The organism is Chroococcidiopsis sp. [FACHB-1243] (assembly GCF_014696895.1).
In the GTDB taxonomy this organism is placed as follows: Bacteria; Cyanobacteriota; Cyanobacteriia; order Cyanobacteriales; family Chroococcidiopsidaceae; genus Chroococcidiopsis.
This window is the reverse complement of sequence record NZ_JACJQX010000006.1, coordinates 1-57,671: the sequence shown is the minus strand read 5'-3', so window position 1 is coordinate 57,671 and position 57,671 is coordinate 1. Positions and strand designations below refer to the sequence as shown.

Annotated in this window: 50 protein-coding genes, 2 tRNA genes and 2 pseudogenes (1 of these 54 running past the window's edge); 32 read left to right on the top strand and 22 right to left on the bottom strand. The window is 44.8% G+C overall.

Annotated features, from left to right (window positions below; translation table 11 throughout):
• Positions 1-761, bottom strand: the 5' portion of a protein-coding gene (locus H6G17_RS06265; protein WP_192155245.1) for a PhnD/SsuA/transferrin family substrate-binding protein. It extends 268 nt beyond the left edge of the window; 761 of the gene's 1,029 nt are visible here — the first part of the coding sequence; the start codon lies at positions 759-761; its stop codon lies beyond the left edge, outside the window.
• 360 nt (positions 762-1,121) lie between these two features.
• On the opposite strand from H6G17_RS06265, the gene H6G17_RS06260 reads away from it, so the two are divergent.
• The 3 genes from H6G17_RS06260 to H6G17_RS06250 all read left to right on the top strand — a co-directional run bounded on the left by H6G17_RS06260 (position 1,122) and on the right by H6G17_RS06250 (position 3,788).
• The gene (locus tag H6G17_RS06260) at positions 1,122-2,654 is read left to right on the top strand and encodes a carotenoid oxygenase family protein (RefSeq protein WP_192155243.1); all 1,533 of its coding nucleotides are present in this window, start codon (positions 1,122-1,124) and stop codon (positions 2,652-2,654) included.
• 98 nt (positions 2,655-2,752) lie between these two features.
• Positions 2,753-3,322: a protoporphyrinogen oxidase HemJ gene (gene hemJ / locus H6G17_RS06255; RefSeq protein ID WP_192155241.1), complete on the top strand. Its 570-nt coding sequence runs from the start codon at positions 2,753-2,755 to the stop codon at positions 3,320-3,322.
• Between the two features lie 226 nt (positions 3,323-3,548).
• A complete protein-coding gene (locus H6G17_RS06250) occupies positions 3,549-3,788 on the top strand; it encodes a hypothetical protein (RefSeq protein ID WP_192155239.1) in 240 nt (79 codons plus the stop codon).
• A 231-nt stretch (positions 3,789-4,019) separates the two neighbouring features.
• On the opposite strand, the gene H6G17_RS06245 is transcribed toward H6G17_RS06250, so the two are convergent.
• Positions 4,020-7,352, bottom strand: coding sequence for an ATP-binding protein (locus H6G17_RS06245; RefSeq protein ID WP_192155237.1), 3,333 nt, complete (start codon positions 7,350-7,352; stop codon positions 4,020-4,022).
• Between the two features lie 677 nt (positions 7,353-8,029).
• Here H6G17_RS06245 and H6G17_RS06240 point away from each other — a divergent pair.
• The 3 genes from H6G17_RS06240 (at position 8,030) to kaiC (ending at position 10,444) form a co-directional block, all read left to right on the top strand.
• A complete protein-coding gene (locus H6G17_RS06240; RefSeq protein WP_192155235.1) occupies positions 8,030-8,377 on the top strand; it encodes a circadian clock protein KaiA in 348 nt (115 codons plus the stop codon).
• A gap of 79 nt (positions 8,378-8,456) precedes the next feature.
• On the top strand, positions 8,457-8,774 hold the full coding sequence (gene kaiB, locus H6G17_RS06235) for a circadian clock protein KaiB (RefSeq protein ID WP_041463238.1): 318 nt from the start codon (positions 8,457-8,459) through the stop codon (positions 8,772-8,774).
• A 119-nt stretch (positions 8,775-8,893) separates the two neighbouring features.
• A complete protein-coding gene (gene kaiC, locus H6G17_RS06230; RefSeq protein ID WP_192155488.1) occupies positions 8,894-10,444 on the top strand; it encodes a circadian clock protein KaiC in 1,551 nt (516 codons plus the stop codon).
• Positions 10,445-10,457: 13 nt separating this feature from the next.
• On the opposite strand, the gene H6G17_RS06225 is transcribed toward kaiC, so the two are convergent.
• Positions 10,458-10,814, bottom strand: coding sequence for a hypothetical protein (locus H6G17_RS06225; protein WP_192155233.1), 357 nt, complete (start codon positions 10,812-10,814; stop codon positions 10,458-10,460).
• 407 nt (positions 10,815-11,221) lie between these two features.
• A complete protein-coding gene (locus H6G17_RS06220; protein WP_192155231.1) occupies positions 11,222-12,292 on the bottom strand; it encodes an FAD-dependent oxidoreductase in 1,071 nt (356 codons plus the stop codon).
• A gap of 184 nt (positions 12,293-12,476) precedes the next feature.
• On the opposite strand from H6G17_RS06220, the gene H6G17_RS06215 reads away from it, so the two are divergent.
• The 7 genes from H6G17_RS06215 to urtE all read left to right on the top strand — a co-directional run bounded on the left by H6G17_RS06215 (position 12,477) and on the right by urtE (position 20,808).
• Positions 12,477-13,319 (top strand): YaaW family protein, encoded by an 843-nt coding sequence (locus H6G17_RS06215; protein WP_192155229.1) that lies wholly within the window; start codon positions 12,477-12,479, stop codon positions 13,317-13,319.
• 97 nt (positions 13,320-13,416) lie between these two features.
• Complete coding sequence (locus tag H6G17_RS06210) at positions 13,417-14,841, top strand: O-antigen ligase family protein (RefSeq protein ID WP_192155226.1); 1,425 nt, start codon at positions 13,417-13,419, stop codon at positions 14,839-14,841.
• 158 nt (positions 14,842-14,999) lie between these two features.
• Positions 15,000-16,328, top strand: a complete 1,329-nt coding sequence (gene urtA / locus H6G17_RS06205) for an urea ABC transporter substrate-binding protein (RefSeq protein ID WP_192155224.1) — start codon at positions 15,000-15,002, stop codon at positions 16,326-16,328.
• Between the two features lie 354 nt (positions 16,329-16,682).
• Positions 16,683-17,843: an urea ABC transporter permease subunit UrtB gene (gene urtB, locus H6G17_RS06200; RefSeq protein WP_192155222.1), complete on the top strand. Its 1,161-nt coding sequence runs from the start codon at positions 16,683-16,685 to the stop codon at positions 17,841-17,843.
• A 92-nt stretch (positions 17,844-17,935) separates the two neighbouring features.
• On the top strand, positions 17,936-19,135 hold the full coding sequence (urtC, locus tag H6G17_RS06195) for an urea ABC transporter permease subunit UrtC (RefSeq protein WP_192155220.1): 1,200 nt from the start codon (positions 17,936-17,938) through the stop codon (positions 19,133-19,135).
• A 70-nt stretch (positions 19,136-19,205) separates the two neighbouring features.
• On the top strand, positions 19,206-19,979 hold the full coding sequence (gene urtD, locus H6G17_RS06190) for an urea ABC transporter ATP-binding protein UrtD (RefSeq protein WP_192155218.1): 774 nt from the start codon (positions 19,206-19,208) through the stop codon (positions 19,977-19,979).
• 67 nt (positions 19,980-20,046) lie between these two features.
• Positions 20,047-20,808: an urea ABC transporter ATP-binding subunit UrtE gene (urtE, locus tag H6G17_RS06185; RefSeq protein ID WP_192155215.1), complete on the top strand. Its 762-nt coding sequence runs from the start codon at positions 20,047-20,049 to the stop codon at positions 20,806-20,808.
• Between the two features lie 111 nt (positions 20,809-20,919).
• Here the strand turns inward: urtE and H6G17_RS06180 are convergent, their stop codons facing one another.
• The 7 genes from H6G17_RS06180 to H6G17_RS06150 form a co-directional block, all read right to left on the bottom strand.
• Positions 20,920-22,347 carry an oligosaccharide flippase family protein gene (locus tag H6G17_RS06180; protein WP_192155214.1) on the bottom strand — a complete coding sequence of 476 codons (1,428 nt, stop codon included), beginning with the start codon at positions 22,345-22,347 and terminating at the stop codon, positions 20,920-20,922.
• Positions 22,348-22,445: 98 nt separating this feature from the next.
• Positions 22,446-23,435, bottom strand: coding sequence for a glycosyltransferase (locus tag H6G17_RS06175; protein WP_192155211.1), 990 nt, complete (start codon positions 23,433-23,435; stop codon positions 22,446-22,448).
• A gap of 413 nt (positions 23,436-23,848) precedes the next feature.
• Complete coding sequence (locus H6G17_RS34540) at positions 23,849-24,865, bottom strand: methyltransferase domain-containing protein (protein WP_192155209.1); 1,017 nt, start codon at positions 24,863-24,865, stop codon at positions 23,849-23,851.
• A 20-nt stretch (positions 24,866-24,885) separates the two neighbouring features.
• On the bottom strand, positions 24,886-26,409 hold the full coding sequence (locus H6G17_RS06165) for an O-antigen ligase family protein (RefSeq protein ID WP_192155207.1): 1,524 nt from the start codon (positions 26,407-26,409) through the stop codon (positions 24,886-24,888).
• A 24-nt stretch (positions 26,410-26,433) separates the two neighbouring features.
• On the bottom strand, positions 26,434-28,572 hold the full coding sequence (locus tag H6G17_RS06160) for a polysaccharide biosynthesis tyrosine autokinase (RefSeq protein ID WP_192155205.1): 2,139 nt from the start codon (positions 28,570-28,572) through the stop codon (positions 26,434-26,436).
• Positions 28,573-28,610: 38 nt separating this feature from the next.
• Positions 28,611-29,813 carry a glycosyltransferase family 4 protein gene (locus H6G17_RS06155; RefSeq protein ID WP_192155203.1) on the bottom strand — a complete coding sequence of 401 codons (1,203 nt, stop codon included), beginning with the start codon at positions 29,811-29,813 and terminating at the stop codon, positions 28,611-28,613.
• A gap of 342 nt (positions 29,814-30,155) precedes the next feature.
• A complete protein-coding gene (locus H6G17_RS06150; RefSeq protein WP_192155201.1) occupies positions 30,156-31,385 on the bottom strand; it encodes a glycosyltransferase family 4 protein in 1,230 nt (409 codons plus the stop codon).
• Between the two features lie 618 nt (positions 31,386-32,003).
• On the opposite strand from H6G17_RS06150, the gene H6G17_RS06145 reads away from it, so the two are divergent.
• Positions 32,004-33,488, top strand: coding sequence for a phospholipid carrier-dependent glycosyltransferase (locus H6G17_RS06145; RefSeq protein WP_192155196.1), 1,485 nt, complete (start codon positions 32,004-32,006; stop codon positions 33,486-33,488).
• An 85-nt stretch (positions 33,489-33,573) separates the two neighbouring features.
• Here H6G17_RS06145 and trmB read toward each other — a convergent pair whose 3' ends face one another.
• Positions 33,574-34,203 (bottom strand): tRNA (guanosine(46)-N7)-methyltransferase TrmB, encoded by a 630-nt coding sequence (gene trmB / locus H6G17_RS06140; protein WP_192155188.1) that lies wholly within the window; start codon positions 34,201-34,203, stop codon positions 33,574-33,576.
• Here trmB and H6G17_RS33920 point away from each other — a divergent pair.
• Positions 34,180-34,314 carry a hypothetical protein gene (locus H6G17_RS33920; protein ID WP_277875940.1) on the top strand — a complete coding sequence of 45 codons (135 nt, stop codon included), beginning with the start codon at positions 34,180-34,182 and terminating at the stop codon, positions 34,312-34,314. The genes trmB and H6G17_RS33920 overlap by 24 nt on opposite strands.
• Before the next feature lie 21 nt (positions 34,315-34,335).
• On the opposite strand, the gene H6G17_RS06135 is transcribed toward H6G17_RS33920, so the two are convergent.
• The 4 genes from H6G17_RS06135 to H6G17_RS06120 all read right to left on the bottom strand — a co-directional run bounded on the left by H6G17_RS06135 (position 34,336) and on the right by H6G17_RS06120 (position 40,123).
• On the bottom strand, positions 34,336-35,544 hold the full coding sequence (locus H6G17_RS06135) for an FIST N-terminal domain-containing protein (RefSeq protein WP_192155186.1): 1,209 nt from the start codon (positions 35,542-35,544) through the stop codon (positions 34,336-34,338).
• A gap of 232 nt (positions 35,545-35,776) precedes the next feature.
• Positions 35,777-37,408: a glycosyltransferase family 39 protein gene (locus H6G17_RS06130; protein ID WP_192155184.1), complete on the bottom strand. Its 1,632-nt coding sequence runs from the start codon at positions 37,406-37,408 to the stop codon at positions 35,777-35,779.
• Positions 37,409-37,450: 42 nt separating this feature from the next.
• The gene (locus H6G17_RS06125) at positions 37,451-39,256 is read right to left on the bottom strand and encodes a glycosyltransferase family 39 protein (RefSeq protein WP_192155182.1); all 1,806 of its coding nucleotides are present in this window, start codon (positions 39,254-39,256) and stop codon (positions 37,451-37,453) included.
• Positions 39,257-39,508: 252 nt separating this feature from the next.
• Complete coding sequence (locus H6G17_RS06120) at positions 39,509-40,123, bottom strand: hypothetical protein (RefSeq protein ID WP_192155180.1); 615 nt, start codon at positions 40,121-40,123, stop codon at positions 39,509-39,511.
• Between the two features lie 211 nt (positions 40,124-40,334).
• On the opposite strand from H6G17_RS06120, the gene H6G17_RS06115 reads away from it, so the two are divergent.
• Both H6G17_RS06115 and H6G17_RS06110 read left to right on the top strand, forming a co-directional pair.
• A complete protein-coding gene (locus H6G17_RS06115) occupies positions 40,335-40,667 on the top strand; it encodes a DUF565 domain-containing protein (protein WP_192155178.1) in 333 nt (110 codons plus the stop codon).
• A gap of 110 nt (positions 40,668-40,777) precedes the next feature.
• Positions 40,778-41,704 (top strand): glycerate kinase, encoded by a 927-nt coding sequence (locus H6G17_RS06110; RefSeq protein WP_192155175.1) that lies wholly within the window; start codon positions 40,778-40,780, stop codon positions 41,702-41,704.
• A gap of 70 nt (positions 41,705-41,774) precedes the next feature.
• Here H6G17_RS06110 and H6G17_RS06105 read toward each other — a convergent pair whose 3' ends face one another.
• Complete coding sequence (locus H6G17_RS06105) at positions 41,775-43,199, bottom strand: YdiU family protein (RefSeq protein WP_192155173.1); 1,425 nt, start codon at positions 43,197-43,199, stop codon at positions 41,775-41,777.
• 292 nt (positions 43,200-43,491) lie between these two features.
• On the opposite strand from H6G17_RS06105, the gene H6G17_RS06100 reads away from it, so the two are divergent.
• The 4 genes from H6G17_RS06100 to glmM all read left to right on the top strand — a co-directional run bounded on the left by H6G17_RS06100 (position 43,492) and on the right by glmM (position 46,449).
• Complete coding sequence (locus H6G17_RS06100) at positions 43,492-43,713, top strand: Calvin cycle protein CP12 (RefSeq protein WP_192155171.1); 222 nt, start codon at positions 43,492-43,494, stop codon at positions 43,711-43,713.
• 170 nt (positions 43,714-43,883) lie between these two features.
• Entirely contained in the window at positions 43,884-44,480 is a 597-nt protein-coding gene (locus H6G17_RS06095) for a DUF3177 family protein (protein ID WP_192155169.1), read from the top strand.
• A complete protein-coding gene (locus H6G17_RS06090; protein WP_192155167.1) occupies positions 44,477-44,776 on the top strand; it encodes a hypothetical protein in 300 nt (99 codons plus the stop codon). The genes H6G17_RS06095 and H6G17_RS06090 overlap by 4 nt, the downstream gene beginning before the upstream one ends.
• 230 nt (positions 44,777-45,006) lie before the next feature.
• Positions 45,007-46,449, top strand: coding sequence for a phosphoglucosamine mutase (gene glmM / locus H6G17_RS06085; RefSeq protein ID WP_192155165.1), 1,443 nt, complete (start codon positions 45,007-45,009; stop codon positions 46,447-46,449).
• 438 nt (positions 46,450-46,887) lie between these two features.
• On the opposite strand, the gene H6G17_RS06080 is transcribed toward glmM, so the two are convergent.
• A complete protein-coding gene (locus H6G17_RS06080; RefSeq protein WP_192155163.1) occupies positions 46,888-47,853 on the bottom strand; it encodes an aldo/keto reductase in 966 nt (321 codons plus the stop codon).
• Positions 47,854-47,882: 29 nt separating this feature from the next.
• Between H6G17_RS06080 and H6G17_RS33120 the strand changes: the two genes are divergently transcribed.
• The 5 genes and pseudogenes from H6G17_RS33120 (at position 47,883) to H6G17_RS06060 (ending at position 51,465) form a co-directional block, all read left to right on the top strand.
• The gene (locus tag H6G17_RS33120) at positions 47,883-48,053 is read left to right on the top strand and encodes a hypothetical protein (protein ID WP_206757145.1); all 171 of its coding nucleotides are present in this window, start codon (positions 47,883-47,885) and stop codon (positions 48,051-48,053) included.
• Between the two features lie 47 nt (positions 48,054-48,100).
• Entirely contained in the window at positions 48,101-49,231 is a 1,131-nt protein-coding gene (locus H6G17_RS06075; RefSeq protein ID WP_192155161.1) for a D-alanine--D-alanine ligase family protein, read from the top strand.
• 154 nt (positions 49,232-49,385) lie between these two features.
• The gene (locus H6G17_RS06070; protein ID WP_192155159.1) at positions 49,386-50,231 is read left to right on the top strand and encodes a hypothetical protein; all 846 of its coding nucleotides are present in this window, start codon (positions 49,386-49,388) and stop codon (positions 50,229-50,231) included.
• Positions 50,232-50,254: 23 nt separating this feature from the next.
• Positions 50,255-50,662 (top strand): ChuX/HutX family heme-like substrate-binding protein, encoded by a 408-nt coding sequence (locus tag H6G17_RS06065; RefSeq protein WP_192155157.1) that lies wholly within the window; start codon positions 50,255-50,257, stop codon positions 50,660-50,662.
• Positions 50,663-51,465: pseudogene (locus H6G17_RS06060) on the top strand (DUF6816 family protein).
• Here H6G17_RS06060 and rpsU read toward each other — a convergent pair.
• Complete coding sequence (gene rpsU / locus H6G17_RS06055; RefSeq protein WP_015155552.1) at positions 51,462-51,641, bottom strand: 30S ribosomal protein S21; 180 nt, start codon at positions 51,639-51,641, stop codon at positions 51,462-51,464. The pseudogene H6G17_RS06060 and the gene rpsU sit on opposite strands and share 4 nt — an antisense overlap.
• 237 nt (positions 51,642-51,878) lie before the next feature.
• Entirely contained in the window at positions 51,879-52,196 is a 318-nt protein-coding gene (locus tag H6G17_RS06050) for an RNA-binding protein (RefSeq protein WP_015155553.1), read from the bottom strand.
• Between the two features lie 258 nt (positions 52,197-52,454).
• Here H6G17_RS06050 and H6G17_RS06045 point away from each other — a divergent pair, with 258 nt between their 5' ends.
• The 6 genes from H6G17_RS06045 (at position 52,455) to H6G17_RS32500 (ending at position 55,811) form a co-directional block, all read left to right on the top strand.
• Entirely contained in the window at positions 52,455-54,269 is a 1,815-nt protein-coding gene (locus H6G17_RS06045) for an ABC transporter ATP-binding protein (RefSeq protein ID WP_192155155.1), read from the top strand.
• A gap of 52 nt (positions 54,270-54,321) precedes the next feature.
• A tRNA-Tyr gene (locus H6G17_RS06040) sits at positions 54,322-54,403 on the top strand.
• A 22-nt stretch (positions 54,404-54,425) separates the two neighbouring features.
• Positions 54,426-54,497: transfer RNA gene (locus H6G17_RS06035), tRNA-Thr, on the top strand.
• 171 nt (positions 54,498-54,668) lie between these two features.
• Positions 54,669-54,854 carry a hypothetical protein gene (locus tag H6G17_RS32510; RefSeq protein ID WP_199316571.1) on the top strand — a complete coding sequence of 62 codons (186 nt, stop codon included), beginning with the start codon at positions 54,669-54,671 and terminating at the stop codon, positions 54,852-54,854.
• A complete protein-coding gene (locus H6G17_RS32505) occupies positions 54,851-55,459 on the top strand; it encodes a site-specific integrase (protein ID WP_347276414.1) in 609 nt (202 codons plus the stop codon). The genes H6G17_RS32510 and H6G17_RS32505 overlap by 4 nt, the downstream gene beginning before the upstream one ends.
• On the top strand, positions 55,410-55,811 hold the full coding sequence (locus tag H6G17_RS32500) for a tyrosine-type recombinase/integrase (protein WP_199316548.1): 402 nt from the start codon (positions 55,410-55,412) through the stop codon (positions 55,809-55,811). Before H6G17_RS32505 ends, H6G17_RS32500 begins: the two co-directional genes overlap by 50 nt.
• Positions 55,812-55,915: 104 nt before the next feature.
• Here the strand turns inward: H6G17_RS32500 and H6G17_RS06025 are convergent, their stop codons facing one another.
• On the bottom strand, positions 55,916-56,305 hold the full coding sequence (locus H6G17_RS06025) for a S16 family serine protease (RefSeq protein ID WP_192155153.1): 390 nt from the start codon (positions 56,303-56,305) through the stop codon (positions 55,916-55,918).
• Between the two features lie 92 nt (positions 56,306-56,397).
• Positions 56,398-57,462 (bottom strand): annotated as a pseudogene (locus H6G17_RS06015) (transposase).
• Positions 57,463-57,671 lie beyond the last annotated feature (209 nt).

The window sequence follows — 57,671 nt, the reverse complement described above, 5'->3', positions numbered from 1 at the left end:
AGCATGGCTAGTTTGATTAATTCTCGATCGAAATTCAAAAGCCGAGGAGATAAATAAACTCCCACACCAGGAATTGGCTTACTCATATAAATAACTCGCAATGTTGGGTCGTCTTTAATTGCGGTATACTGACCAGCAGCAATATCAATTTTTCCAGTCTTAACTAAATTTATCGCTTCTCTAGGGTGATAGCCTCTACCAATTTTAAGTGTTTTGCCATGTAAAGCATAAATAGGGATGAGAAAAGTTAGGGCTGATGCGGAACTACCTAAAGCAATTGTCGTGCTTGGTTGGATATCGGCAATAGATTTAATCTTACTATCAGCTTTAACAAATAAAGCTGCTCGATCGTAAAGTGGTCGATCGGGGTACATAACAGCCACGCCAACATAGTTATTATCCTCAGCTGCTATGGAAAGTACCGGAGAACCAGTAAAAGCAATATCCCAATCTTTGAGATCGAGGCGATCGCGAATTTCTGGAAAAGGCGTATTGCGATCGACGATTACCCGAACGCCCAATTGCTCCTGTAAATGGGTAGCTAAAGCCTGATAATCTTCAATTGGAGCTGTAGCACTCACTCCAATTTTCAGCGGTTGTGCCTGCAAGTCTCGATAGCAATTCGTCCAAAACCTTTTTTCCCCGACGGCGCAAGGTTGTACCCAGCGCCAGATACTCAGTATGCTAGCAGCAATGACCGTGGTAGATGCAAAACCAATCAGCGACCATAGAATTATCGTTCTGCCAGGAGAGTAAGGCATCTCAGAGCAAATGTAATAAAATACACAAAGCCGATTGTTAAATTGAGTTCCCCCACAAACAGACTCAGCTTAGCCTCTCTCAGTTCCTTAACTCGTGGGGTGAGTGAGTGGCTAGTGGAACCAGTGGTTGGTGGGTGGTGGCTGAACTCTTTTCTAGCCACTAGCCACTAGTCACTAATCGCTGACAACTGATAACTGTCTTTAGGATGAGCGATCGCGCTTAGATTGTTACGACTATAGAAATAGGAATACACGACATTCTCGTTTGAGTTCTGAGACACGCGACTGAGTATATTTTTAGCGTCATTGGAATTTCACAAATGACCAATGACGAATGACCAATGACAATTTGTAACATTAATGCAGACAACTACGAAACCTTCCACAACGAAAGCTTGGGCGAAAGCGATCGCCCAACCCGCAACAGAATTTTCTCCCACTCCCCTACCTGTCATAGCTGGGGAAATCCCCTCTAATTTACGCGGAACTCTCTATCGCAACGGTCCCGCCAGATTAGAACGGGGTGGAATGCGCATGGGGCATTGGTTTGATGGTGATGGGGCAATTCTCGCCGTTTATTTTAATTCTAATTCCCCCCTTTTGAAGGGGGGCGAGGGGGGATCTAATTCCCCCCTTTTGAAGGGGGGTGAGGGGGGATCTAATTCCCCCCTTTCTCAGGGGGGCGAGGGGCGTGCCATTGCCTCATACCGCTACGTGCAAACTGCTGGTTATCAAGAAGAAGCCGCCGCAAATCGCCTGGTGTATGGTAACTATGGGATGACAGCCCCAGGTGCGTTCTGGAATCGATGGTTGAAGCCAATAAAAAATGTGGCAAATACCTCTGTTTTACCTCTACCGGATAAACTCTTAGCGTTGTGGGAAGGTGGTAAACCGCACGCCTTAGACTTGCAGACTTTGGAGACAAAAGGCGAGGACAATTTATCTGGATTAAGTAATGGTTTACCTTACTCTGCCCATTACAAGTGCGATCCGCACACGGGAGAAATTTTCAACTTTGGGATTAGCCCTGGAATTAACGCTAACTTGAATCTCTATAAAAGCGATCGCACGGGTAAAATTCTGCAAAAAGCTACATTTACCTTAGATGGCGTGCCGATCGTTCATGATTTCGTCCTAGCAGGACAGTATTTAGTCTTTTTCGTGCCTCCAGTTAGGGTAAATGCGTTACCCGTGTTGTTAGGCTTGAGTTGTTACAGCGATGCTTTAGAATGGCAGCCTCAACTCGGTACTCAGTTTCTCATATTCGATCGCGAAACCCTTACCCTTGTCAGTCGTGGCGAAACCGAACCTTGGTATCAATGGCATTTCGCTAACGGTTACGTCGATCCTAGCGGTACGATTATCGTGGATTTAGTGCGGTATGAAGACTTTCAGACCAATCAATATTTAAAGGAAGTGGCAACGGGACAAACTCATACACCTGCACCCAGTAGTTTATCGCGAGTTCATTTGAATCCAAACTTGGGTAAAGTGACGGCGATCGAGCAAATTCTAGATCGTGATTGTGAATTTCCGATTGTACTGCCTCATTTGATTGGGCAAGCTGCTTCTCCTACTTTTCTCTCCGTCCATCGTCCGGGGTTAGATATCGGTACAGAAAGGTTTGGCGCGATCGCTAAATTTGACTTGCAAACTCAATCTCTGACGGTTGCAGATTTTGGCGAAAATTGCTACCCAATGGAACCAATTTTTGCCCCCGATCCGCAAAATCCCGCTGCTGGTTGGATCGTTACGGTAGTCTATGACGGAAATCGCGATCGCAGTGAGGTCTGGATTTTCGATAGCGATCGCTTAGATGCACCACCTGTCTGTAAATTGGAATTACCTAGCGTCGTACCGATGGGATTTCATGGGGCGTGGCGACAAGCGTAAATTTTGTTGGATTTAATGTCACGCAGAGACGCAAAGGCGCAAAGATCTGAAATGGTATAACATCCAAAGTCTGAAATTCAACATCCAAAATTGGTATCATGGCTTATTTTTGGTTTAAAGCGTTTCATCTGGTTGGCATTGTTGTTTGGTTCGCTGGGTTATTTTACTTGGTGCGGCTGTTTATCTATCATGTCGAAGCTGACGAACAGCCAGAACCCGCCCGTACTATTCTCAAGAATCAGTATCAATTGATGGAAAAGCGACTGTATAGCATTATTACCACTCCTGGGATGCTGGTGACAGTTGCAATGGCAATTGGATTACTGACGACGGAACCGGAAGTCCTGAAACAGGGATGGTTGCATGTCAAGTTAGCATTTGTCGTACTGCTATTGGGCTATCACCACTACTGCAAACGGCTGATGCGACAGTTAGAAAAAAATGAGTGTAAGTGGAATAGCCAGCAATTACGGGCGTTGAATGAAGCCCCAACTGTGATGTTAGTGGCGATCGTATTGCTAGCCGTATTTAAAAATAACTTACCTACAAATGCTACCGTCTGGGCAATTTTCGGCATGATTGTGGCAATGGCAGCAACAATTCAACTTTACGCCAAAAAGCGGAGGTTGGATAAGGAAAGGTTAATAGCACAAGTACCGCAAGAGTGATTGATGGTGGGCATTGCCCACCGACTTTCTAGCTTTGGGTAGATCTACGGTTACGCAGGTTTTGCCTCTACAGACAGAGTAAAATTGCGTACATAACTGCAAACATTACGGAGTCTCTTATCGAAGTCAGAGTTTATGTGTAGCAATGTTTCAACTTCTGTTGCCTCGAAAAGGCGATGAGCTATTCTAAAGAAAGTCTAAAGAAAACCTTAATTTTTTGTTTGTTATGTACGCAACCGAAACCCGCAACATGAATTCAACCATCCTACGGCAGCTATGGTCTGCGGTAGAACATACTCAAAGCAGCATTCTACTCAGACTGAGTGACTCAGAACTGGTTTCGCACTTGATTGCAGAACTTGGCAACCAGCAACCCTTAGATCGAGAAGCGATCGCGAATGTGAGTACCTACTTGCGCGGGAAAACATCTTTGATTCGCGACCTCGCTCAATCGCGTTCGTTCTAGTCGATAATTCCTATTGTTCGTATCGTTGCATTAGTCACTTTTTAGCACTAGAAGTACTGCCAGTTATAAATTCACCGCACCACTCCGTATAATTGACCCTGGCGAAGTAGTACAATCTTTTAAAAACATTTTTACAAATCAATACAAATTTTTAGATCGCGTTGCATCCAGTTGCATTTATCCGCGATCGCGTTTCTCAATGTTGCGGCTATGTTGCCTTCCTCTGCACTCTCAATCCTTTTCTACAGGGTGAGCTAACAGAGTTAGATGAATATTGTTCAATAACTCTTCCATAGAGATAGAGGAAGGCAGGACTTTAGTTGCGATCGCCCCCAATGCGCGCTCGATCGACTCCAAATCAGATGCTGCGTTCGCGTTACCCAAATTGTGCATTTGCTCTGAAGGTAGCGATCGCCCCTCTGACTCTAAGTAAGCGGGAAATTGCTCTCTAACTTCATTTTGGGTAAATAATCGCTCCATAGCGATGATAGGTGGTAATTTCTGCTGCTCTAAAGTTGCGATCGCCGTGCAGGCTTTCTCGACTTGTTGCATCTCTCCTAAACAAACGAGCATCAGATCGACGTTTTGTTGTTGAATTTGCTGCTGCACTTCCTCCCAAGTATGCGGCATCACGACTCGAAAACCAGCTGTTTGCAAATATTGAATTAAAGCTTGCAACCATTCCGCCCGCAGCGATCCGGCAGAAGCTTGAGTATTGTAGCTGTGTTCGTCAGACAAATCGTCCAAATTAGCAATATCTAAAACTAACACGCTATATTCCCAACTCACGCCTGCTGCCACATGCAGAACGGATAGTAATACTTCAGCTGATGGCTCTAGTGGATTTGTCAAACAAGGAAATATATTGAGTTGCTCTATTTGACTCGCAACTTGGGCGATCGCGGCATCTAGCGTCACGATGGGTAAATTTGCCAAGCTAGGATATTCGGTCAACTGTTGCAAGAAATCGAGGGGTTCGCAGATCGCTCGCTCCAGTAAAATGACATTTGGTCGCCAAATCCGCGCTAGCAATGATGCTTGCTCTAAGTCATCGGCTTCGAGAACGCGACAGTGATTCAGGGATGATTCTAAATGGTTGACATCGCCTCTGGCTAAAAGTTCGGTGTTGGGAGTCACTAATCGTAAAATCGTCAGCTGTTTGTACTTTTGGACGCGCTGCGATAATTCGACCTGAGAGTAGGTCACTGGCGCGCCGCACAAACGAGTCATCACCTGCTGCAAGACTTGTTGCTGTACTGGTAAGCTGATAAATTCGTCAGCCCGGTGGGAAAGAGCTTGATTTTTCTCGGCTCTTGTGGTAGTAACGACGATCGGAATTTGACTCGTAGCTGGATCGGATTTGAGCAAAGTCAGTACATCCCAGCCAGAGAGTAAAGGTAGTAAGGGATTGATAAATATAATTCCTGGCTGCAAACGACGGGCTTTTTCTAACGCCTCAGTTCCAGAACGAGCGATCGCCACCCAATATCCCAAACTCGTCAGTTGTTCTGCCAAGTCCTCAATAAATCGGGGTGCAGCCTCCACAACCAGCACCAAATGGCGATCGGGAGCTGGAGAAACCAAAGACCCCAGAGAGAAGTTGCTTTCTCCACGTCCAGGTGTCCGGTTCTGAGCCGCCAGTGCGTTGCTGCTAGTAGAGATATTAGCGAGCGACTGTCGTTGTAAATTGGCGGACGTTCTTCCCACCTGCTCCCCAGCCTCCCCAGCCTCTCCAACTCCCCCAGCTCTCTTCTTCGGCGGCGTAGGAGCTAGCAATAGGGTAAATTGGCTACCTTTACCTTCTTGAGACAAAAAGCTGACATCACCACCATGCAGCCGTGCTAAGGCTCTGGTTAAAACCAAACCCAGACCCGTACCTTCAAATTGGCGCGTCAACGGCGTTTCCAACTGTTGAAATTTCTGAAAAATTAAGTGTTGTTGGTGTTCGGGAATGCCAATTCCTGTATCCCAAACTGTAAAGGCAATCCACCCCGCCCAATAGCTGACTCGCAAACCGATCTCTCCGCCGGATGCCGTGAATTTGAAGGCATTTGCCAATAAGTGAACCAGCATCTGACGCAGGCGCAATTCGTCCGCCACAACGATCTCTAACTCGGGTTCGATCGCTAAGGTAAAGCGGTGTTCGAGATGACTGTCTGTCCCTGCCTCCACCACAGCAGTTTTGTTGTTTTTCGGGCTAAAGGCAAGCCGAGCTTGCTCGACCGCGCGTTCGCATACTTTACGAATGTGGACTGGTTCGAGGGTTAATTCTAGCTGTCCCGTCTCCATGCGGGTCAAATCTAAAATGTCATTGACCACGCTCATTAAATGCCGTCCATTTTCGTGAATCAGCCGCGCGTAGCGTGCTTGACGCTCGTTGAGCTGTCCTAGTGCCTGATCTTTGAGTAAGGTAGATAACCCCAGCATTGCTGTTAGGGGTGTCCGCAACTCGTGACTGATACAAGCAAGAAATTCATCTTTCAAGCGATTGAGTTGAATCAAATCGGCATTTTTGGCGGCTAGTTCCGATGCCATCTGTCGCTGTTCTGTCACATCTGTAGCCATCAACAACCAAATTCGCTCGGATTGCTGTTGGCGGCTGACGACTGACATTTGTAAAGGAATTTTGAGAAATTGCCACACTCGGTCTTGTCCCTGTTGTCCGGGACAAATACAGATACACGTCCCTTCTTGCTCTCCCTGCTGACAGTAGCGTATGATGTTGGGTTCTGCCGCATCGGGCGTGGATAGTAAAGATACTTGTTCCTGTAGTGCAGTGAGACTGAAGTGATGAGTTGTTGCCTGCCAATCGCTTAACTTGGCGCGATCGACTTCTCGACTAGCTTCAGGAACTTCTGCTGTTACCGATTCCAAGTCAATTACCGATTGTTGAGTTCCCGCCACATTCAAAATTGCTTCGACTTCTTGCCGAATTGCTTCGGGATTGCCCATGTTACCAAATTGCCGATTCCAGGCAGGATTCTGGGCGATCGCTTCGCCCAGGCTTGTTTGTAACATTAATGGCAAGGGTAATCTTTCTAGCAGTTGGACGATCGGGTCGAGTTGCTCTGGCTCGATGCCACGCTCGATGGTTGCTTTGAGTAAAGTTGTTTTTGCTAGACGATCGCGCTTTTCGGTTCTCGCAGCTGCGGCTAAAACTTTCCAGAGCTTTGTTTGCTCCAATAGCCCTAAAAACTCTCCCCTAGCATCGACGATCGCAAAAGTCTGCTTGATGTCGCTGGGTTCGGGACGGGAATCTATATACGATTGGAACTGTTCTAGGCTAAACTCATTTGGTAGCTTTTCTATAGGTTCTAGTATGCGAGCGGTTGCTTTGGATAAGGATTGCTTGGCATTCTTGCTATTGCTTGTTGCTGCCAACCAGTGGGGGAAAAATTGCCGCAGATGCAGCACTCCCAGGGGAGATCGTTGCCGATCCAACACAATCAGGCGATCGCTTTGCTCCTGGCTGAAGATTTCCCATGCCATAGCCAAGGTAGCTGTCTGTAAACAGCTAGGGACAGTCTCGATAAAGTCACCTAAGTTGTACTTGGACTTTGACATGAGCTAACAGAGTAGTGAGTGGGGAGAAAGCAAAAATGCGGTACTCGATCCACGAATTGAACGCTTGGCGCTGCCATCTTTGGCTCTAGTGTTTTGCTGGATAGATAATTGAATCTAAAACTGCCAAGCAATAGAGACTTTCGATTACAGTTATAGCTCCTTTAGCAATAGAGCTACGCATATACCAGTTATAGTCTCTCAAACTGAAGTTGTGGAAGGAAAGGCGCACGAGAAAACGCTATAATGTTTTAATTTAGTTTAATTAACTTCATAAAAGTAACGGAACTGACACCTTTCTTTAACTCTGGAGATATGAATGCTGACTTAGTAGCGAGCAATCGAACTATATCCACTGGATCGATCTAGAATCTTTTGTACTCTATTCTGTCTGCTGTCGCCCATAAACAAACAAATAATTTTATTTTTGTCGTCTCGATTGTTTGATGAACTCATTATGACTAGTAATGCACTGACCGAGCGCGCGGCTTCAACCTCAATTTCTTTTTGATGGCGATCGCTCGATCCCCTCCTAGATCTCAAAGCAGTTAAATTTAACTACCTGCTTTTTTTTAGTCGAATTGCAAATCTAAAAATAGTATTAAGCAACCATATAATGCTATGTAACATGACTGCCTTGCTATTAGCTATTTCCCTCAGAGTAATTGCCAGTTAACTGCATGGATGAACATCACCTCGGAAAACGCCAAAGCTTATCACAGCAGATGACACTGAATCGAGATCGGGAGTTTCTACAGCAACTAAAAGCTGATTATTGTCAAATCTTATTGCGTTATTTTAATAACGATAATACAGTAAAACAACAGATCGATCGATTTATTAATGTAGCTTTTGATGCTAAAGTTCCCGTGCCTCAGATTATTGAAATTCATATGGAATTAATTGACAAATTTTCCAAGCAGTTGAAGCTAGAGGGGCGAAATGACGAAGTGTTGTTAGACTATCGCTTGACTCTAATTGATATTTTGGCTCACCTGTGCGAAATTTATCGCACCTCCATATCCTGAACAAGCAATGTATCAATTAAACTTTGATAGCATAATAAGTGGTCAGATTTCACTCCAAACAACCTCTGCGTCTTTATCTATGAACGCGCCTAAGAAAACTTATGTTCTAAAGCTGTATGTAGCTGGAAATACTCCTAACTCCATTCGGGCATTAAGAACGCTCAGAAACATCCTAGAACAAGAATTTAAAGGAGTCTATGCCCTGAAAGTAATTGATGTGCTGAAAAGCCCTCAACTTGCAGAGGAAGATAAAATTTTAGCTACGCCAACGCTCTCGAAAATCTTGCCACCGCCAGTACGGAAAATTATCGGAGATCTTTCCGACCGAGAAAAAGTATTAATCGGCTTGGATTTACTCTACGAAGAACTCGTTGAAGCAGAAGCACTTGAGGAGTGATTTTACAACTTCAATATGGGATAATCTTTCAGTAAAATTGGATTGTTATAAAAAATAAACTAATTTTAATTTAGTCTTAATTTGGTTTAATAGCCTTTCATTCTAAAGCGATGAGCGAAATCACTTCCAGCGGTAAGCAAAATAAGAATAGCCCAAATGGGACAGGCGTGCAAAAGATTCGCACCATGATTGAGGGGTTTGACGATATCAGTCATGGTGGTTTGCCACTAGGGAGAACCACTCTATTTAGCGGGACTTCGGGGACTGGTAAAACTTTATTTTCCGTACAATTTTTGTACAATGGGATACTTTTTTTTGACGAGCCAGGTGTATTCGTTACTTTTGAAGAATCTCCCAGTGATATTATTAAAAACGCTTACAGTTTTGGCTGGAACTTACCAAAACTGATTGAGGAAGGCAAGCTGTTTATTTTAGACGCTTCACCCGATCCGGAAGGACAAGAGGTGATTGGGAACTTCGACTTATCGGCGTTGATCGAGCGGTTGCAATACGCTATTCATAAATATAAGGCAACAAGGGTAGCGATCGACTCGATCACGGCTGTCTTTCAACAGTATGAAGCTGCTTCCGTCGTCCGGCGAGAAATTTTTCGCTTGGTTGCCAGACTCAAGCAAATTGGCGTAACCACGATAATTACAACCGAACGCACCGAGGAGTATGGCGCGATCGCCTCTTTTGGTGTAGAAGAGTTTGTCGCTGACAACGTGGCGATCGTGCGTAACGTTCTAGAAGGGGAACGCCGTCGTCGCACGATGGAGATTTTAAAGCTGCGTGGCACGACGCACATGAAAGGAGAATATCCGTTCACAATCACCAACGATGGAGTAAATATCTTTCCCTTGGGTGCAATGCGCTTAACGCAGCGTTCTTCTAACGTGCGCGTCTCCTCCGGCGTGAAGACGTTGGATGAAATGTGCGGCGGTGGTTTCTTTAAAGATTCGATTATTTTGGCAACGGGGGCTACTGGTACAGGTAAGACGTTACTCGTCAGTAAGTTTCTCGAAAATGGCTGTCGCGGCGGCGAACGAGCAATTTTATTTGCCTACGAAGAATCTCGCGCTCAATTGTCACGCAATGCTTATTCTTGGGGAATTGACTTTGAAGACTTAGAGAAAAAAGGACTGTTAAAGATTATTTGTGCTTATCCTGAATCGGCAGGATTGGAAGACCATTTACAGATTATTAAATCAGAAATTGCTGAGTTTAAACCAGCTAGAGTGGCGATTGACTCGCTTTCAGCTTTAGCAAGAGGAGTTAGCAACAATGCTTTTCGACAATTCGTCATTGGCGTAACTGGTTTTGCTAAGCAAGAAGAGATTACGGGTTTTTTCACCAATACTACCGATCAGTTTATGGGAGCGCATTCAATTACAGAGTCTCATATTTCGACAATTACAGACACGATTTTATTACTGCAATATGTAGAAATTCGCGGGCAAATGTCGCGGGCAATTAACGTGTTTAAGATGCGCGGTTCCTGGCACGATAATGGGATTCGCGAGTATACAATTAGTGCTGACGGTCCTGAAATTACCGATTCCTTTAGTAATTACGAGGGAATCATTAGCGGCTCTCCCAGTCGCGTTAGTACAGATGAAAAAGCAGAGTTGTCGCGAATTGTCAAGGGATTTCAAGGTAGCGAACCATAGTTGACTACGACCTTTAACCGAACCAATGCGAAGGTTCTACACCACATTGATATGGTTCGGGAATGTGACAGCTGACCCAATCTGCTTTATCCTGTAAGACACAGCAAATCCCTTGATGAATTAAATTTTCAATCTGGATGCGATACTCCGCGCGATCGCCAGGAAGCCTATAGGTTAGAAAAGTTAAATCGCGATCGTCTACTGCACTAAAAGCACAAGGAATCCGACTGAGGACGTAAGCAATTAACTCTTGCCGCAAATCGGGATTAGCAAAAGCTTGACAGTGAGGATAGTAAGGATAATTATCTAAAACCGTCTCAATTTCTACTATTAGTGCTTGATGGGTTAAATTAACTAATGTTTTCGACATATTTCATTCCCCCCAATTCCCCAGCAAAAGTGTATTTTTAATAAAATCTATTTCTTTTGATAGATGTAAAGCGATCGCTCAATTATGTAGGTAGATTTAGAATGACAAGTAAAATTATCTAAGCTCCATTCCTAAGTCTGAAAAACCTCTTGCAGCAAATCGATCTACCTCTCACTTACAATTATTTCAATACCAAGATTTTCTAGCACGAATCTATACAAAACTCAGTAAAATATTTACTCAACTTAATATATAAGTGAGTGAAAAAGAGGAAAATTTTAGAAATAATTGACAGAAATCAAGGTTTGAGATTTGTACATTTTTCTTTAGTTTAAGCACATTTTTAACTCAAGATTCGCGATCCCCTCTCGGAAATGACATTAAATAATATCGATTCGACATAGATATTATTCTAGAGCGATCGCCTGTAAAAAGTTAGATCCAGGGAGCGATCGCCCCTCCATTTGACGATTAATCTCTGTCGCTGCTGCTATACCGGAATGCATTGCCCCCTCGACAAAATTTCCGCCACACCAATCACCGCAACAAACTAAAGGTAAGTTAGTTTCAGTAGATAAATAAGATTGCCCTAAAGGACGACTGGGGAAAGCGTAGCGCCAGCGATGAACTTGTATCCATTCCGGTTTGGCTAACCAGGGAAGCAAACATTCAGAGGCTTTTGCTAATAACTCGTAACCAGCAGCTTGTAAATCGGCAGTTTCTAAATAACGCCGAGCAAAATCCGCACTACTTTGCACGACAAAAACTTCGTAATTACCAGTTTTTTCGACTCGTTTGCTACTATCCCAACCAACCCAGGCGAGAACGGGATTGTCAACAAAACTCACTGCTTGCCAATCCGGTTGTGGTTCCAATTGAGATGAATATCCAGCCATGACACTCAAACACGGATGAAATTCTACAGAACGCAGTCGATCGCACAACGTAGCAACAGTAGAAAGCTCGGTTAATGGCTCCAATATTGCTAAAGCTTGCGGTGCGGGAATCGCAAAAACAACAGCTTTAGCTATGACTTCTGACGGTTGGTTAGCAGTAGCTTCAGAACGAGCAGACTCTAGAGATAGCTGCCAATAAGAATTATGAAAAGCGATCGCCTCTACCCTTTGAGAACGCCAAACTGCCAAACCTTGTCCTAAAAACTTGGCGATCGCATTCATACCCGCAGGAGCAACGTAACGGAATTCGGAATTCGGAATTCGGAATTCGGAATTATCAGTCCAGACTTGGAGAATATGGCGATCGCATAACAATTGCACAAATTGCTGCATTAACTCGCCTTTTGGCTTTAAGTAACAAGTCCCGTGATCGGCGAGAGTATCGTGCAAGCGGCGCGTGGCGATTCTGCCTCCCAAACCCCGCGATTTTTCCAAAATTAGCACGTTATATCCAGCTTGTTGCAACTGTTGAGCGCAAACCAAGCCAGCTATTCCAGCTCCAATTACAGCAATGTCATACATAAGAATAGGGAGTAGGGAGTAGTGAAGAAAGGGTGTGGGGTGTGGTGAGGAGAATTCGGAATTCGGAATTCGGAATTAATTTTGACTTTTGACTTTTGACTTTTGACTTACTCCTTATCCTTCACTTTAGAAGTAAAATAGCGATCGTGAGTGACTGTTGCTGGACTTGCGGGAGGACGGGATTTTGGATGAACTGAGAGCGGCATTGGAACTAGCTACGGAAGAAGAATTACAGCATTTAACCCAACTGTTATTTCGCCGTAAGTTTAATCCCCTAGATTACGTTCACACTCCCGAACCAATTGATGTTCAAAGCTTAGATAGGGAAGCGTGGTTAGATACGCTAGAAGAACGATTCCGCTATTTAGCTGCCGATGGAATGACTGTGTTGCGCGGTGACACAAACAAATTTACCTACAGACAAGCGTTGATTCAAGTTTGTCGTTATCTCAAAATTTCTTACTCCACGGCACTGAGTACCACCGATTTAGAGGTAGAAGTCTTTTTAAATCTCTTAGGACGGACGTGGAAGCGTTTACCTGCCTCAGAAAAGCAACAACTGACAGCACGGGTACAGCGGTCGCTAGCAGCGTCTTCCCCATCACAACCGCTACCGATATCCATACAAAAAGATCCGATGTCTTTGCTGGTCAAAGGTGGTAGTGCGATCGCCGTTAGCTCAATTATCCAACCAATACTGCTCAAACAGATCGCCCAGCAATTTGCTTTGCATTTTGCCAGCTATCAAATGGCTAAAGACGCAATCGTTCAAGGTGGTGCAGTTGCAGCAGCTCAGTTTCAAAATTACGTCACGCTGAAAACAGCCCAGCAAGGTATGGCTGTAAGTGCAGCTAGGTATGGAGCAGTCAGGGGAGCATTTACCTTTCTAGGACCGATTATGTGGTCGTGGTTTCTCGCCGATTTGGGTTGGAGGGCAATCTCAACCAATTACGGTCGCGTTATTCCAGCAATCTTTGCTCTAGCGCAAATTCGCCTTACCCGTGCTGAATGTTGGGAAATGGCATAAATTGGTCATGATGAGTGGCTGGTGGCTAGTGGTTAGTGGTTGGATTCTATCTCTAGTCACCAGCCACTAGTCACTAGTCACTCTCTACTGATAACTGATGACTGTCAAAGACCAACGCCTACACAATGCTTGGAACAGCATCCAATTAGGGCTGCTACTGTTTCCGTTACTACCTTTGGTAGGAGCGATCGCTCTGCTATGGGCGCAATTTGTTATTTGGCGAAAACAGTATCGCACGATTTTCCGTAGGCGACTCAATTGGGTACTGATACTCTTAAGTGGATGGTTAGTGGTAATGAGTTTGTTCGCTTATTATCGCCGGGATGCTTGGTTAGGATTATTTAATTTCGTGCCATTTTTTGGCTTATTTGTAACTTTTAGCGTCTTGTTACAGACACCAGCTCAACTCAGACGATTGGCACAAATTTTAGTATTCACATCCGTACCAATAACGATCGCGGGCTTTGGTCAACTATATTGGGGCTGGGCAACTCCGAAAGCGTGGCACGATATTTTAGTGACACTGGGTTGCGCGATCGTCCCTCAAGGTAATCCGCCTGGTCGAATGACTTCTATTTTTATGTATACCAATGTCCTTGGTGCTTACCTAGCGATCGCCTTTATTCTCTCGGTGGGATTGTGGATTGAAAGTTTTTTGGAAAAGTCAAAAGTTAAAAGTCAAAATTCAAAACTATTTTATCCCTCACCCCTCACTCCTCGCTCCTCACCCCTTACCACTCAAATTTTACTGGGTGCCGTAGTACTAGGTAATCTGGCAGCTTTGATTTTGACGAATTCTCGCAATGCTTGGGCGATCGCGGCGATCGCGGCGATCGCTTTTGCGGTGTATCAGGGTTGGCATTGGTTGCTGGTGGGAGTGAGTGCGATCGCATCGGCTATTTTTGGCGCAGCTTTTGCACCTCCACCCCTGCAACAATGGCTGCGGCTTATCGTTCCCGCTTACTTTTGGCAGAGGCTAACAGACCAACTCTACGTTCGTCCAGAGGCGACGCTGAGAACGACGCAGTGGCGGTTTGCTTGGAATTTGACTCTACAGCGCCCTTGGACGGGCTGGGGATTGCGGAATTTTCAGCCTCTCTATATGGCACAAACGCAAACTTGGATAGGTCATCCACACAATCTGTTTCTGATGCTGACAGCGGAAATTGGTCTTCCAGCAACCATCGTTTTTTGTGCTTGGATCGGCTGGATTTTGTTTCAATCGATTCAATTCTTGGCGAAGAGATCTACCGAATCCTGTACGGGTGGGTTTCATCAAAAAATTATTCCTTCTTTGACAGATATCCCGAATAAACCCGCCCCTACCGACTCCCGATTCTCGCATAACAGCGATCGCCTGATTGTTTTTACTTATCTAGTGGCTGTTTGTGCTTGTTTGCTATTCAATACTGTAGATGTCACTATATTTGATGCTCGTCTCAATACTCTATTCTGGATTTTGTTGGCAGCGATCGCTGGATTAACACAGCGCCGTCAAGAGCGGATTCTACCTAGAGACTGAAAATATTTACCTTACTTTACATCCTAACGTCTCGAAAATATGAAATTAGTATAATAAAATACAATTTACCTGCAAGTAGAGCCATAGTATCTATCAATGTCCATACATTGATATAGCTGCTGTAAAGCATATATCTGCACGAAATAATTTCTCCACTTATGACAACACAATTTAATCGGCGGAAGTTTTTACTGTACGGTTCTGCCACTTTGGGAACCAGTATTTTATTAAAAGCTTGTGCAAATTCGCCTACGACTGAATCAAGTCCCAATGGAACTGCATCGCCATCAGCTGCCAATGTCAGCACGGCTGCTGCTAGTGGAGATGGAATCAAGGTGGGTATTTTACACTCTCTTAGCGGTACGATGGCGATTAGTGAAAAGAGTGTCGTAGACGCAGAAATGCTAGCAATTGAGGAGATCAATGCTGCTGGTGGCGTGTTAGGAAAGAAAATTCTCCCAATTACTGAAGATGGTGCTTCCAACTGGGATACTTTTAGAGAAAAAGCTAACAAGTTAATCGACGAAGATAATGTCGTTGCAGTATTTGGCTGTTGGACTTCTGCTAGCCGCAAGAACGTGCTAGAAGTATTTGAATCTAAAGACCATATGCTCTGGTATCCAGTGCAGTACGAAGGACAAGAGTGTTCTAAAAATATTTTCTATACTGGTGCAGCCCCTAATCAACAAATTGAACCATCAGTAGATTGGTTGCTGCAAAATAAAGGGAAAGAATTCTTTTTAGTTGGTTCCGATTACGTTTTTCCCCGAACTGCTAACACCGTGATTAAAGCACAATTAGCAGCAAAAGGTGGTAAGGTTGTTGGTGAAGACTATCTCCCACTTGGTAACACAGAAGTTACACCAATTATTACCAAAATTCGGCAAGCTTTACCTAATGGTGGCATCATCTATAACACGTTAAATGGAGACAGCAACGTAGCTTTCTTCAAGCAATTACAAGGCGCTGGAATGAATCCAGATAAATATCCTTCTATGTCTGTGAGTATTGCAGAAGAAGAAGTTAAAGCAATAGGTTCAGATTATCTCAAAGGTCACTACGCTGCTTGGAATTATTTCCAAACAGTTGAGTCTGCTGCTAATAAAAAGTTTGTCGAAGCCTTCAAGAAGAAATACGGCGAAGAGAGAGTTACAAATGACCCTATGGAAGCTGCATATATTGCGGTTTACTTGTGGAAACAAGCAGTAGAAAAAGCTGGTACGGCTGACGATTTAGGTAAAGTCAGAGCTGCTGCTTACGGACAAACTCTCGATGCACCAGAAGGTAAAATTACTCTAAATAAAAATCATCATATCTCTAAAGTTGTCCGAATTGGTGAAGTGAGAGACGATGGTTTGTTTGAAATCGTTTACTCTACTGATAAAGCAGTTGCACCACTTCCCTGGAATCAATTCGTTAAAGAAACTAAGGGATATGGCTGCGATTGGTCAGATCCCAATAAAGGCGGAAAATACAAGTCAGCATAAACAGTTAACAGTTATCAGTTGTCAAATGCAATATGAATCAGTGGGAAAAATTTTGTTTTTCATAAACAATTGCGATCGCTATTCCATTGTTTAATAGTAGAAATGTTACATGTAACGTCTCTACACCGATTGCTGATCGCTGATAACTGACTGGTGTACGGGCGGGTTTTGACTTCTGATTTACTGTTTGAATTGTCAATCTATTGGCTAAACCCGCCCCTACGATAACTGATAACTGACTGGTGTACGGGCGGGTTTTGACTTCTGATTTATTGTTTGAATTGTCAATCTATTGGCTAAACCCGCCCCTACGATAACTGATAACTAATAACTGACAACTGAATAGGGGGAAGCGTGTTAATCGGATTATTTGACGGTTTATTTAACGGTATTAGTATCGGTTCCGTGCTATTGATTTCAGCACTAGGGCTAGCGATCGTATTTGGACTTATGGGTGTAATCAACTTGGCACATGGCGAGTTGATGATGCTAGGAGCATACACAACTTTTGTAGTCCAAGCGGGGTTTAAAAAGTTAGGTGAGCCTTGGTTCGATTTTTACATCTTTTTCGCTCTCATACTTGCTTTTTTAGTTGCTGCTGGGGTGGGAGTGATTTTAGAAAGAGGAGTCATTCGCTATCTTTATGGCAGACCTTTAGAAACCCTACTAGCAACTTGGGGTGTAAGTTTAATCTTGCAACAGTTCGTTCGCAGCGTGAACTGGGTGCTGGCAATAGGAATAATTTTATTTTGTCTGTTATTTTTCGGCAGTTTGTGGATCGTCCAGCGTCGTTCGGACTTCGATCGCATTCGTAACTGGTTTGTACTCGTGATGCTGCCTTTATCTTTAGGTATTGCGATCGCAGTTGGCAATATTTTGAGTCAAACATACAAACTCGCAGTGACTCAACCTTGGTTTGGAGCGCAGAACGTAGACGTTTCTGCACCGAGATGGCTGCGTGGTGGTTTACCCGTAGGTGGGTTTCAATTGCCGTATGCCAGATTATTTATCATTGCGCTAACAATTATTTGCGTCATTGGAGTTTATCAATTCTTGCAACGCACTGCTTGGGGATTGCGAATTCGTGCTGTAACGCAAAATCGTAGCATGAGTTCTTGCTTGGGTATTCCGACTCAAAAAGTTGATGCCCTTACATTTGCAATTGGTTCGGGACTAGCTGGAGTTGCTGGATGTGCGATTAGCTATCTCGGTTCTGTGGGACCAAATACAGGACAGAACTACATTGTCGATACATTTATGGTGGTGGTTGTCGGTGGTGTTGGTAAATTGGTCGGCACAATTGTAGCCGCATTAGCAATTGGTACGGTAAATTACCTAGTTGGTTCTGGCACTCTAGCAATCCTCACAGCGCCCATCCCGCCTCTATCTGAGTTCTTTACCTTTTTTGCCACTACGAGTATGGCGAAAGTTATGGTATTTGCTTTAATTATTGCCTTTCTACAAGTGCGTCCAGGGGGGATTTTCCCACAGAAAGGACGCACTGTGGATGCTTAGTAAAGTCAAAAGTTAAAAGTCAAAAGTCAAAAGCTAGTAACTACAAACGATCGATGGCTAATGACCAATGACCAATCAAGAAGGAATTAAAAATGACAGCAGACGCAGCAATAGGGAGACGAGGATTAAAGCGAGGTAAGAAGCGATCGCTCTTAATTGAAGCAGGTATAATAGGCGCGATCGCGATCTTATTAATTTTTATCATTCCAGCTTTAATTTCCCCATTTCGCCTCAATTTGTTAGGAAGATTTTTATCTCTGGCAATTGTCGCTTTGGGCATAGATTTGATCTGGGGTTACACGGGGTTACTCAGTTTAGGTCACGGGATCTTTTTTGGTTTGGGTGGATACGCGATTGGAATGCATTTGAAACTCCAAGTCCCCCAAGGCGAACTTCCCGATTTTATGGGACTTTACGGCGTGACCGAACTACCTTGGTTTTGGCATCCATTTCAAGCTTTTCCCTTTGCTTCGGCTGCTGTCGTACTGATTCCTGGGATCTTGGCTGCTGCTTTGGGCTATTTGGTCTTTCGCAATCGCATCCGTGGCGTTTATTTTTCGATCTTGACTCAAGCAGCAACCATCGTTTTTTTCAACTTTTTTAACGGACAGCAAAAACTATTTAACGGTACGAACGGATTAGTTAACTTTAAAACTCTTTTGGGTACAGCAGTAGGGTCGCGACCGTCGCGATTTACTTTTTACGTTCTGACGGTGCTGCTACTCATTGCCACCTATGCCTTGTGTCGCTGGTTAACTAGCGGACGCTTCGGACGGCTGCTGGTAGCGATTCGGGATGATGAGAGTCGAGTGCGGTTTTCAGGTTACGACCCGACAGAATTTAAAGTGCTAGTTTTTGCAATTTCTGGCGCGATCGCGGGGTTGGCTGGGGCAATGTATACTCTCCAAAGCGGCTCTGTGTCTCCAAGAGCGATGGATGTTGCCTTCTCAATTGAAATGGTCATTTGGGTGGCAATTGGCGGACGTGGCAGCTTAGTAGGCGCAGTTGTAGGGGCATTGCTCGTCAACTATGCCAGAAGTTTTTTCAGCGAACAATTTGCCGAGATCTGGCTATTTTTCCAAGGGGCGCTATTTTTAATCGTTGTGACTGTGCTACCCGATGGTATTGTCGGTTGGTTGCGTAGTTCTGACTTGTTACGGCTAGGTCATCGTCGGCAGCTATCAACATATCCTGAAATTGAAGTCAACTCAGAAGTGCAAAGCGAACGGCAGGAGATAGAGAGCAGGGAGTCGGGAGTCGGGAGTCGGGAGCAGAGGAGCAGAGGAGATTAAATTACTTCTGGCTCCTGACTTCTGACTCCTTTCTTTACTGACAAATGATAACTGAAACAGGGGGTATAAAGTGGGCGAAAAAATTTTAGAAATAGAAGATGTGACGGTCAGCTTTGACGGATTTAAGGCGCTAAAAAATCTTAATTTTAGTCTAGATAAAGGTGAATTAAGAGTCATTATTGGTCCTAATGGAGCAGGAAAAACAACATTTTTGGACGTGATTACAGGAAAGACAAAACCAACTCAAGGACAGGTATTGTTTAAAGGAAAAAACTTGCGATCGCTCAAGGAACATCAAATTGCCCGCATGGGGATCGGTCGCAAGTTTCAAACGCCTAGAATATATCTCAACTTAACTCCACGAGAAAATCTAGAACTCACTTGCAATCAACAAAAAAAGCTTTGGTCAACTTTATTTGGTAAACCTAAGAGTGCGGAACGCCAAACCGTAACTGGGTTATTAGAAACAATTGGACTCACTGCAAATGCAGATCTACCTGCGTCAAAACTATCCCACGGGGAAAAACAGCGTCTAGAAATTGGAATGCTGGTAGCGCAATCGCCAGATTTATTATTAGTTGACGAACCCGTGGCAGGGTTAACTGATGAAGAAACCGAAAATGTCGGGGATTTACTCTTAGCCTTGGCTCAAAGTCATTCCATTATGGTGATCGAGCATGATATGGAATTCGTGCGTCAGATTGCGCGTAAGGTGACAGTATTACATCAAGGTTCAGTACTGTGTGAAGGTAACATTGACGAAGTACAAAACGATCCTCGCGTGATTGAAGTGTATTTGGGACAAGAAGTAGAACACAAGCAGGGAGCAGGGAGCAGGGAGTAGGGAGCAGGGAAAAGAGAGCTGGGGGAGCAACTACCAACTACCAACTACCAACTACCAAAAATAAAATATGAATCCTACCACAGACGCGATCGCCTCATCATTCGATTCTTCTACTGTTCAAAAACCAGTGTTACAAGTTGCTGGATTGAATGTCTATTATGGTGAAAGCCATATTTTACGCAACGTAGATATTAGCGTCCCAGAAGGACAAATGGTTTGTCTGATCGGGCGCAACGGTGTGGGAAAAACGACGCTGCTAAAAACAATTATGGGTTTAATTAAATCTCGGAGCGGCGCAGTGACTTTTGCCGGACAGCCGATAACTTTGAAGTCTCCAGATAAACGAGCAAAATTAGGAATTGGTTACGTTCCTCAAGGGCGAGAAATTATTCCTCGCTTAACAGTAGAAGAAAATTTACTGCTAGGTTTTGAAGCACTACCCCAAGGTAGAAAAAACCATCAAAAGGTTCCCGATCGCATTTTTTCCTTGTTTCCCGTCTTGAAAACAATGCGATCGCGGATGGGTGGTGACTTAAGCGGCGGACAACAGCAACAACTGGCGATCGCCCGTGCTTTAATGGGAAATCCTCGCTTACTCGTACTAGACGAACCGACAGAAGGGATTCAGCCTTCCATTATTTTAGAAATTGAGGCAGCAATTCGCGACATTATCGCTACAACTGGAATTTCCGTGCTGTTAGTAGAACAACACCTGCATTTCGTCCGCCAAGCCGACCGTTACTATGCGATGCAAAAAGGCGGAATTGTCGCATCTGGTACTACCAGCGAACTCAGCCAGGATGTCATTCAGCGATTTTTGGCAGTCTAGATCAAAAGTCAAAAGTCAAAAGTCAAAAGCTTGCTCTTGAGCAAAACGAAGAGTCAAAACTGAGAACTAACCATCGATCGCCATAAATGACAAATGACAAATGACTTTCTACTACTTAGCAGGCTTAGGCGTTTTCCAAGCTGCATACAATTCTAGGGGAATGCTTCTGAGGGTGGGTCGAGTCAGAAATAAGATACTGTAGCTGGCAACCAACAAACTCAAACTGATGTAAAACGGTAGCCAGGGACCAGCAAGTAGGGGAATTGCCGTGGCGATAATTAAACAGATTGCATCTCCGTAATCCGGTGTGCCACATAATTTGGTGATGGAAAAATGCAGCGCCAAAAAACTAGGTAAGGCAAATAATTCTGCCACGCCATAACCCCAAGCTCCTAAAACTGGTAGGAGCAGCCAAGCAGCTAGCCAAAATAGACTAATATAGATGGCGTTAAACCGAGCCACATCGCGATTGTGTCCTGCGGCATATAACGCCGAGATATGCATATTAAATACCGTGTAGAGCAAGGTTGCTAGGGCAACGAATGTAAAGACTTGGGTGCTGGGTAGCCAACTCTTGCCAAACATTAAAGGGACGATCCAGTTAGCACAGCAAGAAAAGAGAGCAAACACTGGACCAACCAACAGACCTTGATAGATAATCCCACGACTGATGGCGCGGCGCAATGCATCAGTATCGCCGAGTAATTTGGCAAGAGTGCTGATCGAAAGCCGAGCGATTACGATCCGCAGCATCCCCAACTGATCGGAAAGACGGATAGCAATACCGACAATTCCAGCCGCTTCTAACCCACCTAGACGGCTCACAACTAGGGGGACGGTGAGAGTTTTAAAATTCCAAATTAAATTAGACCCGGAGTAAGCCAGACCGCTACGCAGTGCAGAACTGATGAATTGCGGTTGCCAGCGCCAACGCCACGCGATCGGATAGCAAACAGAAGCCATCACCGCTAGTAGCGTAAACTGAACGACGAAACCAGCGATTGGTCCCCAATAGCCCCAATTTAGGAGGACGAGCGGTACGGAGACTGCATAGTTCGATACCTGTGCCAAAGTTTCAACTAAACCAACTTGAGGGAAACGCAGTTCTCGCTCCATCATGGCGATCGAGGCACTAGCTACCATTTCCAACCAAATGACGGGAACGAGCCACCGCAGTACTTCGACTAGCACGCTTTGTCCCGTCCACGCACCCACTAGAGGCGTAGCAAACCACAGCAGCAGGCACAGCCCGATTCCTACCGTATTGTAAAACGCTAAAATCTGCTCTGCGGCATCTTTCGGTAAAGTGGGTTGGCGGATCGAGTAGACATCTAAGCCGCATTTTGCCGTCCAGAAAGTAAAGTAAAGAATAAATGCAGCCGAGACAACTACGCCATAATTTTCTGGTCCTAAGACGCGAGCAATTACCAGTACGCTGACTAATGAAAGCGCTGATGCTGCTAACTGTCTAATAGTTAGATAAATACCTCCTTGGAGGACTTTGTTTTTGAGAGTTTTGAGAGATTGGTTGGTATGCATTAATTCTTGGTTTTAGACGGTAGTTCGTCGCCGTCCGGTCGCACTAAGCTAGACGATTGAGGACTCGAACTACTTAAAGCATAAGTTACAAGCAACACTTAACCCGGACTGAGAGGAACTGACAGCCGATTTCTAAGGTTCGAGGTTCGCCGCCGCAGAGCATGAAATGTTGCCAAAATGCGATTGTAGCCATCAGCACCACACCAGCGCACGATCGCAATTGCTACACTCAGGCGAACGTACTCTTTAGAGTACCGCAGTTGACGGGAATAGGCGATCGCGGTGGTACGAAATTGAATCGCTTGTTTGTAATCCTTGGTTTGAGTTTGCAGGCATTTCCAAGCAAGGGTTAAGTTTACCAAGCCATAGCAACGGTCTTTTAAATCTTGTAGTTCTGGCAATCTAGATTGAAATGCTTTGTCCAGCACTGTATAAAAACATTTCTCCACGCGCTGCCAGTTTTTGGACATGCTATTCGAGTACTGGCGATAGTACACTAAAGGTTCCTCGATCGCCCCAAAATAATAGCGAGCGGCAATTCGCAAACACATATCCCAGTCGCCAACGTGGGATAAGGTCGTGTCGAATACCCCTACAGTTTCAAAACAACAACGGCGCATCATAAACGAACTGCCAGATTCCGTAATATTGCGCTGTACGAGTTGTTGCCAGACATCACCCCGATCGCGATTAGCAAAGATTCTGCCCGTAGGTCTACCTTCAGGATCGATCAATGCTGTCCAAGTATACACTAAGCCGACTTCTGGATGTTCGTCCAAATAGCGGACTTGTTTAGCTAACTTGGTTGGATGCCACAAGTCATCTGCGTCGAGGAATGCTATGTATTCTCCTTGCGCCAGAGCAATACCTGTATTGCGTGCGGCGCAAGTACCTTGATTGGCTTGAGTCATCAATTGGACGCGCCGATCTTGGATTTGACTGCCCCATGCAGCAGTGTTATCGGAACTCCCATCATCAACGATGAATACTTCAAAATCAGCAAACGTCTGTCTCAGCACGCTGTCTAGAGTTGCTGGTAAATAGGTTATGGAATTGTAGGCTGGAATAATGACTGAAACTTTAGGCATATTGTTAATTTTCAACTTGGTCAATTATGATTCTTACGCTAGAGTATTCCTTTTCAGTTCGTCTAGATATCGAAAATACATAATAGCCAATTGAAATCATTTTTTTGACTCAATCCGATCGCTTCAATCGTCATGGCACAAAGCAGCGATCGGGTAACGTCTCTTCACAGATGAACAAGTCTTAGTACAAGCACGAGCTTGTCATTAATTGACTTGTCTTTATCTCGCTTTCTACGATAAATCGATATATTGCTATGCCGTTATTAGTTAATAATTGGATTTTGAAATGGATTTATATAGAGCGCGATCGCTCGCATTAAATTGCTATAGCTGCAAATTCAGGGAAAGATTCTGCTTTGCAGCTATCTTTGGTTTCTAGCAGGTAAAATATATCATTGTATGGTAAAGCTCTTTTAAAAAGAGCTAGCTTGAGCGCCTTTATATTGAGCCAGCAATTCTCGATCTGAAACAGTGCGATCGCTTTTCGTACCGAGAAAATAGAAACCAGATGCCGCATCATATGTTCCGGCTCGGTCAATTAATATGTAGTCGAAATACTTCAACCAAAAACTAGTGAACCTTGCTATTGTCTTTACTAAAGCTCTAGCAGCGGATGATTTGACAAAGCTCAGCAGAAAATACTGATAGCTCCAAGCGAGTGCCATTCCCGTACCGCAAACTGGACCGCTAGCGATTTCGGCAAAATTTCTAAATAAACGCTGATGTCCCAAGTGGGTAAAGCGAGTAAAATCATATCTCCCCAAGTGGACTTGCTGCATGAAAGGAGTCTCGGAATAAACGACTCCTTCTGGTTTGAGAACGCGATGCACCTCTGCGACGCACTGATAAGGATCGACGACGTGTTCGAGGACGGCTTGAATGACAACTCCATCGAAGGAATTGTCTGCAAAAGGAAGGCTGTGAGCGTCGCAGATAATTGAGACATCCGCGCCAAAGGCAACATCTGTTTCTACAAGTTCTAAGTCAGGAGCGGAATACAGGGGTTCCATTCCTTGACCTCTGATGCTACTACCAACAACTAACACTTTTGGACGGGAATGGCGTTGCTGAAGTAGGGCAACAAATTTTTGATAGTTTTGCTTGCCTTTAAGATTTAAATGAATACTGGGAATTAAATTAATTAGCTGTCTTTCCCATAAAGGTTTAGGTTTAAGCGTTGTATGGTCTATATCGAGATAATCGCCGATCGCAAACACGCTTGCCTCATCGTCGATCAATATGGGGATGCCATTCACAATCGGAAAACAAGCCTGACACAGACTGTTCGTACATTTGAGCTGAGACTCGTCCAATTTTAATTGAGAGGAACAAACTGGACAGCACAACAATTGTTGTGTTTCCTCAGATAGACGTAAGTACGAAGCAGTACTACTAGAAGTTGATAAGGAAATGGGAGATTGTGTTTTCACAGATTCATTTTGAATGAGGATTAATTTTTCACTTCGATCGCAGTCTCCATCGTCAACGGCATGGCGCGATCGCCTGCACTGCGATCCTGCCGCTCTTGCCAGTTCCAGCCTGCTATGCCCATTACAGTCCACCAGTAAAAGTAAAAAGCCGTACCGCTCCAAACATTATCTGTTGCCATACCCAAGGACGTTGCAATCAGCAGAGCTAGCAAACTCCAGCAAAAATTCCAGCGATCGCTACCTTTAGGAGCTTGTCGCAGCAGTTGGAGCAATCGGATCGCCTGTGCCACTAAGAGTGCCACAAACGTTACCAAACCGATAATACCTCCTTCTACTAAAGCGCGAATGTAGTCGTTGTGCGGTACTAAATTATACGGACTCAAGTAAACGCCAGTACCAAGTCCGTAGCCAAACCAAGGTTCGTACAGCCATGCGCGTAAGAGATAATACCACTGGGCAATTCGCCAGTTAAAACTGTTGTAGTCGGAAAACGACATGACGATCGCCCGCGAAACGTCGATATCTGGGTTCAGCAGTGGAGTATTGGAAATTCCATCCAGGCGGCTGCGTCCGTAATCCGTACTGGCAAATAGAACTATCACCAACAGCAGTAACATGATGCCACCAAGGGCATTATAAAATTTCAACCTGGGGGCGATCGCAATTCCTAGAGCCGTCATGAGCATGACTAAACCAAAAATTGCCCCAGTACCGACGTAGAGATTTGCCATTAAAAATAAGAGGATCGACCACATCCAGCGTGGTTTGTTTCCCCGTAACAGTTGCCAGAAAGCTAAACAAATAAAAAGTAGTAAATAAAGTACGAAATTATTCGGATGGGCAAACGTGCTGTTGATCCGCGTGCCTGAGACAACCTCTGCTGGTACAAACTGACTGACAATCGCTGGCTTTTTCAGTGCTAGGATAGATGGTAGCAAGAAATTGGCGTATTTCTGCAACATACCGACAATTATCGGCGGAATTAACGAGAAAAATAGCAGCGCGATAATCTTTTGCGGCGCGACTCTATCTTTCATTTGCATGACTAATAGATAGACCATTGCCCAAGAGAATAAGCGCGTCCACTCTCTGACGTTATCGACTAGGTAGGGCGAGGCATCCAGTCCCAAGCCTCCCAAGATGCAGAGTACGGGCCACAAACCTTGCAGCATCACCCACGCCAACAAAAACCACCAAAACCAATCTGTCTGTATGGTGCGTCGTTCTAAAAACGCAGCGGCGACGTAGAGTAATGTTAAAGCCGCTAGTCCTAGCGCAAATAACGCCGGGATTTGCTGCGCCGAGAAGATATCCAGCGAACTGCGAAGAATTAACAGGGCGATCGCCGTGCGTTCAAAATCAGCAAAGAAGTTGATAATAATCGCAAAAGCGATCGCCCCAGCAAATAGATAAACAGGCTGAGCAGCTACCAGGATGCCCGCAGCTAGCCCTACCAAGACACCCGCCACTCCGATCCAAAAAGAGACCTGTGAAGCAGGCAGGTAGCTGGTGGCTAACCTTCTGATTTCATTTCTCACGTTCATAACACCTGGTTTTAGCAGCTAGTTCTAGGAAACATTGGTCAGAGTCTTGTAGCTTTGGAAAGCATAACGGTAGTACTTATCGATTTGAGGATCGATCCCGTTGACGGCAACTCCCAAGATCTCGACTCGTTTCGCCCTGAGTTCTGCCACTGCTTGCGTGAAGATGTCCCTTTGAGTAAAGCTCGGACGGGCAACTAGGAGTAGTTTTTCGCCGTTGCCGCACAAGCTCACGGCATCGACGCAACTCGTCACGGGGGGAGTGTCTATGACGATCAGGTCGTATTGAGTCGCAGCAGCGGCGATAACTTGCTGAATTTGCCTGGATTCAAATAATTCCGAAGGATGGCTGCGAGGTCTGCCGCTGCATAGAACTTTTAATTTGTCAATACCTGTAGCTTGAACGGCTTCTGCTAAAGCTAGCTTACCCTGCGCCACTTCTGCAAGACCTGGTTTGGCAGCAAGTTTAAATAGTTTGTGTTGTGTCGGACAACGCAAGTCGGCATCAATGAGTAAGGTGCGGCGCGATAGGGTGGCGGCAACTGCGGCAAGGTAGGAAGACACTAAAGATTTGCCTTCACCAGACAGAGCGCTGCTGACAACGATAACTTTAATATCCTCGTTGGCAGCAAATTCTGAGGATCTCAGCAGGCTGCGATAGGATTCTAGAATCGCTGGCTCTTGCATCAAAGCATCAGCGTATTCTTTGCTTCTGACTTCTGGTGAGATGACAGGTAGCACCCCCATGATGGGGACTTCGACTAGACTGCCTGCTTCTGTAGCATTGCGTAGCGTGCCGTCGAGTCCTTCTTGCAACAGCACAGTCCCGAGGGCTAGCGTACCTCCAGCGACGGTGGCAAGTACCAAAACGATCGCGGGATTGGGCCAAGTCGGTAATCTGGGCGGCTCGGCAAGGTCAACCGGACGCAGGTTGCTGACTTTTTGCGCTTCGGCAATTCGTGCTTCTTCCAACTTGCGCTGCAAAAATTCTAAGGAGGTGACTGCTTCTTGGCGTTGCCGTACCAAGGCGGCTAATCCTTGTTCGCGGATTGGCAGTTGGTTGAGGCGTTCTTGCAAGGTAGCGCGATCGCGCCGAATTGCTGCGAGTCTACCTTCTAATGCTGAAGCCTCAACTTCTCCAGTAATTAATTGCGTGGCAAGATCTTGGCTTAACTTGTCAGTAGCGGGGTTGGGAGTGCTAGCTGCTGGGTTGCCAGTCTCGCTACCAATTTTTTGCTGATAGAGGGCGCGGGCTGCATCCCGTTCTTCGATTAAATTCAGCAGTGGTGGGCTGTCGGCTTTATATTTCGATTGGGCGCTAGCAACTTTTGCTTCCAACTCTACTAATTGCGTGCGTAGTGCTTGCAGTTGCTCGTTCTGCCCGCTGCGAACGGTAGCGTAGGTATTTTTTAAGGTGCTGCTATCTGTCACCTGTTCTAGGGAACTATTGCGTGCCTTAACTTCTTGCAGTTGGGCAAGCGTAGTGCGTTCCTGTTCTTCTATCTGGGCTAGACTTTCGACTATACTCGTCGTCTGGGCGTTGTCCCGTCCTTGGTCGTCGGCGATCGAAACAATTCCCTGTGATTGCTTGTACTGCGATAGCGTTGCTTCTACTTGGGCAAGCTGGGCGCGTTTTTTCGGAACTTCTACTGCTAAGAATTGCCGTGCCGAGCCAGCCTCGCGCCGAATCACTGCCGTATCCTCGTTAATCATGGCTTCTGTTAGAGCATTGAGCAGTTTAGCCGCGATTAAGGGGTCTTTGTTGCTGTATTTAATTTCCAGGATGCTAGTCGCCGGGACGGTTTTAACTTTTAACTGCTTTCTTAGTTCTTCTACCGTTGGTGGTTCTGCGTTACTATTGCGATTATTTGCCGTATACGCTTCGTAAATTGCTTGACGTAAAACCTTTTGGGAAAGGGCGAGTTCCGCTTGGGTAGCGACTGGGTTGGAGTCAAGTCGGGCTGATTCTTGAGTCAAACCGCGTCCTGTTTCTCCAGCTAGGCTCAATTGTTTGCCATCAAGCATTAATCGCGCTTCTGCTTCGTAAGTCCTGGGGGCAAATATAAGATAGACCAGCGCACCGAGCATCACTGAGATGAAGGTGGCTAAAGCGGGCAAGCGCCGCCGATAAAAAATTGTCGGTAAAAGCGCGTATTTCTGTTCCATCACAACACCTTCATCTATCAGCCTGTTGGTTAACGTGTTTAGCGACTTATTTTTTCTGAAGTTTGAACGGGAGGGGTAGTAGCCAGTTGCTTGGCAACACTGGGGCGGATTGTTGTTGTCTGATTCAGTGTTTTGTACACGTTCAGAGTTTCAGTAGTAATATCATCCCAGTTATGGTGCTGCTGAACGTATTTTTGCGCTCGATTTGCCATTGCAGCTAGTGCTTCGGGATGGGCGATCGCTCGCTCTAAAGTCTGGGTGCAATCTGTTACGTTGCCAGCCCCGAACAGCAATCCCCGATCTTGAGCAATTAATTGCTGGTGGGCGGGAATATCGCTGGCAACGACTGGTACGCCTTCTTGCATGGCTTCTAGCATGGCTAGGGGTAGTCCTTCCAAATCGGAAGGGAGAGTAAAACATCCCGCCCCACGCACGATTTCTGCTAGTTTTTGTCCGCGAAGTTCTCCTGTAAAGACAATGTTAGGGTTGTTATTAGCGAGTTCTGATAACTCGGTGGCAAAGGCATTAGTATCGCTTGTCCCACCGACGAGAACGAGTTTCCAGTCACGCGGCTTTAGCTTTTGAAAAGCTTGAATTAGCAAGTCTGGACGCTTTTCCGGTACGAGTCTGCCGACATAGGTAATATATTTGCCTGGAGTCAGTCCTAAGGAAGTACCGTAGGCAAAACTACCATCTGTAGGAGCGTATCTGGCAGGTCCATTGGGGATGTAAACCGTTTCGCGATTATATGTCTGTTTGAAATAGGTGCGCAGTTCGTCAGAGACGACGACAATTCCATCTGCAAATCGTGCTGCGGCTCGTTCGCCTGCATATAAGATGCGGCTGGAGATTTTACCCCACTTTGCCCGCTGCCAATCTAAGCCCTGGCAGGTGACAACGACTTTGGCAGTGGAGGCAAATTTCGGCAACCAACTAAATACCGAGGGTCCGAGAGCGTGGAAATGAATGATGTCGTATTGACTACCGCTTGCCGCGATCGCCCCTAGTAGGGAAGTGAAAAAGGCATCTGCTCCTCTTAGCTGCAAACAGGGCAAGGAAATAACTCTCACCCCTTTATATTTATACTGTTCCAGCCAGGAAGAACCTAGATAAGAGGAGCGGGCAAACAGGTCTACGGAATGATTGCGTTCCACCATCCGGGGATACATTTCTTGGCAGTAATGTTCGATACCACCTTGGTTGGCGGGCAATCCTTTAGCACCAATAACGGCTATTCTCATGCAAAGTGTGTCTGTTAAATCTACGTGTGTTTGGGTATAAAGCCAGTCGTCTCTAGATTGGCTTAGAAGACTAGCTGGCTTGCTGCATTCAATTTGTCGATCTTTTTTGTCCTTACTCGTTCCAATGAGTCAATTGTTGAATCTTGAGCTTTCCCTTAGAAACTATGGGCGAGGCAAATTTTGTTGGCTAGTATAAGAGTGGACTCCTGATATTTACGTGTGTTTGGGAGCCTAGCGGTCTTTAGATTGGCATCGGAGACCGCTTCTTTTGCCACAGGTGCGGCAAGTTGATTCGGGTCGTATCTTATCCCTGTCATACTTCCTCATCCATAGGTTGACCAGCTAGACAAAACTTGTAGACACACCAGATGCTAACTGACGCTGTTCCCAGCGCACCCACATATTTTGATACACATCACTGACAATTTGACGCACCCCGTATGGTGCAGCAGTCCGCACGCAAGCTTCGATTGTATAATTTTTATCTCGTGAAAGGATCTGACTTATGGCAGAGGCGATCGCTTCTGGCGTGCGTTCTTGACAAACGATCCCGCTACCTGAACTCAGTAATTTAGGTGTTTCTCCACAATCTGTAGTAACTACTGGCGTACCGCAAGCTAAAGCTTCTAGTGCTACTAGCGGTAAGCCTTCGTAGGCGCTCGTTAACACAAAGGCGCTACAAACTTGTTGCAGCTTTGCGAGTTGGGTTGGTGGAACCGCGCCTAACAGAGTCACTTGCTGAGATAGATCTAATCGAGCAATCTCCGCTTTTACTGTCTCGGCTAGTTCTCCCGCACCTGCAATTAGGAGGTGCAGGTTTGGCTGCTGCATAGTAAACAGCGATCGCACCAACAAAACGGGATCTTTTTGCGGGTGCAAGCGTCCGGCAAATAATAAAAAACGAGTATCTGTCGATTTTCCCATTCGCGCTGCTAAAGCGCATCTTCCTTCCTCTCGTTGCTCGGGAGAAAGCGGATAAAATACTCCATTATCTACCGGATTTTTGATGTATTTGATTCGTCCGCTTAATTTAGCATAACGCTGTTGATAAAGCTTGACTGATTCCGTATTACACGATAATACTTCGGCGAATTGCTTTATTAATAGTCCTTCTAGCGCAAAATAGCCTGCCGGAAAATATCGCCATAAGATTGCCTTCTTATTATCCTTGGCAGTCATTTGCTGGCGAATATCATTGTGAATAAAAAGAGTCTTATCTCCCTGCCAATTAAGCGAGGCTAGCGTTGGTTCGATTCGATGAAAGTGCATAAAATCTGAGGCGAAGTTATGCTGCAATAACGCTACGGTGTATTTTACCGTGGTTGGCAGCAAACCTCTAACATCATCATTATCTACGGTAAGCAAAGGGAAAAACTGGATCGCCCTTCCCTCCAACTCTGCTTCTTGCCACTTTCGAGCAGAGAAATTAGCTCGATCTGAAGTTCCTACAACTCTGACATCAAACTCGCTAGCAGCATATTTGATAAAGTATCGAATGACTGTTTGAATGCCTCCTATGCTGGGAAACCAGGGATTAAACTGATAAAAAATGGTTAAAACTGGTTTTCGCATTCTGGTTTGCTTCAAAAGCTAAATTTTTCGTCTATTTTACTTTGCGTTATAAAATTTATACTAATTTAATACATTAGGTCAAGTTAAGAACGTCACATACTCGATCGGCAGTCGTTATTTTTCGCTCTGCTGCAATCTCCTACCATGCCTTTTGCCTTACGGCTAATTTTGTCGCTACGAAACATGACAGAATTTTGCAGGTTTCTCAACCTAAATGAGCTTTAACAGCAACAGATAGTCTAGTCTTCTCCAGCAAGAAGTTTTTTCTGAAAACAGAGTTTTGGGGTTACGTGCTTTCGTGTTTAAGGACGAACAGGTTGAAGACTGAAATTAACAATATTTTTAGCTCATGTAGATTTATACTAGATTTGCCATACCAGAAGCAATCCATGATTGATTAATATTTTTAAACTGAGAGCCGCTACTACTGGCAAAAGTACTTGTTTAGCTTATGTCTAGCTAAAAATGGATGGGCTACATCAAATTATCTGAAATCAAGTGAAAAACTAGCAAAAGTGAGTCCAACTGCCTTGGGAGTAGCTCTATTGCACAGTTAGGTCGTTAAGATAGAAGACTGGTTTTCGCATGTGCTAACTCTTTTGAGTTGAGTGACATCATATGCCCTCTACTAGACAGTTTCCGCGTCCGTTTCCCTGGTTGGCGATCGCTATGGTTGCAGTGTTTGCATTCAGCGCTGGCTTGCGGTTTTGGCAATTGAGTCGATTCAATACACTAGTCTTTGATGAAGTGTATTATGCAAAATTTGCAAACAACTATCTGACGCAAACACAATTTTTCAACGCTCATCCACCACTTAGTCAATACATTATCGCGATCGCAATGTGGTTGGGCGAACACATGCCGATCGACCGAGATATAGTTAATGGACTGACGGGTTCTTTGCATTCTCCTTGGAGTTATCGCTGGCTGAATGCGTTAACAGGCTCGTTCGTGCCGCTAGTTGTTGGGGGAATTGCCTATCAATTGAGCGATCGCCGCAGTTATGCTGTAATTGCAGCCATCTTCGCCGCCGCCGATGGGTTATTTCTAGTCGAATCTCGCTACGCCCTGAACAATATATATTTAGTCATCTTAGGGCTACTTGGGCATTGGTTTTTGTTAATAGCATTGAAAGCCCCTAAAAAAAAGCGCTACTTGTGGCTTACTCTAGCTGGAACAGGTTTCGGTGCATCAGCTGCAATTAAATGGAACGGCTTAGGTTTCTTATTAGGAGTGTATTTGTGTTGTATCGTAGTTTGGATTGTGAAGTGGGGAAGGGAGCAGAGAACAGGGAGGGACAAGGGGGACAAGGGAGCAACTACCAACTACCAACTACCAATTACCAACTACCAATTACCGACTTCCTTAGAAATAGCCTTTTACCTGGGAATTATCCCCGTTGCCATCTACAGTATCAGTTGGATTCCTCACCTCATGCTCAATCCCACACCTAACTTTTGGGAAATGCAGCGCGAGATCTTGTTCTATCACCAGCGCATCGGTAGTAGTGCAAACGTGCATCCATATTGTTCTCGCTGGTACACCTGGCTGTTGATGTTGCGTCCGGTTGCCTATTTTTACAAAACTACCATTTCTCTTGATGAATCAGTACCAGTCGTGGGACCACCTCTACCAGAAGCGAGTGCAGAAGTCATCTACGACGTACACGCAATGGGAAATCCGATCTTATGGTGGTTCTCCGCTGTTGCAATTTTGTATGCTGTTTGGGTAGTTGTTAAAAGTGCAATAACTTCGTTCGGCTTTGCTAACGTATTGACAAGTTGCGATCGATATCGCGATCGCAATATTTGGATTTATCTGTATTTTTGTGTCAATTGGTTGGCTAATCTTTTACCGTGGATGCGGGTGACGCGCTGCACGTTTCTGTACCACTACATGGGTGCTTCGGTGTTTGCTACGCTAGCCTTGGCTTGGATCGTCGATCGATGGTTGCGCAGTTACCACAGAAACCTACGGCTGTTAGGCGTAACGGCAATATTTTTAATTCTGATTGCTTTTGTCTTCTGGATGCCCCTTTATTTAGGTCTACCGCTGTCTCCTGAAGGTTATCGTTGGCGGATGTGGTTGCCGTCTTGGGTTTAACTTTTAGCAACTAGTGAGTCATTAGAGATCGATTATCGATCGCAATTCTGTCAACAATCGACCATTAACCATCAATTTATCACCATCATCGCTTGGAGAACAAAGCCCGATACACGGGTTTCCCGCGCGACAGGGTAGACTTTTCTCTTTCCGTGGCTACGGGTAAGGAATTTTTTGATAACCATTCTCGATTTTGGATCTGAAATGCAGTATGGGCAAGAAAGCGATCGCGCATTTCTGTGGCGATTGCCTCCACATCTGATTGTAAAAATACGATTCCCCCAGGAATGAGATATTTGGCGATTTCTTCTACCAACTCCGGTTGTACGACTCGCCGTTTAGCATGGCGATTTTTAAACCAAGGATCGGGAAACTGAATCGTGACACGCTGCAATACTCCTTTTGGTAAAGAACTAAGAATAGGTAACAGCGAATTATTCACATTACAAAATAGGTATTGCAAATTGGTCAATCCCAATTCATCCCGCCATTTATTTGCCTCTTCTACTAACGGTTCCCGAATTTCCAGTCCGAGGAAATTCCAACTAGACTCTAGCTGCGCCATCTTTAACACAAAACGTCCCTTGCCGCAACCAATATCTAGATGTAGCGGTTGGGTAGGCAGAGCAAATATCTTATCCCACTCTGGCGGATTAACCGGAGTTTGATATTTATTAGCTAACGGATTGACGTGCTGACGAACGCGAATAACCACAAGTTTAGGGAGCAGGGAGCAGGGAGCAGAGGGGCAGAAGGGGACAAGGGGGACAAGGGGGACAAGGGGGACAAGGAAGCAATTCTGGTTCCACTAGCCACCAGTCACTAGTCACTGATAACTGATAACTGGTCACTGTTCCCTACATATAGTAAAAACAGAGGTATACCCGTGTAGAAAGGTACTATTGCCCACAGGACCGATTTCACCGTTGCAGAAAAAGCCACCCAAGGGTAGACCTGGTAAGTATTGGCGGAATAGTTGGGAATCGAAATTAGCTTTACCATAGAGTCCTTCACCTCTGCCCAGACAGGAGAACATCAGCGCTCCAGCTGCAGCAGGAGAAGATTGAGTTTGAATTTGATAGCGTTGCAACAAATATTCTAAGTCTTCCGCTGAGGTATTGGCATCGCGTAAATGAAACTGAATGCGCTGTCCTGGACGAATGCGATCGCCAATCGCAATTGCGCCAAACTTCGGGTCTACTCCTAGTAAGTTACGGATGAGAAAGTCTCCCTGTTCTAAATCTTGCTTGAATTCGTCCCGCGCTACACCGATGAATAAGGAGTTTTGTGCCAACTCGCGATCGTCTTCGCTCAAGCCTTCCAATATATCTCGCAACACTGTCAAGGGGGGTTGAGCTTCTAGTTCTAAGACGATATTGCGATCGCAAGCGCCGATCTGATAAGGTTTGCCAATCGGACGACAACCTTGCGCCACAATAGTTTCCAACACGACATTTCCGCTTAAAGCAACACCGACTGCCCCTTCGCGGTAGACTTTATCGTTGAAAAACAAATTGATTCGTCCACCCATTTGACTACTGCTAGCAAGTCCGCCAACAGTCACCGAACCAGGATAAGTAAAGTCTAGTCCTGCGAGTAAATCGTTGATTTGAGATGAAAATGGCTCGGCTAGCAAAATGAATTGCGGTGTAGGAGATGCAGGAATGCCCAAAAGCTCCTCCCAGGTATTAGGAGAGCTATCTAAGTCAGGCAGTTCCTCTGAGACGATATGAAACGGCGTGACTTGTACGCCAGGAAGATGTGCTAGCGTCAAGCTCAGAGCTGGTAAATCTTCTGTTTCTTGAGTCTGTTTCTGCCCATCCATCCCAATAATTCCACCACCGCTACAGCCAATTAGCACTGGGATGGATATGCGTTCTTTCAGCAAAGGCAGCAGGCGAGAATATTCGCTGGTAAAAGCCGACGAAATAAAGACTATACCTAGATCTATTGGTGCTTGTAAAGCAGAAGTTGCCACTTCCACAACTTCCGCCACCGCAGCCTCTAAAGAAGGGCGAGTTGATAGGGCGTTTGCCCACTGCATTTTATCTGCCATGAGTTCTACCATCCCTTCTCGATCTAGATTTATGCATCATTTCATCTAAAATTATGGCAATCGATCTTCCTTACAAGCATCTTACTTCAGTTATCAGTTATCAGTTATCAGTGAGGAAAGGGTGTAGGGTGTGGGGTGTGGGGTGTAGTAAGTGGTATTTTTGCTCCCTCAGCCCCCTTGTTCCCCTTGTCCCCCTTGTCCCCCTTGTTCTCCTGCCCTTCTGCTCCTCTACCTACTTGTTTCCATAGGGACGCGGATAGGGTTTGAGCAGATTTTTTGCCTGGTAGATGTGAAAAGTATCTATAGTTGCTCCGCCACGCTTGATGGGTACAGTGCCAATTTTTTCAATCGATTGGAAGTAAAGATTGTAGCGATCGAGAAATTTTTGGTCTTGGACGAAAAGATTGTTAGTTACGTACAAAGCATCTTTACCAATCCATTCGTCAGGCTTTGACCAAAATGCAAAACCCCTCAAATCGCGATCGAAGGTTGTTATTGGTGTTGACGCGAGAGGAGCCAAAGCCATCCCTATTTGTCCGGCGAGATAATAACGATTGGTAAATACAAAGCTGGAATTTTGTAAAGCAGAGAGTAAAACTGGTGATGTGGCAAATCTCTGTCTCAACTGCTGAATGTCGAATATTTGAATCGAAGGATCGTCTTCTGGGGGGACAAATCCGCCAAATAAAGCATACTGACTCGGTTTTTGTAGGGTTCCAGTTGTTACGTGCAGCAATGCAAAAAGCAAGAGACTGCTAAGTGTAATCCCCGTTCCCCACAGCCAGCGACGTACCCAGCGAGGGTGTGCGCTCTTCCAGACTGTTGCTGCTTGCCCTAACAACAAAGTAGCTCCCCAAAATCCAGGTGTAGCCCAAGTTGGTAAGATTTGTTTGTATCCTCCTAACCAAGTAAAACCTAAGATTAGAGGTAAAGAAACCCAGAGAATTAAGATTTCGCGATCGCTACCAGTCACTATTCCTCGTTCCCCGTTCCCCGTTCCCTTAAACTTCGATCGAGACAACTTTACGAACAAATTTTTGAAAAATGTCTTTAAGCTAATCCACCATAAAGGAAGTCCTAATGTGGGAAATAAATAGCCAATTCCAGATAAGAAAGTCACAAATAAATCTAAAAAATTGTATCCTCCCGAGGGAATTCCCCGCCGTGATTGAAAGCGGAAAGACACCCATTCATGCTGGTTATTCCAAATCAAGATGGGAGAAATTGCCAAGCAAAATAATCCTACTCCGAGCAGAGTCCAAGGAGAATATAAGGCAGAACGATAACGGGAACGAGTCAGACAAAAGCCAATTAGCCCCAGTCCTAAAATAAAACCGTGGTATTTGCTTAAGCAGGCTAAACCAACAAGTAAGCCCAGAATTGCTAAACGATAGCTGGGTTTGTATCTTTTAGGTCGATATTTTTCTTGTTTGTTAGGAAAAAATTCTCGGCTAGCGCAGTATAAACTAGCCGTCCAAAAAAAGATTAAAGGACTATCTGGTAAAGTTAAAACACCGAAACCAATTTGAAAAATTGGCACGAGGGAGGCGATCGCGAGGGCAAATATTCCGGCTGAAGGCGAAAATAATCTCGCACCAATTAAATACAGTAAAAATAGAGAACCTGTATGTAAAATTAATGTTCCTAACCGAATAGTAAACTGAGAAACTTCCCCTATTAACCAGCAACCAAAACCCGTAATAAGAGCCACTAAAGGCGGATGATCGAAATAGCTTAAATCTAAATTTAACGTGTAGAGAAAGTAATAAGCTTCGTCAAAACCAGGATAAAGCAAAATTGCAATGATTATCCTAAATATCAGTCCTCCAATTAATAAAGCTGCTACTTTTTGGTCATTTGTCATTTGTCATTTGTCATTTGTCATTTGTCAGCGACCAATTACCCATTACCTAACTCGAAGCAGTTGATAAATTCCAGCCTGACTAATTGGTTCGGATTGCTGGGATGTCAAACCCGTTTTCGATAAAGCTTTACTAGGGACAATTAATAACACTGACTTAGTATCCGACTGTCGATCGCTCAGAATTTGCCGAATCTTGCGCGAAGTCCGGGACGATCGCAGAACGTATGTAACGGGATGTTGGGTATAAAATACTAAACTGGGTTTGGGAAATCCCTTAGACAGCATAACTAATTCTTCCCCAGGCTGGCGAACTTGGGTAACAGCTTGGGCTAACTGACGTAGGGGAAGTTGTCGTTCGAGATCGACTAAATGAGAGAAGGGAAATGCTACGATAATCAAAAAAGCAACAAATCCAATTAAGTTAACTCCCCAGAGGCGATGATGTTGGCGTTTGAGTACCAAAATTAAACAGGCGATCGCGCTGCTTAACCAAATCGCCGCTCCCATAATTGGTAGAGTCGCCTGTTGTATGCGTGCGCCAATATTAGGCATAGAAGGATCGTCTTCTAGCCAGTTAGGGCTGTAATAGCTGGCAAATGCGAGAACAATCAAGAAAATTAGGTTAGCAACGCAACTAAGTTTAAAACCCCACCCAGGACGGCGGAAATTTTGCGTTTGAGCAATGCGATCGCTCCACCATAAAGCCACAATAATGCTAGCCGCAGGCATTAATGGCAAGGTATAGCTAAAATATTTCGTTGCCGCAATGGTAAAGAAGCCCAAGACTCCCACAAACCAAAATAGGGCAAATAAGCCGAGATGGTGCGATCGCGGTCGATCTTGCCAGTGTTGGCGCTGTAAAGGCTGAATCCGGGCGATCGCCACTGGTAAATAAATCGACCAAGGAGCAAAACCCAATAAAACGACAATAAAGTGAAAATACCAAGGTCCCTGGTGTTCGTTGACGACGCTAGTAAACCGCTCGAAATTGTGAACGCCAAAGAAGGAATCAATATAAGCTTCGCCATTTGCCAGCGTGACGAGAATATACCAAGGTACGGTAATAGCTAATATCAGCGCCATCCCGCGCAGCCAAGACATTTCTCGCAAGACTTCTCTAACTTTGCCTAGATAAAATAAAAAGCTGAAAATAATCAATCCTGGCAAGACAATTCCCACTGGTCCCTTAGTTAAGACAGCTAGGGCAATCAGAATGTAAAAAACCAAATACCATCGCGATCGCACCTGTGGCATTTCTGTTTGAGCGTACCCCAGAAAAAAAGCCAACAGTCCGCCGCCAAAACAAGCGCTCAATAACATATCTGAGTAGCCCAAGCGTCCAAAGAAGAAAGTCAAAGGATGCAGGGCGAGCATAGTTGCCCCCAAACCCGCCGTCAACCATAATTGACTCGGACTAGAGAGCCGATTTTTCACTGGGAGAAATTCTTTTTTTGCCCTGGCTGCAATGCCATAACGCTTCAGGACGTAGAAGCAAAAACTGACTAGACACAATCCCGCGATCGCCGAAGGAAGTCGCGCCGCCCATTCGTTGACTCCTAAAGCGTGAAAGGCGATCGCGATCGACCAATATATTAGAGGTGGTTTATCAAATCGCGTCTCGCCATTGAAATAGGGCGTGATCCAATCTCCCGTCACCGTCATTTGGCGGGCAGCTTCTACAAACAAAGGTTCTGTCTCATCCAGCAGCCCGTTGCTCCCTAAGCGCCAGAAAAAAGCCATTCCTCCTAGTAGCAACAGCCAGATAATAGCTAACAGCCAAGCTAAGGCTGTCCGATCCGATCTGTTTTGCAGCCAATGGTCAAGGCTGCGAGCCAAACTCAGTTTCATGCGATCGTGCGGTCAAACGACTCGTATGAGTGGTCGTGTTTAATTGTAGTAGGGAGTGGGGTGACAGTGACCAGTGACCAGTTATCAGTTATCAGTTATCAGTGACCAGTAAATAGGGTGTGGGGTGTGGGGTGTGGGTAATGGGTAATGGGTAATGGGTAATGGGTAATGGGTAATTGGTGGTTGGTAGTTGCTCCCTCAGCCCCCTCAGCCCCCTCAGCTCCGCGACTCTCTCTTATCCCGACTCCCGATTTAAGGCAGTAAAACTAACTGCCACTCAGAAGTTTTGCGATCTAAAACTGGTGTTGGTGTCTCGCCTACGACATATGGACCCCAATAACGACGCGATCCATCTTCGGCGAAGGCAACGATGATATCTCCTTTTTTCAGCTTTAGGTTGCCTTGAGGTAGGGATAAGATTAATCCTTGGCTACCACCTTCTCCAGGTGCAAAGTCCCAATGGATGGGTTCGCTGTATTTATCCTTATTGGCTGTGGAATTCGTTTCAGACTGTCTTGCCAGTAACGCGACGCGCAAAGGTTGCTCGCTTTGATTGCTAACGCGCAAAGCCCCAGGAACGGGTGCTGCGGTTGGTACTTGTGGAGTTGACTGGGCTATGGTTGTACGTTCTACCCATCGCTCTGATGGTGTGGAAGCTGGTGGAACAGTGGCAGCACTGTTAGTTACGTCAGTTTCAGATGGGGAATTTATCGCTGATTTCCCTGGCAAGACTGCTGTATCCGATCCCATTGGTTCGACAGTAATCGAGACTTGAAACCACAGCAGTAATATTCCTACCAATCCCAATACACCCAATACAGATGCAATAATTACCGCAGGATAAGATACGGGAGATTTGGCGTTCATATTGTCTACAAATTAAAGATAATTTTTGAATTTAACGTGCGGTTTGGTGACTGAGTGGGATGCTATTTTTGGTAACTGGTTACTGTAAAACTGGTAACTGTTGCGATCGCTCCCTATTACTATTGAAACAGGCTTAAAGCTGGTATGTAATACGGCGAAGGAAATATTAGCTCAAATTTTGTTGTGTCATAGTTAGCAGCAACTTCAACAAATGCAAAATACTCGAATTAACGGGCTTTTAGGGGCAATTGCGGCAGCAACACAGCGCTGGTTTTTCAATCCTTGGCGGCGCTTATCTTTTTTAGTAGTCAGCTTGCTATTTGGCTTTTTCCTCGGTTCCGCTTTCTCCACCATAGCCGGACAAGCGGCTGATTGGGATATCATCGGCGCTGGGGTTTTAGTTGCTGGCAGCGAAATTATCGATCGCATTTATTACAACCGTATCTGGCAAGCAAGGCGCGGGTTGTGGCTTGAAGCACTAAACGCGCTCAAAATTGGTTTAACTTATAGTTTGTTCTTAGAGGCGTTTAAGTTAGGGTCTTGAATCAGTGACCAGTTATCAGGGAGCAGGGAGCAGGGAGCAGGGAGCAGGGAGCGCACGAGCAGTTATCAGTGACTTCTGACCAATGACCAATGACCAATGACCAATGACCAATGACCAATGACCAATCGCAGCTTTTACGCTCTTTTTACCCCACTTTTGAGCAGTTTTGTCAAAACACCCTTCACAAGCCACCACAGCAGTTAGAGGCGACGCTAAGGCGTTTGTGGCTACCTTTGGGTATGCAAATAGCGTCCTACCGTCAGGCGGAGTCGCATACTTTAATTCAAGGTATTTTGGGCGGACAGGGGACGGGAAAGACAACTCTAGCTAAAATACTTAGTCTAATTTTAGGACATTTGGGTTATCGAACTCTGAGTTTATCTCTTGATGATTTGTACAAGACTTATAGCGATCGCCTAGCCTTACAACAGCAAGACCCGCGTTTCATTTGGCGAGGTCCACCAGGGACTCACGATATTCAATTGGGTTTGCAGGTTTTGGAGCATTTGCGCCAATCCGATCTCGATTCACCCATTGCAATTCCTCGTTTTGATAAATCAGCTTGGCATGGTGCGGGCGATCGCGGTACACCTGAAATTGTGAATGGTGCTGATATTGTTCTATTTGAAGGTTGGTTTGTGGGAGTCAGACCGATCGATCCGAGCAATTTTGACAATCTACCGCCGCCGATTAATACTTTCGAGGATCGCCAATTTGCGATCGATATGAATACTCGATTGCAAGAATATTTACCTTTATGGGACAAACTAGACCGATTGATAATACTTTACCCAGTTGATTATCGTCTCAGTCAACAGTGGCGTAAAGATGCCGAGCATCAAATGATAGCAACAGGCAAAACAGGAATGACAGATTTACAAATCGAGCAATTTGTAGAATATTTTTGGAAAGCACTTCACCCAGATTTATTTATTCAACCCTTAATTCAAGACTCCCAACGAGTAGATTTAGTGATAGAAATTAACCGCGATCGGTCTATTGGCAAGATTTATCGTCCTATTTCCCAACATAGATGAACGCAGACTAAGGATCTCTTTGTGTCTTTACTTTGCGCCTTTGCGTCTTTGCGCGACACAAAAAAAGACCTTACTTCCCTCCTTGAATCTGCCTTACCAAATCGTAAAAAGGCTGCCAATCATCCTCATTTGTAATCGCCTCCCAAACCGATTCTATAACAGGTCTTAGCAAAGCAAACTTAGGATTAACTTGATGCAATCTCAGAGAAACATTATCCATCTCTTCCCGAGAAAGTTGACCTAAAATTTGATGATAAAGTTTCCGCCATTCATCCCAATAATCCAACGGTAAGACATCCACCAAAAATAAAATTGAATTAACATCCTCGCGCCAAATAGGTGAAAAGCTTTCAGTTAATTGAATAAAGAATTGATGGTAAGAAACCTGAGTGTCTTTCAGTAATCTCAACGTCAATTGCAACAGCCGATCTAATTCCGATGAATTTGTTGCAGTAGTCAACCCCAACTTTTGTAGCATCAAACTTCGATAGGCGATCGCATAACATTCATCAAATTTCGCTAATCCATCTGCCAAATCGTCCGCCTCAATTACCGCTTTCAACGGCTTCTGAAGCATTGCCAAATTCCACTGACAAATATTTGGCTGTTGTCCGTAACAGTAACGCCTGGAATAGTCAAAATAAGCCGCAGTAAATAGCGGATCGTAGGTAGGAATGAAAGCATAGGGACCGTAATCAAAACTTTCACCCGTAATCGACATATTATCCGTATTCAAGACCCCATGACAAAACCCAGCCGCCATCCACTGAGCAGTTAATTCCGCCACTCGCTGGACTAGTTCGGCATAAAATAGGGCATAGGCATCAGGTTTACCCCAAAGATGCGGATAATAATATTCGATCGCGTGGTCTACAAGTTTCTTAATTAAATCTGCACGTTTGAGATAGTGCAAGCGTTCAAACGTACCAAAACGAATGTGCGATCGGCTAAATCTTACCATCACCGAAGATCGCGTCGGGGAAGGTTCATCACCGCGCCACAGTTGTTCCCCCGTCTCAACCAAACTGAAACAGCGAGAAGTCCGCACGCCCATGTAATGCAAAGCCTCTGCTGCTAAAACTTCCCGCACCCCGCCTTTAAGAGTCAACCTACCATCGCCGCCACGGGAATAAGGAGTTGTGCCACTCCCTTTCGTGCCAAAATCGTAGAGTTCGCTATCTACACCGCGCACTTGACCGTAAAGAAAACCCCTCCCATCACCCAAAAACGGGTTATACTCACCAAACTGATAGCCGTGGTAGCGGAGTGCCAGTAAAGGTTCTCGTCCTTGAAATTTACCAAAAGCCTCAATAAAATCTGTATCTTTTACTGCTGCGGGATCTAGTCCAATGTGAGGTAATAGGCGATCGCTACGATAGCGCAAAACATGTTGGGGAAATTCGGCGGCGCTAACTTCATCAAAATAATCGTCGCCGAGGGATTCTAAAGCGGGTTCGTAGTCGAGGGACAGAAAAGGATTGGGTCTACTATTCATTACCAGCAGGTTGAATGAGCTGCATAGTCTATTGTTGCATCTAGACTTGTAGGTATTTCTTCCTTTTGTCCGATCTAAACGCAGAGCTTAGATTGTACGATCGGTTAAAGAATATGGTTGTAGTTGCTTGTATTCAATGATGAGTGACTGCCCTGTTCGTTTGCCACAGGCAAGTAGAGCGAGTCAAAGAGTGCTTTACACCTCGCTTACAGAATAAACCTTTAACAATTGCTTTTGACAATTGCGAAGGTTTCCTATACTGAGAAGAGGAACACTGGACTATTTTATATCTATGAGCAACATCCAAGATGAAATCGAACAAGCAAGAGAGCAAGCCAGACAAGCTTGTGAAACCAGCGGTGACGATTCTGTTGATTGCGCAGTAGCTTGGGACACAGTAGAAGAACTACAAGCTGAGGCTTCCCACAAACGGCAAGTCAAGCCCAAAAATTCTCTAGAGAAATACTGTGACGATAACCCTGAAGCTGCTGAATGCCGCCTTTACGACGATTAAAGTTCGAGTTAGCATTACCGAACATTAACTTAAATAGCAACAAAGATAACTTTTCTGTATCCTTTGTTGCTATTTTTCATCAAATCATTGGCACTTAGCGATTAGCAATTATTATTGTTATCGGTGGTTGAATACATAAACCTTAGTCCTCGATCTCTAGCCTCCGATATATGCAAAGCGATATTTGGTTTCGACCGTTAATTTGGATGGATTTTCGCCTAGCGCTGTTATTTACCGTCATAGCGCCATTGGTTTTGATTATCTGGGCTTTCGTACGAAAAGTACAACCCATGCAACACCTGCTAGCAATTTACTGGCGGGTGGCGAGTTTGCTAGCGATCGCATTGTACGTGTCCATCGCACCATTCCAGGTGGGATTCCTTGCCGGATTGATGTCACGCATTCTCATTCCCCTGTCCCTCTGGTTTTGGATCGATTTGAACGAAGAAATTGAAGATTCGCCAGGTAGTGCTTTGAAACTCAGCTTTAACGCTTGGCGCTGGGCAGTGACGCTTTACTGTATCATCGGCGCGATCGCTCAATTACCGAGTTTGCAGTGTGCCTTCTCAGATACGTTCCTGCAAGATCCGTTGTGTCAAGCTTGGCTGGAAGTTCCTTTGGTTTATAAAGATATCTTTCATCCCAACACGCAAGCAGGTTTCCTCGGCGTTATTGGTGGCATGGGTTTAGTTGTTTACGTCCTGTACTTAATCTATTTTGTTTTCCTTAAACTAGGTAAACAAGGACGATTTGCAGTCAGACAATGATAGATTCTGTAGGAAAACGGCTAGAAAAATATTCGGCGATCGCTAAGCAAGAGGTTTTGATCGTCACTGTGGAGATTGATGGTGTTAGCGATCGCATTGCGATCTTTAAAGGTTTCTCCAGTTCGTTAACCAGTCCTACAGCCTTCGATCCAGACGTTCCAGTCATTCCAGATACGGCGAGGATTGTGGCGATCGATCGCGTTGCCAGTCCCTACAATCCTCAGTCTCCTCAGTACATTCAGCAGGGGCTGACTTGGAAGGAATTTCAACCGTTACTAACGGCGTTGGGGATATAGTGCTGCTTGCAGGCAAATTTAAGCAAACAAATTTAAATTTTGAATAAAATTACAACTTCCATCGCTCTTACTGCACTCAGAGATAGTAGGATTGCGGATAAAGTCTACGTAAGAGTAGCTTAATAAAATACTAAAAATATTTTTGTTTTACAAAAATCTACCGAAATTTTTAAGGAAGTGTTATCCTCCAAACGTGGGTATTGCGTGAGGAGTCAGGAGTAAAAATTTTTATGCTAAAGCAAAATTATAAACGCGATCGCCAAAATAAAACAAATATACTATCAAATAGCAACTCGCAACTCGATCTTCCCGCTACAGCTTTATTTGGTACGGATGGCATTCGGGGACGAGTAGGAGATTTACTCGATGAAGCTTTGGCTTGGCAGGTAGGTTTCTGGACGGGTCAAGTTTTACAGCAGCAGACTGATAACGATCTCAGTCCGGTTATCGTGGGGCAAGACTCCAGAAATTCGAGTGAAATGCTAGCAACTGCCTTATCTCAAGGTCTTGTAGCTGCGGGACTAGATGTTTGGCATATCGGTCTATGTCCGACTCCTGGCGTTGCCTATCTCACCAGTGCCAGCAATGCTACAGGTGGAGTCATGATTTCTGCCAGCCACAACCCTCCAGAAGACAATGGAATTAAAATTTTTGGCAGCAATGGCGCTAAACTTTCTCAACCCTTACAAGAAGCAATTGAAGCAGGGATCAGAGGAAAGGCAGTACCAACCTCTATTCAAGGTCAGGGATATTATGTTCGGCGACCGGAGTTAGTTCAGAAATACGTCGAATCTTTAAAAGTACCGCTATCACCCAATAATGGCGATTTTAGCGGAATGCGTGTCGTGTTAGACCTAGCTTGGGGGGCAGCAGTCGGATTAGCGCCGAGTTTATTCCGCGATCTAGGTGCAGAGGTAATTTGTTTGCACGATCGACCCGATGGCGATCGCATTAACGTCAACTGCGGTTCCACTCACCTCGGACTGCTGAAAACAACTGTAAACCAAAATTCAGCCCACCTGGGATTTGCCTTTGATGGGGATGCCGACCGAGTGCTAGCAGTCGATTGTCAAGGTAGACCTGTAGATGGCGATTACATCCTTTACTTATGGGGTCAAACCTTGCGACAAGCGCAAAAGTTGCCAGATAATTTGATTATTTCTACTGTGATGGCAAACTTGGGTTTCGAGCGGGCGTGGCAAAAGCAAGGTGGTAAACTGATTCGGACGGCTGTAGGCGACCAATACGTACAAGCAGAAATGGTACGAACTGGAGGTATGTTAGGCGGAGAACAGTCAGGACATATCCTTTGCCGTCACTATGGTATTGCTGGGGATGGTTTATTAACTGCCCTCCACTTAGCTGCATTGGTTAGACAGGCAGGGGTATCTTTAACCCAATTAGTAGACCAAAGCTTTCAAACCTATCCGCAACTATTACGCAACGTGCGAGTTGAAAACCGCGATCGCCGCATGAATTGGCAACAGTGCGAACCCCTACAAAATGCGATCGCGCAAGCCGAAGCTGCAATGGGCGATCGCGGTCGCATCCTCGTCCGCGCCTCCGGTACGGAACCCGTAATCCGCGTCATGGTCGAAGCTGCCTGTAGCGAACTCACTCACCATTGGACGGAGACTTTAGTTTCTGCCGTTGAAAAACACGTTGCGGCGTAAGTGTAGAGACGTTACATGTAACGTCTCTACACCGATCGCGTAAAAACTTTTTGGGGTCTAGCTAGTGCTGCTAGACCCCTACAACGTCGGTTGGATTTAATTCGTTCAAAGCAGACTCAATTAATGCACAACAACTAAGGTGAACAACTCTTGGATCTCTAGCATAGTTGCGTCTTTCCAGACCGTAGGTTGGCTACCTTCACTCTTGAGTGATTTACCTATTGGTCTATGCTTGAGCAATCGCAAGTGGGCTTTTGACAGGGGACACTAGGTCATTGCCCGATAGATTTGTTTTTTGTTTTTGTTTGTGTCCTATGTATCTAAAACTAGCACTGCTATCTTCTTACCACAACCTACTATTTACTAAAATTAAAAAGTTGTGAAATTTCTCCAAGTTTTCGCAATATTAGGTAAGACTAACAATCAACCATCAACCATTTAAACATCAAAATTCCACATAACAGGGTTTTCATCTAAACGATCGGTGACGCTTGTGCCGATCGCGTCAATTTCCTGCAACTCTTCCGGCGAGAGATAGACATCTGCGGCTTTAGCATTAGCAACGGCTTGTTCGGCGTTCCTCGCCCCCACGATCGCATTTGTCTGCGGTTGGGCAATTAACCAAGCGATCGCTAAATTAGCTAACGAGACTTGATGTTTTTCGGCAATTGGGCGCAGTCGATCTAAAGCTTGTTGCGCCCGCACGTAATTTTCTCCCTGGAACAACCGATTTTGATTGCGATGATCGTCAGGATGAAATTTGTGTTCGCGTCCGAATTTTCCTGTCAGCAACCCTTGCGCTAAAGGAGAGTAGGCGAGGATAGAAATATTATTTTCTACACAATAGGGCGTGAGATCTTTTTCTGCCCAGCGCCAGAACAGAGAATAAGGTGGTTGAACGCTATCGATCCGCCCGTATTGGGCTGCTTCTGCTAGTTGGGTACGGGAAAAATTAGAAACGCCGATCGCCCGAATTTTACCCTGCTGTTTCAATGTATTTAAAGCACTCATCGTCTCTTCTATCGGTACGACTTCACTTTTATACGAACCAGAGGGCCAGTGAATTTGGTAGAGATCGATATAATCTGTATTGAGATTTTGCAGCGATCGCTCGCACGCTTCGATAACTTGGTCGTGTTTTAAATGATTAGAAAACACCTTCGTTGCATAAACCACACGATCGCGCACGTCAGAGAGGGCTTGTGCAACGATTTGTTCTGAATGCCCTTTTCCGTAAACTTCCGCCGTATCTACAGTCGTAATCCCAGCCTCAAATGCTGTCCGGATCGCTTTGATAGTTTCGGCATCCTCTATCCCTACCCACATAGCCTTACCAGCTTGCCAGGTTCCCATAATCACGGGAGTAATTTTAATCTCCGATGTCCCAAGCGATCGCAATTCCATGCCAATCTCCCAAGTTCTAAAGTTCAGGTATGAAGTTCTGTATAGATTTTAAAAGCCTGACACAGATCGTGCTTACACCTATAGTCAGTTGTCAGCCATCAGTGATCGGCGATCGATTATCAGTGACATCTTTTCACGCACCACCCAACTACCAACTACCAACTACCAATTACCAATTACCACTCTTTCCCCAGTTGTGATAGGCTATTGCGCATTAATAGTGTCTAGAGGCTGAGAGGATAAAAAAATGAGGGTAGGACTGTTATTCGGTGGACGATCTGGGGAACATGAGGTGTCAATTAATTCGGCAAGGGCGATCGCTAAAGCCATCTCAACCGGAGAAAACCGAAATAAGTACGAGCTACTCCCATTTTATATCCAGAAAGACGGGCGCTGGCTGGCAGGACAAGCATCTCACAAGGTTTTAGAGTCGGGGGTTCCTATACTCACAACGGCTGATTCTGTTGCTTCTCAGTCTCAGTTAGGTGGATGGGAAGATGAGGAGATGAAAAATAGCAGCCAACTAAACAACTTCCACGATGCAAAAATGCTCGATTGCATCCCTGCTTCTTTACCCCAAGTTGCATCTGTTGATGTTTGGTTTCCAATCTTACATGGACCCAATGGAGAAGATGGGACGGTGCAAGGACTGCTGAAATTAATGCAAGTTCCCTTTGTTGGTTCTGGTGTTTTGGGTTCGGCGCTGGGAATGGATAAAATCGCGATGAAGATGGCATTTGCTCAAGCAGGATTACCGCAGGTGAAGTACGTCGCCGTCAATCGCTCTCAAATCTGGTCAAATCCGTGCGTATTCCCCAAACTTTGCGATCGCATTGAAGAAACTGTGGGTTATCCCTGTTTTGTCAAGCCTGCTAACTTGGGTTCTTCAGTTGGAATTAGTAAAGTGCGATCGCGAGCGGAATTAGAAACTGCTCTTGACAACGCTGCTAGCTACGATCGCCGGATAATTGTCGAAGCTGGCGTGGTTGCAAGAGAGCTAGAATGTGCGGTTTTAGGTAATGATGAACCCAAAGCCTCAGTAGTGGGCGAAATTACTTACCAAAGCGATTTTTACGATTACGAAACCAAATACAGTGCAGGGATGGCAGATATTATAATTCCCGCCGCCATTTCAGAAGCTGTTGCCGCTCAAATTCAGCAAATGTCTCTCGAAGCTTTTGCAGCCGTCGATGCTGCGGGATTGGCTAGAGTAGACTTTTTCTATACCGAAAGCGGCGAAGTCTTAATCAATGAAATTAATACTATTCCTGGTTTTACTGCGACTAGTATGTATCCCATGATGTGGGAAAAAAGCGGTATTCCCTTTCCAGAATTAGTCGATCGATTAATTCAATTAGCTTTAGAAAGAAATAGTTGACAGTTATCAGTGTAGAGACCTTACATGTAACGTCTCTACAAATTTATCAACATGTAACGTCTCTACAAATTTATCAGTTATCAGTGACTTACAACCTACAAGTTCTTCTCACGCACCACGCACCACTTTCTTTCTCACTACTCACTTTTTTCTAATGCAGCATCAAAACAGTTCGCAACAAACTATTGCTAAGCCTCTTGTTTTAGATGATGAAACTGAAACAGTTAAAGTTGAAAAACAACGAAAGAAAATAGCTAATTCATATTTTCTTCGAGAACTGATTCAGCGCCATCCAAGGTTGGTTTTGCTTGGAGTTAGTGCTTTTTTATTATTCGCTATTTACTCTTCTATCACGAGTATATTTCAGATTGGCGTTTTGAAAGAAGAAACTGGAACGACATCTGTAGTTACTACAAATCTACCAAGTTCTTCACCTGCATCATCTGATGACGATAATTCTTTGTCTTCTTGGTTACTAGGTGCAGTGACTCTAGGCGCTGCTGTAGGTGGAGTTGCGATCGCCAAGCGTTTGTCTAAGTCATCGTCGGATTTGTCTCAATTTTTCTTACAATTTCACTCTTCTCCTCAGCAACAATTTTCGCCATTGCGAGAATCAATTCTCAGTCTTTCCTCCCTTAAACTTTCAGAACCGAAACCGACTTGGGTAGAATCTTCTATGGAGACAGAATCGGAGTTAAATATCCATTTAGAAACAGACGAATTTACTATTTTGATAGAAGAAGATTCATTAGACGATGGAAAAGAAAACTTTTTAGAGACGCTAGAACTAACACCAGAAGAGAAAAATCTTATCTTTGAAAATATTGTTTTTCATCAGAGATCGGAATTATCTTCAGTAGAAGATATCTCCCCTTCTGAAACTGAATCGAATTCAGTACCAGAAAATGATGTATACTCTCCTTGTAGTAGATCTTTAGCAGAAATGTTAGATCTGCGTCAGAAACTTTCTCTAGCAACACTGTTAGAAATTGACAAATAACAGCCTTAGTTCCCGATCTCCTCATGTCTGCCACACTAAAAGAATTCTTGGAAGCCTGCGAAAGCCTCTCCACGCTGCGGATCATTGTCACTAGCAGCGCGGGTGTTTTAGAAGTCCGCAGTAAGTTACAAAAGCTATTCTATGCTGAATTACCCAAAGGAAAATATGCAAATATGCACGCCGAAGACTTTGAATTTCACTTGAATATGGATGAAATTCAGCAAGTTAAGTTCGAGACTGGGGAAGCGAAACGAGGTAATTTTACAACATATGCAATTCGATTATTAGACAAACAAAATCAGCCTGCTTTGAGTTTATTTCTACAATGGGGCAAACCAGGAGAATACGAACCTGGACAGGTAGAAACTTGGCATTCCTTACGAGAAAAGTACGGTGAAGTATGGGAACCAGTACCAGTTGAAAGTTTGTAAGTGTTGAAAAACTTTCTCGTGAAAAAAATTTTGCTGCTATCCCTAACTCTAGTCTTATTCTTATTCTGGATAGGTGAAGCTAATGCCGGACAATTAAGCGATCGCATTGCGACCTTTCCTAAGTGGGATAATAAGCCTACGGTACAGGTTGCATCTGGCGATTTAGTCTATCCAGAGTGGATGGCAGGAACTTGGATGGTAAAAAAAGTACTTTAGTTGATTTGGTTGCTCCTTTAGCCCCAGAAATTACTACCCCTGGATTTGAAGGTAATCGGCGTTATTTGAACCAATCAGTCCAGTTTCAAGTCAAATTTATCAAACAAAACTTACTCGGACAGCCCTCAAAGTTAATTCCCCAGCCTGTGAAGGTAAAATCGGCTGTGGTAGCAGATCGAGCTTTTAATGGTCTAAGTCTAGCAAGAGCATATTTGGGCGATCGCACCGTGAAAGCAGTAAAAGTCGATCCAGACTCGCCTAACCGTCAGATTACCTTATTACAGGGCGATCGCCAACTCATTTCGATTGTGACTGGTCGTACTACAGAAGTGACAGCAGAGAATGGATATGTTACTACAGAAATATTCGGGCAGCAATTTCGCGGTAATAGGGTGCGTCCCTATTTCAACCAAGTAGAATCGACAACCGCATATCACTACGTACCCAATTCTACTGTTAAAATTGTCGCCGACCAGTTTACGGCTGTTTATCTATCTGCTCAAGATCCAGATTACTTTAAAGCGGGCGATCGCCCCGTTGCTCTCTATCGCTACCGCTTGGAATTTTCCCCACAAACCGATCTTTAAAAGCGGCTTCTCTTGCGTCGTCTGGCGATCGCTTTGCGCTTGCGCTTTTCAATTGGAGTTTCAAAGTGGCGCAGCCGTCTTAAATCTGGGAAAATTCCAGCCTTCGAGACTTGACGCTTAAACCTACGTAATGCCGATTCTATATTTTCATTTTCACCCACAACCACTTGGGTCATAGTATTTCCTCCTAAACTTGCGTTGACGATCGGGCAATTGCACTTCCTCTGAAAAGAGTTTATGCTAAATTGCCCAATCAAACTGGTACACTCCTGACAGTGAGTGCAAGACTGACATTGAACTTCAAGCTATCCAGCTAAATTACAGTAGCAAGTTCTGTCGGAAATGCTAATGCATTCGATCGAAATTGGAAATTCTGCTCTAATTGTAACTGTCTACTTTCGTCTCAAAGGAATTTAGTAGCGATTGCGCGAGTAACCACCGCCGCCACCGCCGCGATTATTTCCCCAGCTACCACCACGGCTCTTTTCTTCGCGCGGTCTAGCCTTATTGACCTTAAGTTCTCTGCCCATCCACTCAGCACCGTCTAAAGCTTCTATCGCTGCTGCTTCCGCTGCTTCTGTTTCCATTTCTACAAAAGCGAAACCGCGCGGACGACCAGTTTCTCTATCGGTGGGTAGTTGCACCCGCTTTACGGTGCCATATTCGCTAAATACTTTGCTGAGTTCTTCTTCTGCGACTTGATAAGACAAGTTTCCTACGTATACTGACATTGCGTCCCTCACTGTGTTGTCGAAGTACTTCCGGAGAGGCGCTTGTGAATAATTGAACAAACACTACCACCGAATCTACTTTTCTTTTAGTAGACTAACACAATATTGACTGGGAGCAATGTTGACTTCGAGCAAGTCTCAATTTGACTTAACAAACATATAACATTGCCGCTCGATCGCCACAACTCAACTTTTGTAGTATATTGTAGTATAGGTTTCCCAGTAGCACCGTGCTAAAGAGTTCGGCTCCCAAGCATTATGGCGAAATTTCAAGACTTATTCAAATATTATCGTCCCTGGCGGACGATCGCCCTGTTTAGCATTGCCGCAGCCTGTTTTTTCGAGATTGTCGATTTAGTAGTTCCTTATGCAATCGGGCAGATTTTAAACGTACTATCTAACCAACCCTTAGATCGTCCCATCCAAGAAGCAATCGCTGCCATCTCTCAACTGACTTATTTGCCACGCGATCGCTTTCTATCTTTAATTGTACTGATGGGTTTGATTTTTGCCGTCACTGTTGGCAAAGGTCCAACGCAAATGTGGTTAAGTGGTTGGTTTCACTGGGATATAGCCTTGCGATCGCGTCAGTATCACACGCGAAAAGCGATCGCTAAAATTCTGACTCTACCGTTAGAATTTTACGATGTAAATAACCCTGGTAGAATCTCCGGTCGAGTAGCCAGAGGATTAAGCAATCATACTTGGACATATCCAGAGATAGCCGGACAGTTAATTCCTAAACTGTTTCGCGTTCTGGGAATTTTTGTAGTGATTTGGTTTATTGAGTGGCGTATTGCTGTTTTATTTCTAATTTCGTTTGTCGTTATTCTCGGTCTTAGTCTCAAAGATTTAACCCGGTTGATTAAACAAGAAGAACGACTCGATCAGTATATGGAAAATACCGAAAGTCGAACTTCAGAAATCATTACTAACATTAAAACAGTCAAAGCTTTTGCTACCGAAGGTTTAGAATTGAAACGTCAGCATCAACGCCTCAATCGCGAGCTAAAAGTCGTACTATTTCGCATTCATTTAGGTTATGTAAAACTAGGAACTTGGCAAAAAGCTGTCATTCAATTATGCGTTTTTGGCGTATTGGGATTAACGCTCAGATCCACAATTCAAGGACAAATTTCGCTCGGACACTTTATCACAACATTGACTGTTTCTAGTATGGCTTATGCAGAGTTAGAACCGATTAGCAACTTTGCCGAAATTTTTGCCCGTCGGTATGCTTCTATGATGCGACTGCATGAGTTTATGCAACACCCCATAGGTAAAGATGCTGGCAGTCTAGAGACTTCATCTGATGTAACTCAATATCGTTTTACCGGCAAATTAGAATTAGCTAGCGTTACTTTCGGCTACGATCCGCTACGTCCGGTATTGAAAGAGATTGACTTGTCGATTGAACCTTATCAAACAGTAGCATTAGTAGGGCGATCGGGTTCGGGCAAATCTACTTTGGTTAAACTACTGTATCGCTATTTTGAACCAAACGCAGGACGCATCTTGCTAGATGGGCGAGATATTCGGCAATTTGATATTGCAGCTTACCGCAGACGGTTGGCGATCGTGCATCAAGAGGTGGACGTATTCAATGGTAGTTTGATCGATAACCTAATTTATGGCAATCGTAGTGCTAGTTTTGAGGAAGTAGAACAAGCCTGTGCGATCGCCCGTTTAGATGAAGTTATCGCGCAATTACCTGAAAGATATTTTACTGTAGTAGGTGAGAGGGGCGTGCGCTTATCTGGCGGACAGAGACAGCGCTTAGGAATTGCCAGAGCATTGTTAGTAAACCCAGACATTCTAATTTTTGACGAGGCTACCTCTAGCCTGGATTACGAATCAGAGCGATCGATTCAGCTAGCCATGCGCTCCATTCTCGGTACTCGCACTACCATCATTATCGCCCACCGCCTCAGTACAGTGCGGGAAGCAGACAAAATTGTCGTTCTCGATCGCGGTAGGATTGCGGAAGTTGGCAGTCATACAGAGTTATTAAACCACGCCGGAATTTACCACCGTCTGCATTCTTTGCAAGAAACTGGAGAATTGCTCACATAAGCCTTGTCATCTCAGATAGCTCATGTTAATATAGTGAATCGGTGGATTCAATGGGTCGATGCCCGAGCGGTTAATGGGGGCGGACTGTAAATCCGTTGGCTAAGCCTACGCTGGTTCAAATCCAGCTCGGCCCATATCCACAACAAGAATAAGTTTGCCCGTGTAGCTCAGTGGTAGAGCACACCCTTGGTAAGGGTGAGGTCATGAGTTCAATCCTCATCACGGGCTTCGAGTAAAACCCTCTCCAGTAGAGGGTTTTCGCGTTTTTAGGGGTGGTTGAGGAGGATCGACCATTCTCAATAAGGGTACTAGTTTGGGTCAATTTTGGTTGTTTTGGAGCAAAAAGTGGTAGAGAATTGGTAGACAGATTTAGATCGGTTTTACAGGAATCTTCCCTCCATGACAGCACTTGAGGATAATGGTAGCCAAGTTGGTAGACGAGCCAAAGCCTCAAAAGGGACAGTCAAGATTGAAAATGATAAGGGTTGGTTGAGGCTGCGGTTTAGTTTTCAAGGTAGAAGATATGCATTTCCCTTAGCTTGCCTGACACCAAGACAAATCGTACAGTCGCTGAACACAAGGTGAGGCAGATTGAGCTTGACATTCTCAGTGGCAACTTTGACCCCAGCTTGAAAAAATACAAGCCCGAACGACAGGATGATGCCTACAAAGAAGGGCGACTGACAGTAGTAGTCTTGTTTAGACAGTTTTTGGAATACAAAGCTAAGGAAGTCAGTCCTAAGACGATGGAGAAGTACAAGGCAACCCTTGGTTATATATCTAGGTTTTTTCTAGATAAACCAGTAGAGTTTTTAAGCGAAAAAGACGTTGATGCATTTGCCAAGTGGCAGTCGGGGCAGGAATTATCAGCCGTACAAGTTAAACGTAGGCTAGAAGAATTGGAAGCTTGCTGGAAATGGCACAAGGCAGAATACAATCCTTGGGCTATATGTGCTGACAGAATTAAAATTCCACCTAAGCAACTGCCCAAACCGTTTACAAAAGAAGAATTAACAGCGATCGTACAGGCATTCAGAACAGATCGGTACTATCATCACTACACCGATTACGTAGAATTTTTGTTTGGCACTGGTTGCCGCACAGGTGAAGCTATTGGGCTACGCTGGAAGCACGTATCAGATGATTGTAACCGTCTGGATAGGAGAAATCGTTACCCGTGGAGCGCGTAAGTCTGCTAAAAAAAATCGAGCTAGAACCATTACCCTCTCTGCCAAAATACAGAATTTGCTACTTTCTCGGCGACCAAGCAATCCAAGTCCTGACGATCTAGTTTTTACATCTCCTACTGGTAAGGCAATAGACGATCGTAACTTTAGAAATCGAGCCTGGGTGACTGTTTTAACTCGCTTAGGGATCGATTATCGCAAGCCTTACAATACTCGTCACACCTTGATTAGTCATGCACTAGATTTAGGCATGAATCCCGTCACAGTTGCTCAGCTCACGGGGCATGATGTGGAAACACTTTATAAAAACTATGCAGGTAACGTTAATAGTCGCCCAGTTTTACCAGAATTGTAAATTATTTACGTGAGTGTACTACTAACAGCTTTTCCCGTAGTACAAATAAACGATTCGGCACTCATCTTAGCGTGTTCTTGCTATATTCTTTGTAAGACCTACGATTAACTCATCCCCAAAGCTTTCATAGCAGCCATAACTGGATCGCTGTAAAAAATTGGATCGACCCGCTCTATAATATCTGCTGATACTTCTAGAAAATGCCGCTTATTTTCAACTGGGATCAATGCCCACCGCGCCCCATTATCCATTCCTAGTTGTAGTGGTTCAGCTAAAGAACGAACTGCTTTGATATTACCTTGAATGCTGAGATCGCCTAAAATTAGCAATCCCGATCGCACGGATCGCTTTTGGATTGCAGAATACAAGGCTACTAATAAACCAATACCAACTTCACAAGAAACGCGATTGGTGAGAAGATCGATCGCCTCAATGTGAAAATCAGTTGTGACGACAGCTTGAGCGATACCCATGTTGGCTTTAAGCCATGTCATCGCGGATTACATCTGGCATGGGTGCAAATAAATGTGAAGAGCGTACCATGACTTCAACAGGCTGATTTGTGTTACCAAACATTGCCATAGACTCACATCTTGCACCTAGTAATTTGAATGTCTATTCCTTGCGTGTAGCACAGTGGTCGTAAACGCTCAATCTCTAGTAAAAGCAAAAACAAAACTAACTGCGGTAAGAAAGCCTGTAGTGCTAAAAGAGCAGCATGTCCCCAATCAGGTGCATCTGTAGAGTTATGTAGATAAATACGCCCAATGTGCCAGCAAATAAGCAATCATTGATAGTACCAGCCAACGGTAGACTCCCAAAACAGTACCCTGACCAAAACGATGTAAACCGAAACGATGCTTGGCAGTTTTGAACCAGCCTTCGATTTGCCATCGACGCTTTCCCCACCAATTGATAGTGCTTGGCTTGAGAGCTTTTGTAGAAAGGACAAAGCGTTTGTCTAATTTCCCGTTCTCGCGCTTGAGATAGTACCATGACAGGGATACAGGAAATTTTATTCCAACTAGTCTTACCTGTTGCCCTCGTTTGTACAACTGTGCCACAATGCGTCCATCTTCTAGGAGCGCGGTCACAACGCACACCAGCAATAGCGTGATATTTTAACTGGCGGATACCATGTAAAAATTCAATGCTACCGAAGGCAGTATCTACTAGAATCATCACCTGAAAATGTTGCGTTAGTGCTTTGGGCAAGCTTTGTACCAGTTTTAGTCCTAGTTGTGCTGGTGAAGGGGTCTCTTTACCTCGATCAACGCGAAAATTCCAAGGTACACGCCAACGCCCTACAACCAAATACAGTACTACTAGGTGTAATCCCCGCTTGCTATTGTATACCCGTATTAGCTCGTTGAGCGCTTTGAATTTGCCTCGTTTCTCTAGTGTCGTCAAGTCGATGATGACTTGTAAAATCGGTTTACGTCCTTTTCGACGCTGTGATAGCACTTGTTGGAGAACAATTTGTCTAGTCGCACGAATCAGTCGCCGTGTTGACCAGGGATACACGCTCTCGAAATCGACTCAAAGCACTGGCAGACTTAACTTGACATTGCTGCGGTAAGGGATGTCCCTGCGCTTGCAAAAACAAACCGAGTAAACCTTGTAGGCTATCTCGTTGGTAGTGACTCGGCATCAAACTCAGTAGGGTGTAGACTAGCCCTTGTCCCGCGCTTCAGAATAGTTGACATCGTTCTTGCATTCAATTGGTTTCACGCCCTTTTCTCTCATCTTTTGAGATTTGGTGCAAGATCTGAGCCTCTAACTAGCGCGACGACGCGCCAGCAAAAGATAAAAGAAACAAAGTCCCAGAATGTTTTCAAGCCAATAAATCTTACACTTGAG

Excerpts from the sequence above, each read along its gene's own strand:
- H6G17_RS06260 (WP_192155243.1), top strand. The coding sequence starts at position 1,122 with ATGCAGACAACTACGAAACCTTCCACAACGAAAGCTTGGGCGAAAGCG.
- hemJ (WP_192155241.1), top strand. The coding sequence starts at position 2,753 with ATGGCTTATTTTTGGTTTAAAGCGTTTCATCTGGTTGGCATTGTTGTT.
- H6G17_RS06250 (WP_192155239.1), top strand. The coding sequence starts at position 3,549 with ATGTACGCAACCGAAACCCGCAACATGAATTCAACCATCCTACGGCAG.
- H6G17_RS06245 (WP_192155237.1), bottom strand. The coding sequence starts at position 7,352 with ATGTCAAAGTCCAAGTACAACTTAGGTGACTTTATCGAGACTGTCCCT.
- H6G17_RS06240 (WP_192155235.1), top strand. The coding sequence starts at position 8,030 with ATGGATGAACATCACCTCGGAAAACGCCAAAGCTTATCACAGCAGATG.
- kaiB (WP_041463238.1), top strand. The coding sequence starts at position 8,457 with ATGAACGCGCCTAAGAAAACTTATGTTCTAAAGCTGTATGTAGCTGGA.
- H6G17_RS06225 (WP_192155233.1), bottom strand. The coding sequence starts at position 10,814 with ATGTCGAAAACATTAGTTAATTTAACCCATCAAGCACTAATAGTAGAA.
- H6G17_RS06220 (WP_192155231.1), bottom strand. The coding sequence starts at position 12,292 with ATGTATGACATTGCTGTAATTGGAGCTGGAATAGCTGGCTTGGTTTGC.
- H6G17_RS06210 (WP_192155226.1), top strand. The coding sequence starts at position 13,417 with ATGACTGTCAAAGACCAACGCCTACACAATGCTTGGAACAGCATCCAA.
- urtA (WP_192155224.1), top strand. The coding sequence starts at position 15,000 with ATGACAACACAATTTAATCGGCGGAAGTTTTTACTGTACGGTTCTGCC.
- urtC (WP_192155220.1), top strand. The coding sequence starts at position 17,936 with ATGACAGCAGACGCAGCAATAGGGAGACGAGGATTAAAGCGAGGTAAG.
- urtE (WP_192155215.1), top strand. The coding sequence starts at position 20,047 with ATGAATCCTACCACAGACGCGATCGCCTCATCATTCGATTCTTCTACT.
- H6G17_RS06180 (WP_192155214.1), bottom strand. The coding sequence starts at position 22,347 with ATGCATACCAACCAATCTCTCAAAACTCTCAAAAACAAAGTCCTCCAA.
- H6G17_RS06175 (WP_192155211.1), bottom strand. The coding sequence starts at position 23,435 with ATGCCTAAAGTTTCAGTCATTATTCCAGCCTACAATTCCATAACCTAT.
- H6G17_RS06165 (WP_192155207.1), bottom strand. The coding sequence starts at position 26,409 with ATGAACGTGAGAAATGAAATCAGAAGGTTAGCCACCAGCTACCTGCCT.
- H6G17_RS06160 (WP_192155205.1), bottom strand. The coding sequence starts at position 28,572 with ATGGAACAGAAATACGCGCTTTTACCGACAATTTTTTATCGGCGGCGC.
- H6G17_RS06155 (WP_192155203.1), bottom strand. The coding sequence starts at position 29,813 with ATGAGAATAGCCGTTATTGGTGCTAAAGGATTGCCCGCCAACCAAGGT.
- H6G17_RS06150 (WP_192155201.1), bottom strand. The coding sequence starts at position 31,385 with ATGCGAAAACCAGTTTTAACCATTTTTTATCAGTTTAATCCCTGGTTT.
- H6G17_RS06145 (WP_192155196.1), top strand. The coding sequence starts at position 32,004 with ATGCCCTCTACTAGACAGTTTCCGCGTCCGTTTCCCTGGTTGGCGATC.
- H6G17_RS06135 (WP_192155186.1), bottom strand. The coding sequence starts at position 35,544 with ATGGCAGATAAAATGCAGTGGGCAAACGCCCTATCAACTCGCCCTTCT.
- H6G17_RS06130 (WP_192155184.1), bottom strand. The coding sequence starts at position 37,408 with ATGACAAATGACCAAAAAGTAGCAGCTTTATTAATTGGAGGACTGATA.
- H6G17_RS06125 (WP_192155182.1), bottom strand. The coding sequence starts at position 39,256 with ATGAAACTGAGTTTGGCTCGCAGCCTTGACCATTGGCTGCAAAACAGA.
- H6G17_RS06120 (WP_192155180.1), bottom strand. The coding sequence starts at position 40,123 with ATGAACGCCAAATCTCCCGTATCTTATCCTGCGGTAATTATTGCATCT.
- H6G17_RS06115 (WP_192155178.1), top strand. The coding sequence starts at position 40,335 with ATGCAAAATACTCGAATTAACGGGCTTTTAGGGGCAATTGCGGCAGCA.
- H6G17_RS06110 (WP_192155175.1), top strand. The coding sequence starts at position 40,778 with ATGACCAATGACCAATCGCAGCTTTTACGCTCTTTTTACCCCACTTTT.
- H6G17_RS06105 (WP_192155173.1), bottom strand. The coding sequence starts at position 43,199 with ATGAATAGTAGACCCAATCCTTTTCTGTCCCTCGACTACGAACCCGCT.
- H6G17_RS06100 (WP_192155171.1), top strand. The coding sequence starts at position 43,492 with ATGAGCAACATCCAAGATGAAATCGAACAAGCAAGAGAGCAAGCCAGA.
- H6G17_RS06095 (WP_192155169.1), top strand. The coding sequence starts at position 43,884 with ATGCAAAGCGATATTTGGTTTCGACCGTTAATTTGGATGGATTTTCGC.
- H6G17_RS06090 (WP_192155167.1), top strand. The coding sequence starts at position 44,477 with ATGATAGATTCTGTAGGAAAACGGCTAGAAAAATATTCGGCGATCGCT.
- glmM (WP_192155165.1), top strand. The coding sequence starts at position 45,007 with ATGCTAAAGCAAAATTATAAACGCGATCGCCAAAATAAAACAAATATA.
- H6G17_RS06080 (WP_192155163.1), bottom strand. The coding sequence starts at position 47,853 with ATGGAATTGCGATCGCTTGGGACATCGGAGATTAAAATTACTCCCGTG.
- H6G17_RS33120 (WP_206757145.1), top strand. The coding sequence starts at position 47,883 with ATGAAGTTCTGTATAGATTTTAAAAGCCTGACACAGATCGTGCTTACA.
- H6G17_RS06075 (WP_192155161.1), top strand. The coding sequence starts at position 48,101 with ATGAGGGTAGGACTGTTATTCGGTGGACGATCTGGGGAACATGAGGTG.
- H6G17_RS06070 (WP_192155159.1), top strand. The coding sequence starts at position 49,386 with ATGCAGCATCAAAACAGTTCGCAACAAACTATTGCTAAGCCTCTTGTT.
- H6G17_RS06065 (WP_192155157.1), top strand. The coding sequence starts at position 50,255 with ATGTCTGCCACACTAAAAGAATTCTTGGAAGCCTGCGAAAGCCTCTCC.
- rpsU (WP_015155552.1), bottom strand. The coding sequence starts at position 51,641 with ATGACCCAAGTGGTTGTGGGTGAAAATGAAAATATAGAATCGGCATTA.
- H6G17_RS06050 (WP_015155553.1), bottom strand. The coding sequence starts at position 52,196 with ATGTCAGTATACGTAGGAAACTTGTCTTATCAAGTCGCAGAAGAAGAA.
- H6G17_RS06045 (WP_192155155.1), top strand. The coding sequence starts at position 52,455 with ATGGCGAAATTTCAAGACTTATTCAAATATTATCGTCCCTGGCGGACG.
- H6G17_RS32510 (WP_199316571.1), top strand. The coding sequence starts at position 54,669 with ATGACAGCACTTGAGGATAATGGTAGCCAAGTTGGTAGACGAGCCAAA.
- H6G17_RS32500 (WP_199316548.1), top strand. The coding sequence starts at position 55,410 with ATGATTGTAACCGTCTGGATAGGAGAAATCGTTACCCGTGGAGCGCGT.
- H6G17_RS06025 (WP_192155153.1), bottom strand. The coding sequence starts at position 56,305 with ATGACATGGCTTAAAGCCAACATGGGTATCGCTCAAGCTGTCGTCACA.